Source organism: Streptomyces sp. NPDC015032 (genome assembly GCF_043080425.1).
In the GTDB taxonomy this organism is placed as follows: domain Bacteria; phylum Actinomycetota; class Actinomycetes; order Streptomycetales; family Streptomycetaceae; genus Streptomyces.
This window is the reverse complement of the sequence record NZ_JBIBVN010000044.1, coordinates 1-57,671: the sequence shown is the minus strand read 5'-3', so window position 1 is coordinate 57,671 and position 57,671 is coordinate 1. Positions and strand designations below refer to the sequence as shown.

The following is a 57,671-nucleotide window of genomic DNA, read 5'->3' as shown; positions in this document are numbered from 1 at the left end:
ACTGCCGACGCCACCGGCGAGCCCTGCCTCGTTCCGCTGGCCTTCTGGTGGGACGGCGAGGTGGTGTGGCTGTCCACCCGCGACACCAACCCAACTGGGCGCAACCTGTGCGTCTCAGGCCGGGTCCGGCTCTGTTTCGGCCATACCCGGGACGTGGTCCTGGTGCACGGCACCGCGCGCAGGCTGACCCGCGAGGATCTTCCGGCCGAGGTGGGTGACGCCTTCGCCGCCAAGGATGGTTGGGACCCTCGCGAGGACCACCCCTCATACGTCTTCTTCCAGGTCACCCCGCAGGTGCTGCAGGCGTGGGGGACGGTTCCCGAGATGGCCGGGCGGACCCTGATGCGCGACGGGAAGTGGCTGGTCTAACGCGTGTCTCGAACGGGGCACATTCTGTGGAGAGTGTCACTACGCGGTTGGTACGTCGATTCGGTCCACAGGTTGCCGAATGGTGCGCTGACACGCCGGATCTCATCGCGCGGCTGACGTCCCAGTGGGGACTTTCGCTCGGTGAGTCCCTCCCGGACGGTGTTGTGTCGGTCGCGTTGCGGTGCCGTTGGCCCGACGGCACGCCTGCAGCGCTGAAAATCAGTCCGGAGCGACGTGGTGTCCAAGGTCGAGACGAACGTCATCCTCCGAGAGGGCGAGCAGGCACCCACGGCCGAGAGGTTGCTTACCTCCATCGGAATGCGTGAGCTGGTCCGCGTCGAGAAGACCCGCACCAGCTACCGCCACCCGGACACCCCCGGCGTCACAGTCAGCATCGACACCGTCGGCGGAGTCGGTACCTTCGTCGAAACGGAGGTCAACCGGGCCACGGCCGCCGGTGCTGCCGAACTCGTCGAGGACATCGAGAAGCGCCTCGGTATCGTCGGTCACCCCACGGTTGCGCTCCCCTATCGCGACCTGGTCCTCGGGCAGCGCGCCTAGAAGACTCATGAAGATCTTGGGGTTCTGGCCCCGCCGCGTGAGCGGCGGGGCCAGACTCTTTGTTGTGGTGATGGGGGAATGGGCCGAGGAGACGGTCGGGCCGGATGTGTGGGAGCCTGCCGGGAGTTGATCCCGGCGGGAGGTGTGTTCGCGTTCCTGGCTGAGCATCGTGGTGCGCTGTTTCCGGCGGAGATGTTCGCGGACATGTACCCCTCGGTGAACGGGCGGCCGAGTTTGCCGCCGCAGATGCTGGCCGCAGCGATCACGCTGCAGGCCCTCCATGGGCTGTCGGACTTCGAGACGGTGCAGGAACTGCGGTGTGACCTGCGGAGGACGGCCGCCTGCGGGCTCGGTCTCAACGACATGGCCTTCGACCCGTCTTTGCTGGCCTACTTCCGCCGCCGCCTTTCCCGTTCTGCCCGGCCCAACCGGGTGTTCGAAGCAGTACGGGAGGTCGTGAAGGTCACCGGTGTCCTCAAGAGCAAGCACCGGCGAGCGCTGGATTCCACCGTTCTGGACGACGCAGTCGTTACCCAGGACGCCGTTACCCAGCTCATCGCCGCCGCCCGCGCGGTCATCCGGGAAGTCCCGGGAGCGGGCCGGGTGGCAGCGGTGCAGTGCACCGCGCATGACTACACCGACCCCGGCAAACCAAGGATCGCCTGGAACGACGAGCAGGCCCGCGCCGCCCTCGTCGACGCCCTGGCAGGCGACGCACTCAGGCTGCTCGGGCATCTGCCCGAGCAGAAATTGGGTGAGAAAGCAGCGAACGCGGACGGCATCCTGTCCCTGGTTGCCGGACAGGACGTCGAACCTGCCGAGGACTCCGACGGCCGCATCAAGATCGTCCAGCTCGACAACGGGCGGAATCCGGGGACTGCGAGCAGGTACGCGGTGCTGGCGATGCCGACCCTGTTCGTGTTCCACTCCGGCGAACCCGTGAAGTCGATGGTGGGCGCCCGGCCCAAGCGCAAGCTGCGCCAGGAGCTGGAGGACGTGTTCGCGACGGTGTGAGGCGGGACCGGGGCGTACGTCCGGACAGCGACCGGCAGCGCGCAGCCGTGGAGCCGCGCAAGGGCGGCCTCCAGGGCCCGCGCCTACTCGAATCGCTTCAGGCGCTCGATGAGACCGCCGATCTCGGTGAGTTCGGGTGTGCCCGGCCCGCGACAGCGCCTGGTCGCGTCCCGGAGCGTGTGCAGGGTCGCGTGTGGCCCGCCAGATGAACTGACGGGCCACACGCGAAAGATCGAGGTCAGGGACAGGCTAGTTGTGGATTGTGGCGCACGCCTTGCCCTCTGGATAGTTGCTCCACCAAGCGCATGCCTTCGTGTTGTTCGGGAAGCTCAGGCCAACCGTGTCGGTGAAACTGAAGTCTCGGCCGTCGCAGATGTTTCCACTGGTGGTGGCGTAGTTCCTACCGATTTCAATATGCGCCCGGCCGCAATTGGGGTTGGCGTGATTCCTGGTCAAGGTGGTCTTTATTTTGTCCACATGAAGCTTGGTGCCAGTGACGTAAATGCACTTCATGCCGTTGCTTCCAGGATTTCCAGTGCAGCCACTCCCAGACATCGGCGTAATTTCTGTCGCCGAAGCCTGGGTGGCCGGAACGATAACGCAACCGATCACGAGCGCGGTGGCAGCAGCAATGCGAGTAAACAAAGTCCCTCCCCTTTTGAGTGAAGGGACATGATCACTCCGTCGATCAAGAAGATTCAAATGAAATACAGCGCATCCAGACGTTTTGGCTCGATCGCATCAATTGGGCTTGAAGTGATCGCCGAATGCGTCACAATAAACGACCCATGGACCCCTTGGTCGAATATTTTCCTACTTAAGGTGCATAGGTGGGCGAGATGGGGCATAGTCGTACTGGGGTGAGTTTGCGCGGTTAAAGGGAATCTTGCTCAGTGGGGCGAAGTTACAGATCTCCATCGTTGTGACAGCAAAGCGAGATGGCGGCTTACCGCTACTGAATTTGAATGCGTGATGTCGGCGTGTTCACGGGCAAACGCCTATGGTCGGGCGGGTGCCCGCGAGGCAGTCGTCGACCAGGTGTGGGCGGTACTGGATCTTCTTGAGGCTGCGCTTGACGGCGGCCGCAACACGGCAGCAACCTCCCAGTTCTTCTCCCCGCCCTCGAAACGGCCGACCGCCTCCAGCCGGATCCGCTCCCGCGCGGGCCCTCCCGGTGTCGGTCAACCCGCCATCCTGCGCGTGTCTCACGGCCCATGACTACCGACCCGACCCGCACACCGTCAGGCGAACAACCCGGCTTCACTCAATCAAGTTCAGTAGCTCTAGCAGAGACCTCCGACCGCAGGAGGCGTGCCATCGAGATACCAGCGTGACTCCTTCTCGGTCGCCGCCCAAGGGGTGCACGCCGCAGCACCATTACGGCTGCCCCCCTTCACCACGACGTAGCTGACATCTCCGCGCTTCTCAAGAGTGGAATCGAGTGCGTCGGCGCCCTTGAGGCGACCCAAAAAGCTCTTCGCGTAACCGTCCGCCACACTGTCTTCGTCGAACAAGCTCTGAAGGCGGTCGGCATCGTTCTGCTGTACGGCAGTCCGTACGTCATTGCGCAGGGCTTCCAGTGACGCCGCTCCCCCGGGGGGCTCGTTCGCGATGGCGACGCACAGCCAAACAATCCAGCCGAGGAAAATAGCCAGGCCGCACCCTTGAAGTGTGCGCTTCTTCCACGTCTGCATCCCGTACGCAGGCACAGGATTCCTCCCCGAAAAGTATCAGTTGCGGTATGCAACCTTGCCGTCCAGCTTCAAGCTCTCACCCTAGCCTCGGGCTTTCACGTCGGTGGAGTCCGAGGTGCGATCAGAAGCGCAAAGAGTGCTCCTGAACTGCAACGATGGGGCAGCCCCTAGCTTCTCAGGCCGGGCTGTGGCCGTTCGTCGGCGCGTGGGAGTGCGCAGGGGCGTTTGGGCATGCCTCGGAGTTCGGCGACGAGGCCGCGGACGTCGTGTTCGGCGTTGGTTCCGGTGACTTGCTGGCCTGTGGTGCCCGGGTCGGACGGTGCAGTCAGCGGCGGAGAGCGCCAGGCGCGGTTCCAGTCGGCCCAGTTGGGCCAGGGCGAGGTACGCGGGCGAGGGGTGCCCCGGGGGCGGTTCGGGGGCCGCTGCTGTGGTACTACGGGTACGGGAGCGTGTGGCGCTGCGGGCTCGGCCGGTGTCACGGGGGCCAGGGGCGGCGGTTCTGCCCCGGCTTGGGAGCGGGTGCCGGCGTGGGGCCCCGGGGCGGCGCCGTGAGCAGCCGCGACGGCACCCCGCAGACTTCGGCCTCATCCGCATATTCGGATGGGGCCTCCCGTCTGCTCGGGTGAGCGTCTCCTGGACGCAAAAAACCCTGGTCCGAATTGACGGACAGGGTATTTATTTGCCTATATTGAATAGTTCCGTGTGCGCGGAAGACTCGGCATGCGGAAAAAAATCAATAAGTTTATTCTATTACGTCAGGTGCTGAATTGTCTACCGAGGAAATGCGGCAGGAACAGCAATTCGTCTCCCTCGCCCACGAGCGGCTCGACCAGCTCCGGGTGGCGGCCGAAGCCGCCATGCGCGCCACGGTCGCGCAGCTCAGCACCGGCCGACAGGCGCGGGTGGAGCGCGATGTCGGCGTCGCCGAGCACTCCGCCACGCTCGCCGCGCTGAATGCCACCGACACGGGACTCTGTTTCGGACGGATCGACAGGCGCGACGGAGTCACGTACCACATCGGGCGTACCGGAATCCGGCGGGACGACGCCGGGCGGACCCCGTTGCTGATCGACTGGCGGGCTCCCGTCGCGCGGCCGTTCTATCTCGCGACCGGGTATGAACCGATGGGGCTGCGCCGCAGGAGGCACATCACCACGCAGGGGCGCACGGTCACCGGGCTGCACGACGAGATCATGGATCTCGCCGACACCACCCGTACCGGATACGAGTCGCACGACGCCGACGAGGTGCTGCTCGCCGCGCTGAACAGCGCCCGCACGGGCCGGATGGGCGACATCGTCTCGACCATCCAGGCCGAGCAGGACCACATCATCCGCGCCCCGCAGCGAGGGGTGCTCGTCGTCGAGGGAGGGCCGGGCACCGGGAAGACCGCGGTCGCGCTGCACCGGGCCGCGTATCTGCTGTACGCGCACCGGGAGCAGCTCGCCCAGCGGGCCGTGCTGATCGTCGGGCCCAACCCGGCCTTCCTCGGCTACATCGGCGAAGTGCTGCCCTCGCTCGGTGAGACTGGCGTGCTGCTGTCGACGGTCGGCGAGCTGTTCCCCGGCGTGCATGCCACCGGCACCGACAGTCCCGCGGCCGCTGCCGTCAAGGGCCGGGCGGACATGGCCGGCGTACTGGCCGAGGCCGTACGGGATCGGCAGCAGGTGCCCGAGAAGGGCGAGCCGATCGTCATCGCGCACGACGACGGGGAGCTGACCCTCGACTGGGGCATGGCAGTCGAAGCGCGCCACAAGGCCCGCGAGACCGGGCTTCCGCACAATCTCGCCCTGCCCGCCTTCGCTTTCCGGGTCATCGACGATCTCACCACGCAGCTCGCCGACCGCATCGGCGCCGACCCCTACGGCGGCCCGAATTTCCTCGGCCCCGACGACATCGCCCAGCTCGGCAAGGCCATCGCCGCCAGCGCGGAGGTGCACGCGGCCATCACCTCCCTGTGGCCCCCGCTCACCCCGCAGGAGTTCCTCGCCGGCTATCTGGAGGAGCCCACACATCTGGCCGAGGACGACACCGAGCTGCTCCGGCGCGCGAAGAACGCCGACTGGACACCTGCCGACGTGCCCCTCCTCGACGAGGCCGCCGAGCTCCTCGGTGCGGACGACTCCGCCGCCCGGGCCGCCGCCGAGGCCGAGCGGGCCCGCCGGACCGCCTACGCGCAGGGCGTCCTCGATGTCTCGTACGCCTCCCGTACTTACGAGTTCGAGGACAAGGAGGACATCGACGAGGATGCCTCCGAGGTCCTCGCGGCGCACGACATCATCGACGCCGAACGGTTCGCCGAGCGTCAGGAGGAGGTTGACCACCGCAGCGCCGCCGAGCGTGCCGCCGCCGACCGGACCTGGGCGTTCGGGCACATCATCGTCGACGAGGCGCAGGAGCTGTCGGCCATGGCCTGGCGGCTGCTGATGCGGCGCAGCCCGACCCGTTCGATGACCCTGGTCGGCGACCCGGCCCAGACCGGCGACCTGGCAGGCTGCGACTCCTGGCAGGAGATCCTCGCGCCGTATGTCCAAGGCCGCTGGCAGTTGGCCCGGCTCGGGGTCAACTACCGTACGCCCGCCGAGATCATGGAGTATGCGGCCGAGCGGCGCCGGGCCACCGATCCCGCCTTCGAGCCCCCGCGCTCCATCCGCTCCACCGGTGCACGGCCCTGGGAGCGCACCCTGCCGCTCGCCGACGTGGCCGAGCTCGCCGAGGCCGAGACCCCGGCGGAGGGCAGGCTCGCCGTCATCGCCCCGCGCGAGCTCCACGCGGAACTCACCGGACTCGACGACGGGCCGCCGGATCTGCGCCGGCCGGTCGTCCTGCTCGACCCGCGCCAGGCCAAGGGCCTGGAGTTCGACACGGTTCTCGTCGTCGCGCCCGCGCTGATGACCGCCAACGATCTCTATGTGGCGCTGACCCGGGCCACCCAGCGGCTCGGGATCATCACACCGGCTTCAGCCACACCGTCGCCAGCGGCGGCAGAGTGAGCTGGACGCTCGTGCGGTGACCGTGGGCGGCGACGGACTCCGGTTTGAGCGGATCCGGGGTGAGGACGTCACCGCCGCCGTACCGTGCCGCGTCCGTGTTGAGCACCTCCGCCCAGGCGGACACGGACGGCGGCACGCCCAGCCGGTACTCGTGGCGGACCACCGGCGAGAAGTTCGACACCGCGAGCAGCGGCGCACCGTCCGCGTCGAAACGCAGGAAGGCGAAGACATTGTCCTCGGCCGCCCCGCCGTCCACCCAGGCGAAGCCCTCCGGAACGGTGTCGCGCTGCCAGAGCGCCGGAGTGGCGGCGTACACCGCGTTCAGATCGCCCACCAGGGCGCGTACGCCCCGGTGGTCGCTCCCCGCCTCGTACGAGGGGTCGAGCAGCCACCAGTCCGGGCCGTGACCCTCCGACCACTCGGCCCCCTGGGCGAACTCCTGCCCCATGAAGAGGAGTTGCTTGCCCGGGTGGGCCCACATGAAGCCGAGGTACGCCCGGTGGTTGGCGCGCCGCTGCCACCAGTCGCCGGGCATCTTGCTGACGAGTGCCTGCTTTCCGTGCACCACCTCGTCGTGCGAGATCGGCAGGACGTAGTTCTCGCTGTACGCGTACACCATCGAGAAGGTCATCTCGTTGTGGTGGTACTTGCGGTGCACCGGCTCCTTCGACATGTACTGAAGGGAGTCGTGCATCCAGCCCATGTTCCACTTCAGCCCGAAGCCGAGCCCGCCGAAGCCGTCGGGGCCTACATGGTGGGTGGCGCGGGTGACGCCGTTCCAGGCGGTGGACTCCTCGGCGATGGTGACGACGCCCGGGTTGCGCCGGTAGACGGTGGCGTTCATCTCCTGGAGGAAGGAGACGGCGTCCAGATTCTCCCGGCCGCCGCGCTCGTTCGGGGACCAGTCACCGTCCTCGCGCGAGTAGTCGAGGTAGAGCATCGAGGCGACGGCGTCCACCCGCAGGCCGTCGACGTGGAACTCCTCGCACCAGTAAGTGGCGTTGGATACCAGGAAGTTGCGCACCTCCTTGCGTCCGAAGTCGAACTCCAGCGTGCCCCAGTCCGGATGCGCCGCCCGCGACGGGTCCGAGTGCTCGTACAGCGGACGGCCGTCGAAATCCGCGAGTGCCCAGTCGTCGCGCGGGAAGTGCGCGGGCACCCAGTCGATGATGACGCCGATGCCGGCCCGGTGCAGCGCGTCGACGAGGAAGCGGAAGTCGTCCGGTGTGCCCAGACGCGATGTCGGTGCGTAGAAGCCGGTGACCTGGTATCCCCACGAGCCGCCGAAGGGGTGCTCGGAGACCGGCATCATCTCCACATGCGTGAACCCCAGGTCCTTTACGTACGCCGGGAGCTGGGATGCCAGTTGACGATACGTCAGGCCGGGGCGCCAGGAGGGCAGATGCACCTCGTACGCGGAGAACGGCGCCTCGTGCACCGGCACGTCCCCCCGGTGCGCCATCCACTCCTGGTCCCGCCACTCGTGATGCGGGGCCGTCACGACCGAGGCGGTGGCGGGCGGTACCTCGGTGCGGCGGGCCATCGGGTCGGCGCGCGTGGTGTGCGAGCCGTCCGGGCGGCAGATGTCGAACTTGTAGAGCGTGCCCTCCCCGATCGCGGGCAGGAACAGCTCCCACACCCCGCTGGAGCCGAGTGAACGCATCGGGAAGCCGGTGCCGTCCCAGAAGTTGAAGTCACCGACGACCCGCACACCGCGGGCATCGGGCGCCCAGACGGTGAACCGGGTGCCCGCGACGCCCTGGTGTTCCATGGGCTGCGCGCCGAGGGCGGTCCACAGCTCCTCGTGCCGTCCCTCGCCGATCAGGTGCAGATCGAGGGCGCCGAGCGCGGGCAGGAAGCGGTACGGGTCGTGCACCTCGATCTCGTTGTCGTCGTAGGCGACCAGGAGTTGGTACTCGGGAAGCGTGGGCATCGGCAGCAGCCCGGAGAAGAGGCCGTCGCCGTCGTCGTGCAACTGTGCCCGCAGCCCCTTGGCGAGCACGGTGACGGACCGCGCGTACGGGCGCAGCACCCGGAAGGTGACACCGCCACGGACCGGGTGGGCGCCGAGCAGGTCGTGCGGGGCATGGTGCTCGCCGGAGAGGAGCCGGGCCCGGTCGCCGTCGTCGAGGGGCGGGGCCGTGCGTACCCCTTGGCTTCCGGCGCCCCGCCGGGGCCGCTGCGACGCGTCGGCCCTTGAGCCGGCGGCCGTTCGCCCGGCCGCCGGTTCCTTCCGCCCGGCCGGGGCGGTCGCTTCCGGGGAGGGCCGGGCGGCCGCCTCCGCCGGAGCGGCGGGGGATGCCGTCCCGGCCGGTGGCGGCGGCGGGACCCGGGGAACCTCGGTCTCGGTACGGGCGGGCGTGGGGCAGGACGGCTTGCGGGCGGTCACAGGGACAGCCTCCTCGGAGGGTGTTGACGGAGCGGAACGGTGCGGTGTGGGGCGGGGAAGGAACGGTGCGGGGCGGGGAAGGAACGGGGCGAAGCGGGTGGAACGTGGCCGGGCGGAAAGAGGGCGGGCGGGGAGCGGGCGGCGGTGGCGGGGCCGGGAGCGGGGAGGAGCGGTGTCCGGTCCGTCAGTCGGCGACGGTGGCGAGGCGGTGGATCGCCGCCATCGGGACCGGAAGCCAGTCGGGCCGGTGCCGTGCCTCGTACAGCACCTCGTAGACCGCCTTGTCGGTCTCGTGGGCGCGCAGCAGTTCCGGTTCGCTGCGCGGGTCGACCCCCGCGGCCTCGGCGTATCCCTGGCAGTAGGCGGTCCGGCAGCGCGCCGCCCACTCGGCGTTCCACGGGCGGTGCGAGCGGGCCGCGTAGTCGAAGGAGCGGAGCATGCCCGCGATGTCGCGCACCGGGGACTGCGGCCGGCGGCGCTCGGGCAGCGGCCTGGCCGGTTCGCCCTCGAAGTCGATCAGCGACCAGAAGCCGTCGGCCGCGCGCAGGGTCTGGCCGAGGTGGAGATCGCCGTGCACCCGCTGGGCCGCCCAGCCGCGGCCCCGGTGCCCCAGCGCGGCCACCGCGTCGAAGGCGGTGCGCAGCCCGGGGACGTACGGCACGAGCGCCGGCACCGCGTGCGCGGCGGCTTCCAGCCGCTGCACCATCGCCGCGGCGAGATGTTCGGTCTGGGCGCGGTGCTGGGCGGGCGTCGGCAGGGCGGCGGCGAGCGCGGTGTGGACCTCGGCGGTGGCCCTGCCGAGGGCACGCGCCTCGCCGGTGAAGTCGAGGCCCTTGGCGAGGGCGCGCAGGGCGAGCTGCCAGCCGTCCTCCGCGCCGCGCAGGAACGGCTGCAGGACACCGAGGGTGAGCGGCTCGGGGACGGTGGCCTCGAACCAGGCGACGGGGGAGGGCACCCGTCCGCAGCCCTCGCGCGCGAGCGCGAGCGGCAGTTCCAGATCGGGGTTGGTGCCCGGGAAGATGCGGCGGAAGATCTTGAGGATGTAGGCGTCGCCGTAGACGAGTGAGGTGTTGGACTGCTCGGTGTCGAGCAGTCGCGGCGCCGGCCCCGCGGCGATCGGGGTGCCGCCCCGGTCGAAGCGAAGCGCGCCGAGGGTGCCGGGGGAGCGTAACCGCTCCAGCAGGAGTTCGGCCAGGCGCGGGTCGCGCAGTCCCTCGTAGACGCTGCGGCCGGCGAGCGGCCCGTCCACCACATGACCGATGAGCGCGGGGGCCAGCCGTGGCGGCAGCGCGGACCGTACGCCGAGCAGCAGTTGGTAGCAGTCGTCCGGCGACTGGCCGGGCATGGCGGGCTGATGGGCTCGCACCAGCAGATGGAGCAGTCCGGTCCGGGTGCTGACGGTATCCGTGCCCACCGGCAGTATTTCGGTCGCCGACAGCAGCGAGAAGGCCGCGATCGGCTGGCCCTTGCCAGCGAACCACCGCTGCCGGGGCAGCCATTCGTGCAGCAGGGGGGCGAGGGACGGGAGGAGAGCTGTGCTGTCGGTCACGGCGACCCGAGTGGATGCAGCCTCCGACATGGCATCGCGTCCTTTCCCCCGGCACACCACAGGATGCGAAGAGTGTCCCGTATTGCGGCAATAGCTGTCCGGCTGTGCGGGACGTGTCGGGTCAGGATGGTCCGTACGGACTCGACTCGAAGGGGCCGGAACGCCGGAGGGACCCGGAAGGGTCCGGAAGCGTGCGACGCGGGCGCGATCGCTCCGTGCGGGGCGGCGGAAACCGCCCCGCGGTTGGCGGTGCGCGGTGACGCCCGGTCAGCTCGGCAGCACTTCCTTGCGCAGCCGGAACCAGTAGAACCCGTGCCCCGCGAGAGTCAGCAGGTAGGGCCACTGGCCGATGGCGGGGAAGCGCACCCCGCCGATCAGCTCCACCGGATGACGCCCCTCGAACGACCGCAGATCGACCTCCGTGGGCTGCGCGAACCGCGAGAAGTTGTGCACGCACAGTACGAGATCGTCCCCGTGCTCACGGGTGAAGGCGAGCACGGCGGGGTTCGACGACGGCAGCTCGTTGAAGGAGCCGAGACCGAAGGCGGGGTTCTGCTTGCGGATCTCGATCATCCGCCGTGTCCAGTGCAGCAGCGACGACGGGGAAGCCATCGACGCCTCGACATTGGTGACTTGGTAGCCGTAGACCGGATCCATGATCGTGGGCAGGTAGAGCCGGCCGGGGTCGCTGGAGGAGAAACCGGCGTTCCGGTCGGGCGTCCACTGCATCGGCGTGCGTACCGCGTCCCGGTCGCCCAGCCAGATGTTGTCGCCCATCCCGATCTCGTCCCCGTAGTAGAGGATCGGGGAGCCGGGCAGGGAGAGCAGCAGTGCCGTGAACAGTTCGATCTGGTTGCGGTCGTTGTCCAGCAGGGGCGCCAGCCGTCGCCGGATGCCGATGTTGGCCCGCATCCGGGGGTCCTTGGCGTACTCCGCGTACATGTAGTCGCGCTCTTCGTCCGTGACCATTTCGAGGGTGAGCTCGTCGTGGTTGCGCAGGAAGATGCCCCACTGGCAGTTCTCCGGGATCGCCGGTGTCTTCGCCAGGATTTCGGAGACCGGGTGCCGGCTCTCGCGTCGGACGGCCATGAAGATCCGCGGCATCACGGGGAAGTGGAATGCCATGTGGCACTCGTCGCCGCCGGCCTGGAACTCGCCGAAGTAGTCGACGACGTCCTCCGGCCACTGGTTGGCCTCGGCGAGCAGCACGGTGTCCGGGTAGTGTGCGTCGATCTCCTTGCGGACCCGCTTGAGGAAGTCGTGGGTCTCCGGGAGGTTCTCGCAGTTGGTGCCCTCGCGCTGGTAGAGGTACGGCACGGCGTCCACGCGGAATCCGTCGATGCCGAGGTCCAGCCAGAAGCGCAGCGCGGAGATGATCTCCTCCTGCACCGCCGGGTTCTCGTAGTTGAGATCGGGCTGGTGGGAGAAGAACCGGTGCCAGTAGTACTGCTTGCGCACCGGGTCGAAGGTCCAGTTGGACGTCTCCGTGTCGACGAAGATGATCCGGGCGTCCGGGAACTGCTTGTCGTCGTCGGCCCAGACGTAGTAGTCGCCGTACGGCCCCTGCGGGTCGGTGCGGGACTGCTGGAACCACTCGTGCTGATCGCTCGTGTGGTTCATGACGAAGTCGATGATCACGCGCATCCCGCGCTGGTGCGCGGCGTCGACGAACTCCACGAAGTCGGCCAGGTCGCCGAACTCCGGGAGCACGGCGGTGTAGTCCGAGACGTCGTAACCACCGTCCCGGAGCGGTGACTTGAAGAACGGCGGCAGCCAGAGGCAGTCGACGCCGAGCCACTGCAGATAGTCCAGCTTGGCGGTGATGCCCCTGAGGTCGCCGATGCCGTCGCCGTTGGAGTCCTGGAAGGACCGGACGAGGACCTCGTAGAAGACGGCACGCTTGAACCAGTCGGGATCGCGGTCCTTGGCCGGGGTGTCCTCGAACGTGTCGTGGACGGGCTCATTGACGATCATGGTGTGGGTGACCCTCCGGTCGGCGGGGACGGTCGCAGGACGACGATGTGTGCGGGCGTGACGCCCGGCTCCAGACGCACATAGAAGGTCCTGCCCCAGTGATAGGTATCGCCGGTGAGCTCGTCGCGCACCGGCACGCTCTCGTGCCGGTGGAGGCCGAGTCGCGGCATGTCCAACGAGACCGTGGCCTCCTGGGTGTGGTGCGGGTCGAGGTTGACGACCATCAGGACGACGTTCGGCCCCGCATGTTTGCTGTACGCGATCAACGCGTCGTTGTCGACGGAATGGAAGTGGACATCGCGCAGTTGCTGAAGCGCCGGGTGACGTCGCCTGATGCGGTTGAGCCGGGTGATGAGGGGGGCCAGGGAGCGCCCCTCGCGCTCCGCCGACTCCCAGTCCCGGGGCCGGATCTGATACTTCTCCGAGTCGAGGTACTCCTCGCTCCCGGGCCCGGCCGGGATGTTCTCGCACAGTTCGTACCCGGCGTACACACCCCAGGACGGAGAGAGCGTGGCGGCCAGAACGGCCCGCGTCTCGAAGGCCGGACGGCCGCCGTCCTGAAGGTATCCCGGCAGGATGTCCGGGGTGTTCACGAAGAAGTTGGGCCGCATGCAGGAGGCGGTCTCGCCCGACAGCTCGGTGACGTACTCGGTGATTTCCTGCTTGCTGTTGCGCCAGGTGAAATACGTGTACGACTGCTGGAACCCGATGGTGGCGAGCGTGCGCATCATCGCGGGCCGGGTGAATGCCTCGGCCAGGAAGATCACATCCGGATCGGTCCGATTGATATCGGCGATCACCTTCTCCCAGAAGATCACCGGTTTGGTGTGCGGATTGTCGACGCGGAAGATCCGTACCCCGTGATCCATCCAGAAGCGGAGAATGCGAACGGTTTCCGCGACCAGCCCGTGCAGATCCTTGTCGAAGGCGATCGGGTAGATGTCCTGGTATTTCTTCGGTGGATTCTCCGCATAAGCGATCGTGCCGTCCGCGCGGTGATGGAACCATTCGGGATGTTTCTCGACCCAGGGATGGTCGGGTGAACACTGGAGCGCGAAATCCAGCGCGATCTCCATGCGCAGGGTGCGGGCGGTCGCGACGAAATGATCGAAGTCGTCGAGCGTGCCGAGCTCAGGGTGCACGGCATCGTGACCGCCCTCGGCCGAGCCGATCGCCCAGGGCACGCCCACGTCGTGAGGGGCGGGGGAGAGCGAGTTGTTGGGGCCCTTGCGATGCGTGGTTCCGATGGGGTGGACGGGCGGGAGGTAGACCACGTCGAACCCCATGGCGGCGACCGCGGGGAGCCGCTCGGCAGCCGTACGGAAGGTGCCGCTGATGATCCTCTCCGGTCGGGCCGCAGGCTTCGCCGTCCTCCGGGCCCTGCCCTTCTCCGGCGGACCGGCCGGCACCCCAGGGACGGCGGAGACAGCGGGTGCGGCGGGTACCACGCGGGCGCCCTCCGAGCGGGGGAACAGCTCGTACCAGGATCCGAACAGCGCCCGCCGGCGCTCGACCAGCAGGGGGAACGGAGGGGACGTGGTGACCAGTTCGCGCAACGGGTGACGGGTGAGGGCGGCCCGCGCCTCGGGGACGAGCGCCGCGGCGAGCCGGGCGGCGGCCGGACGGGACTCGTCGCGCAAGGCGTCGGCCGCGTCCAGCACCGCCTCGCGCCCGTCCCGCTTGGGCACCCCCGCGGCCGCCCGCTCGTACAGCTCGGCGCCCTCCGCCAGGACGAGCGCGGTGTCGATACCGGCCGGGATCTTGACCCCGGCGTGCTGCTGCCAGGTGGTGACGGGGTCGCCCCAGGCCTCGACGGTATACGTCCAGCGGCCCTCGGCTGCCGGGGTGACGTCGGCGCCCCAGCGATCGGTGCCGGGAGCGAGCTCGCGCATCGCCGTCCAGGGGCCGGGGCGCCCGTTCGGGTCCAGCAGGACCACATTGGCGGCGACGGCGTCATGGCCCTCCCGGAAGACGGTCGCGGTGATCTGGAAGGTCTCACCGGCAACGGCCTTGGCGGGCCTTCTGCCGCAGTCGACGAGGGGGCGGACGTCGAGGACGGGAATGCGACCGATCATGGAATCACCTGGGGACTGGGGCTCGGACCGAACGGGACGCGACGTGGTCGCGGCAGGCGGAATGCGCGCACCGCGACCCAGGGGGTCCGTCCTTTCTAGCTGCTTTGCCGACGGCTGGCGGGGTGTGGGCATGGCCGCTCCTGTCCGCATTCACCCGAGTGGTCCTTCATGGGGCGTGAGGGAATTCGGATACGGATGAGGAGAGGCGGCGCGGACGGGTCGCGGGCCGCCTCGGAACGGAACCGGGAGAAACCGCAGCGGAGCCCGGGGCGACGGCGGGGCGGGCGCCCCGTCCGGCGGCACGTGCGGTGAGCCGGTCGCGCGCCGTGGCCGCGGCGGATGGTCGTCGTCGGCGCCGAGGGTGACGGAGCGGCGCACACCGTGGTGCGTCCCGTCGGATTCGCGCGTGCCCTGTAAAGGTGGAACACGTGAAGGCCATTCGTCGATTCACCGTGCGTCCCGTCCTCCCCGATCCCCTTCAACCGCTCAGCGACCTCGCCCACAATCTGCGCTGGTCCTGGCACACCGAGACCCGTGAGCTCTTCCAGGCCGTCGACCCGGAGGCCCGGCGGACGGCGGAGTGCGACCCGGTACGGCTGCTCGGTGCCGTATCCGCCGGGCGACTCGCCGAACTCGCCGGAGACCAGCAGTTCCTGCACCGGCTGACCGAGGTGTCCGCGGACCTCCGGGGCTACCTGAACGGGCCCAGGTGGTACCAGGAGCAACTGGCCCGGGGGGCGGAGCTGCCGGCCGCCGTCGCCTACTTCTCACCCGAGTTCGGGGTGACCGCCGCTCTGCCCCAGTACTCCGGCGGGCTCGGCATCCTCGCCGGGGACCACCTGAAGGCCGCGAGCGACCTCGGCGTCCCTCTCGTCGCGGTCGGCCTGCTCTACCGGCACGGCTACTTCCGGCAGAGCCTGTCCCGCGACGGCTGGCAGCAGGAGCACTATCCCGTGCTCGACCCGAACGAGCTCCCGCTCACCCTGATGCGCGAGCCCGACGGCACCCCCAGCCAGGTGGTGCTGGCCCTTCCCGGTGGCCGTTCGCTGCACGCCCACATCTGGCGGGCCCAGGTGGGACGCGTACCGCTGCTGATGCTCGACTCCGCCGTGGAGGAGAACGCTCCGGGCGAACGCGAGGTGACCGACCGGCTGTACGGCGGCGGCAGCGAGCACCGGCTGCTCCAGGAGATGCTCCTCGGCATCGGCGGCGTACGGGCGGTACGGACGTACTGCCGCCTCACCGGCCATCCGGCGCCCGAGGTGTTCCACACCAACGAGGGGCACGCCGGTTTCCTCGGGCTCGAACGCATCCGTGAACTCTCCGGCAGCGGGCTGGACTTCGACTCCGCCGTCGAGTCGGTACGGGCCGGCACGGTCTTCACCACCCACACGCCCGTGCCGGCCGGGATCGACCGGTTCGACCGCGAGCTCATCGCCCGTCACTTCGGGGACGACGGCGAACTCCCGGGGGTCGGCGTCGAACGTGTCCTGCAACTGGGCATGGAGACCTACCCCGGCGGCGAGCCCGAACTCTTCAACATGGCGGTGATGGGGCTGCGGCTCGCCCAGCGGGCCAACGGGGTCTCCATCCTGCACGGCTCGGTCAGCCGGGAGATGTTCGCCGGGCTGTGGCCGGGCTTCGACGCGGCGGAGGTGCCGATCACCTCGGTGACCAACGGGGTCCACGCGCCCACCTGGGTCGCGCCCGAGGTCCTCCGGCTGCGCAAGGGCTACGGCGGTACTCCCGGCCGCTGGGACTCCGCCGTCGACGTCCCGGACCGGGAACTCTGGGATCTGCGGCGGGCCCTGCGCGCCCAACTGGTCGCCGAGGTGCGCGAACGGCTCTACGCCTCCTGGCGCGACCGGGGCGCGGAAGCCGCCGAACTCGGCTGGATCGACAACGTGCTGGACCCGGACGTGCTGACGATCGGCTTCGCCCGGCGGGTGCCCTCGTACAAGCGGCTGACGCTGATGCTGCGCGACCGCGACCGGCTGAGGGAACTGCTGCTCCACCCGGCCCACCCGGTCCAGATCGTCGTCGCGGGCAAGGCCCACCCCGCCGACGACGGCGGAAAGCGGCTGGTGCGGGAGCTGGTGCGGTTCTCCGACGATCCACGTGTGCGCCATCGCATCGTGTTCCTGCCGGACTACGGGATGGCCATGGCGCAGAAGCTCTACCCGGGCTGCGACGTCTGGCTCAACAACCCGCTGCGCCCGCTGGAGGCCTGTGGTACCAGCGGCATGAAGGCCGCGCTCAACGGCTGCCTCAACCTCTCGGTCCTCGACGGCTGGTGGGACGAGTGGTTCGAGCCGGACTTCGGCTGGGCGATCCCGACGGCCGACGGACTGGGCGCGGACGAGGACCGCCGTGACGATCTGGAAGCGGGTGCCCTCTACGAGCTGATCGAGGACCGGATCGCGCCGCGCTTCTACGACCGGGGCGGCGGCGAGGGGCTCCCCGAGCGCTGGATCGACATGGTCCGCCGCACCCTGGGCACCCTCGGGCCCAAGGTCCTGGCGGGGCGCATGGTGGCCGAGTACGTGGAGCGGCTGTACGTGCCCGCCGCGATCGCCCAGCGTGCGCTGGACCCCGGCACGGCGCGGCAGCTCGCCGACTGGAAGGCCCGGGTCCGCGCCGCCTGGCCGCGCGTCGCCGTCGACCATGTGGAGGCGGTGGCGTCCGCCATGGCGGGCGGCCCGGCCGAGCGCGGATCGACGCTGCTGCTGCGGGTCAGGATCGCGCTCGGGGTGCTGGAGCCGGAGGATGTGGAGGTGCAGGCGGTGGCGGGCCGGGTGGACGCCGCCGACGGGATCTCGGACGCCCAGGTCTTCCCGCTGAAGCCCGCCGGAGGCCAGGACCTGGAGGGCCGCTGGCTGTACGACGGCCCGCTGGCCCTCGACCGCACGGGTCCGTACGGCTACACCGTGCGGGTGCTCCCCGCCCATCCACTGCTGGCGACCGGCGCGGAACTCGGCCTGGTGGCGCTGCCGACGGAGTCGACGGGGGACGGCGCGGGCCTGCTGATGCGCTGACGTACCGCCGGGTGGGACCCGGCACCGCCGGCCGGTTCCCACCGCGGACGTGAAACCGCCCGGGAGGAAGCGAGAGCTCCTCCCGGGCGGTTCGTGCCGGACCGGGCCGGACCCGGCTCCGGTGGTTCAGCGGGGCAGGCTGGTTCAGAAGGTCAGCTTGAAGCTGTTGAGCTTGCCGCTGTCGCCCGAGAAGACGTCCTGGACCTTCAGCTTCCAGGTGCCGTTCGCCGCCACGGAGGAGGCGTTGACCGTGTAGGTCGTCTGGACGTTGTCCGCCGAGTCGGAGATCGAGGAGTTCTTCAGGCGGAAGGTCGTACCGTTCGGGGCGACGAGGTCGATGGCCAGGTCACCGCGCCAGGTGTGGGTGATGTCCACGCCGACCTTGAGGGTGCTGGGCGCGTTGCCGGTGCGGCCGGTGACGTTGACCGAGCTGGTGACGGCCGAGCCGCCGTCCGGGATGGCGACGGGGGTGGAGTTCTCGAAGACCGTGCCGCCGGGGTCGGTGCCGCCACCGGGACGCTGGCCGACGTTGATGCCGGCCCAGGCGTCGGCGACGGCCTTGTACTCGGCGCTCGTCGTGCCGTACAGCTCACCGGCCGCGGCGAGGGTACCGGTGCGGGCCGCCGCGTAGTTCGTGGTCGAGGTGAACTTGGTGGTGAGCGCCTTGAACCAGATCAGCTCGGCCTTGTCGCGGCCGATGCCGGTCACCGGCAGGCCGTCGGACGTGGGGGAGTCGTACGAGACGCCGTTGATGACCTTGGCGCCGCTGCCCTCGGAGAGCAGGTAGAAGAAGTGGTTCGCCGGGCCCGAGGAGTAGTGGACGTCGATGTTGCCGATGCCCGAGTACCACGAGTCCTTGGACGCGCCGTCCTTGCTCGGCTTGTCCTGGTAGCGCAGCGGGGTGCCGTCGCCGTTGATGTCGATCTTCTCGCCGATGAGGTAGTCGCCCTTGTCGCTGGCGTTGTTGGCGTAGAACTCGACCGCGGTGGCGAAGATGTCGCTGGTCGCCTCGTTGAGGCCACCGGACTCGCCGCTGTAGATCAGGCCGGCGGTGTTGGAGGTGACACCGTGGGACATCTCGTGCGCGGCCACGTCGAGGGAGGTCAGCGGGTTCGCGTTGCCGCTGCCGTCGCCGTACGTCATGCAGAAGCAGCTGTCGTCCCAGAAGGCGTTGACGTAGTTGTTGCCGTAGTGGACGCGGGAGTACGCGCCGACGCCGTCGCCCCGGATACCGGTGCGGCCGTGGACGTTCTTGTAGTAGTCCCACGTCTCCGCCGCGCCGTAGTGCGCGTCGGCGGCGGCCGTCTCGGCGTTCTGCGGTGTGCCGTCGCCCCAGACGTCGGTGGACTTGGAGAACAGCGTCCCGGTGCCGGAGGAGCCGTGGTTCAGGTTGTACGTCTTGTGGTTGCCGCGGCCCGTGTCGGTCAGCGTGTACGACGGCGCGGTGCCGAGGGTGACCTGGCCGCTGTACTCGGTGTTGCCGGTGCCCTTCTCGATGCCCTGCCACTCGTACAGCTTCGCGCCGGTGGTCGCGTCGGTGATGACGTGCAGCTGGTTCGGGGTGCCGTCGTCCTGGAGGCCGCCGACGACGGTCTCGTAGGCGAGCTGCGGCTTGCCCTGGGCCGTCCAGACCACCTTGCGGGGTGCCCGGTCGGCCTCGGTCTTCTTGGAGCCGTCGGCCTTGGCGAGACCCAGCGCCTGCTTCTCGGCGACCGCGGGCGCGAGCTCGGCCGTCGTGTCCACGGCCTTCAGCTGGCCGCTGGTGACCTTGGACGCCTTGGTGACGCTCTCGGTCGTGCCGGCCTTGGTCTCCTCGACGACCAGGTCGCCGCCGAGCACCGGAAGTCCGGCGAAGGTGCGCTCGTAACGCGTGTGCGTGGTGCCGTCGTTGTCCTGGACGACGTCCCGGACGACGAGCTTCTCCTGAGAGCCGAGGCCGAGTTCCTTGGCCGTGGCCGCCTTGCTCGCGTTGGCCTCGCGGATCAGCTCGGCGCGCTCGGACGGGGTGAGCTGCTTGGCCAGGGCACCGTGCTTGGCACCGGCGGTCGCCGTCGGTGCGGCGGTGGTGCTGCCGGGGGTGGCGGTGGCCGTACCGGTCTGGACTCCGACGGCGAGGAGGGCTGCGGCGGCTACCAGAGCGCCGGTTGCGGTGGCACGACGGCGGGGCGTGGGTCTCACGCGGACTCCTTCTGCGAGGGGGGTACCGGCGGCGGGGTGGCCGTCGGAAGAACGAGAAGTGCGCAGAACGGGGTGAAGAGTGTCAGCCGGAAGACGGTTCTGTCAGGAGCGCGTCAACAAGTTGGCCGGAAGTCGTTCGTTGCCGGAAACGTCATGTTCGTTAAGCGGACGTTTCGCCGATCATCACCACGATGTTGTCCGGCATCCGTCGCGGCCCGAATCCGAAGAGTGAGACCAGGTCGAGGCCGAACTCATCGTGTTCGAACAGTGAGTTGAGGAACGGGTCGCCGCCCCTGGCCGAGATGGCATAGAAGTGTGGCTCATTTCTTACCATCCACTCCGCGTCCGACAGCCCGGTGTCCTGCCGCGCCCGCACCTCCGTGCCGGCGGCCATGGCCAGTCCCTGGACGTGGGCGAACAGCGTGAGGTGGATGTGCAGCACGGTGCGCGACGGCAGCCCGGTGCCCGTGAGGGCGCGCGGCACCCACTCTGAGTACCGCATCGCGTGCGGGGACGCGGTGGGCCGGGCGAAGGAAGTCATGGCCTGTGCCACCCACGGATGGCGCCGGTACACCGACCGCAGCCACCGGGCGGCGAGTTCGAGCCCCGACCGCCGGTCACGGGGCGCGGTGCCCGGCGGCCGTTCCCCGAAGACCTCGTCGGACATTCACAGCCGGACCAGTTCGGTCCTGCCCGGCACATGGCGGTACATGGTGGTACGGCGGCATGGTGGAGGTGTACAGCGCGGTCGCGACCCGGCGCATGGACACGCGGTCCGGCCACCCGATACGACAAGACCGCAACCATCTACCTTGCCGGACTCCGCATCGCCGCCATCTTCATCCGGTCGGGCAGGTGATCTGAAAGAAGCTGCCTAGTCCTGCGGTGCCAGGGTGCGCAGGACGTCGAACTCATTGCCCTCGGGGTCGGCCATGACCACCCAGTTCCGGTCCGGACCCTGGCCCACGTCCGTCCTGGTGGCGCCGAGGCCGAGCAGTCTGGTCACCTCGTCCTCGGTACTGCCGTCGATCGGGCTGACATCGAGATGAAGCCGGTTCTTGACGGCCTTGCCCTCGGGTACACGGATGAACACCAGGGTAGGCGGCATCTGGCGGGCCCGGACATCCTCGACGGTCGGGACCCAGGAGCCGATTTCGACCTTGCCCTCGCTCCTGTCGATCACCTTGAACTCCAGGACCTCGCACCAGAAGGCCGCAAGCCTCTCCGGGTCCTGGCAGTCAACGGTCAACTCGGTGAACCTGCTTGTCATGCTTCTCCCAGATATTGCGGACGGGGCTCAGCGTAGGTCGCCCGCTCGACAGATCCGAGATCTTTTTGCCCAGGGACGTCAGCCGGTCCTGATCCGGAGGAAACCGCCCAGGCATCGGCCAGTTTGATGGCGGTGCGCACGATGTGCTCACGGCTCACGGCTCACGGCGGGCCCAGTCCTCGCGCCGGGGCGGTTTCTCGTCGTGTGCGGTCAGGGCCGGGGAGGGTTCCGGCACAGGCAGAACGGATGCCCGGCCGGGTCGGTGTTGATCTCCCAGCCCAGCAGCTCGGCATAGAACTCGGCCAGCTTCCAGGGGCCGGGACAGTCGAGGATGACATCGGTGAACGTCAGCATTCGATCATCGTAAAATGCGGCGCCGGACGCCCGCGATGCCTTAAACGCGTCAGCCGGTGGTGAGCACCATCCGAAAGCGGGCGGCGCCGGACATCATCTTCCGGTACGCCTCGTCGACCGCGTCCAACGGCACGGTCTCGGTCATCGGGCGGATTCCGTGCAGGGCGCTGAACGCCAGGGTGTCCTGCACGTCCTGCGCGGTGCCCGACGGGTGGCCCCGGACGACCTTGCCGTTCATGATCAGCTGGGCCGGGCTGATGGCCAGCGGTTCGGGGTCCACGCCGATGACCACCAGCTCACCGCGCGGGGCGAGCCCGTCCACGGTCGCCGTGATGGCCGCGGAGTTGGCGGCGGTGGCCAGGACGACCCCGGCGCCGCCGAGGGATTGCAGCGCGTCCGCGACGGAGGTGTCCGCCGTGCTGTCGATGTAGTGGTGCGCGCCGAGCTCCTTGGCGAAGTCCGCCTTGGCCGCTCCACGGGCGATGGCCACGGTCTCGAAGCCCATCGCGGCCGCGTACTGCACCCCCAGGTGGCCGAGGCCCCCGATGCCGAGCACGGCGACGAGGTCACCCGGCCGGGCGGAGCTGCGCCGCAGCCCGTTGTACGTGGTCACCCCCGCGCAGGCCATGGGTGCCGCATCGGCCGCCGCCAGTGCGTCGGGAATCCGGGCCAGGGCGTCCACCGGCGCGATCACCGTCTCGGCATAGCCCCCGTCGTACGCCCAGCCGGGAACCTTCAGGTTCTGGCACACGACGAAGTCGCCCTGCCTGCAGGGTGTGCAGTGGCCGCAGCTGCCGCCGAACCAGCCCACCGCCACCCGGTCGCCCACCTGCCAGATGTCCTGCGTTCCCTCACCGAGCTCCTCGATCCGCCCGGCGATCTCATGCCCGGGGACCACCGGAAACCGCACGCCCGGAACCGCGTCGTCCACGAAGAGGGAGTCGCTGTGACAGACCCCGCAGGCCTCCACGGCCACGCGTACGTGACAGGGGTCCGGTCGCGGCTTCTCGCGCTCGACGATCTCGAACGGACCTCCGGCGGTGGTGACCTGCGCGGTTCGGTAGATGTTCATCTGAATCTCTCCGGGTCATGGGCGGACGCCCCCGGATCCAGCAGACCAGCTCCGGCCCGGTCACGCGCGCCGGACGGGGCGGACGAGGGGCCGGACGGAGCGGGCGCGGCGTACGAGGGACGGGCGCGCGGCCGGACGCGTCAGCCGGCGAAGCCCGGCACCACCAGACCGGACTCGTACGCGATCACCACCGCGTGGGTCCGGTTCTGCGCGCCGAGCTTGGTCAGCACGTTCCCGACGTGGGTCTTCACCGTCTCCAGGCTCACCGTGAGCGACTCCGCGATCTCCGGGTTGGACAGGCCGGTGGCCATCAACCGCAGCACCTCCTCCTCCCGCCCCGTCAGCGCCGCCTTCGGCAACGCCTCGGCGGAGCCCAGCGGGCGGGCGGCGACCATCCGGCGCAGTGCCGCCGGGAAGAGGATCGCCTCCCCCGCCGCCACCACCCGCACCGCTTCTGCGATCTGCCGGACCGGAAGCCGCTTGAGCACGAACCCACTGGCCCCCGCGCCGAGCGCGGCGGTGACGTAGCCGTCGTTCTCGAAGGTGGTGATCACCACGACCTTCGGCGGTTCGGCCGACTCGGCAAGGAGTTGCCGGGTGGCCTCGATGCCATTGCGACGCGGCATCCGCACGTCCATCAGAACCACGTCCGGCCGCAGCAGCCGCGCCTGTTCGACCGCCTCGACGCCGTCGGCAGCCTCCCCGACCACCGTGATCCCCTGCTGTGCCGCGAGCAGCATGCGCAGACCGCTGCGGGTCACCTCGTCGTCGTCCGCGATCAGGAGTGTGACAGGGGTGCCGGCAGGGCCGGCGGTGGCGGGGCCGGTGCCGGTCGTGACGGCTGAGCTCGCGCCGGGGCCGGTCGTGACGGCTTCGCTCGCATCAGAGCCGATCATGCCGACAACCGTACCGGCAGCCGGACCGCCAACCGCCAGTGCTGCGGCCCGTCCGGACCGGCCTCGATCTCGCCGTGCAGCAGCCGCACACGCTCGGCCAGCCCGGGCAGGCCGTGCCCGGACGTCGGGAAGGCACCCGGGCCGGTACCTCTGCCCGTACCCATACCCGTACCCGTCCCCGCGCCGGTCCGGTTGACCACACCGAGTTCCAGTCCGTCCGGCGCGACCGTCACACGGACCTCGATCGGACCGTTCGCCCCGTGCCGCAACGCGTTCGTCAACCCCTCCTGCAGGATCCGGTACGCGGCCCGGGAGAGCGTCCCCTGGACCTGTGCCAGCTCGCCCGACAGCTCCGGCTCCACCACCGCGCCCGCGTGCCGCAACCGGTCCAGCAGCTCAGGCAGGTCGGCCAGGGTCCGGGGCGGCGCTGTCTCCGCCTTCTCCTCGCGCAGCACGCCCAGCACGTAGTCCAGGTCCTCCAGCGCGGCCCGGGCCGACTCCTCGATGCTGCGCAGGGCGGCCCGCGCCGCCACCGGGTCGGCGGAGAGCACCTCGCCCGCCACCGCCGCCTGGATGGTCGCCGCCGTCAGCGTGTGCCCGATCGAGTCGTGCAGCTCGTGGGCCAGCCGGTTGCGTTCGGCCAGCCGCAGCTCCCGCTCGGCCGCCAGCGCGAGCCGTTCGGCCGACGACGGCCCCAGCAGCCTCGGCGCCAGCCACCGCAGTGTGTTCGTCACCGCCACGCACACAGCGGCCGCCAGCAGCACGCAGCCGAGCGCCATCACCCAGCTGCCCCAGCCGCCCGCCGCCCGTACCGACCAGCCGAACAGACTCAGCCCCGCCTCGGCGCCGAGCCAATTCCCCGGGAGGGTCAGGCCCGCGAGGATCAGCACACCGCTGACCAGTGCCGCCGTCCACCCCAGTGCCACGTGCAGCAGCAGCCAGACCGGAGTCCGCCAACGGTCGGCGCCGGACGGCACGGCGGGGGCCGGCCCGGTGCCGGGGGAGCTCGCGGACCGACGTGCGGCCACCGGATCCGGCAACGGCACCCCCAGCAGTCGACGGGCGGACGCGATCAGTACCCGCCGCGTGGTGCGGGCCAGCCCGACCGCGCCGATCAGCGTCGCCCAGACCAGCAGGGCCAGAACAATCTGCACTCCCTCCGGAGCGGATCCCCACGCCAGTACCGGCAGCAGTGCGAAAAACAGCAGCGGAATGCTCGCCAACGCGCCGCAATAGGCGAACAGCGCACCCGCATATGTGGAGCCGCGCAGCAGCGGCCGGATTCCTCTGATCACAATCGGCCAGTATGACCGGACAGCTCAGCGGTGGCCTCCCCCGATCGAGGGAGCCCTTTCTCCTGCCTTCCCGTGATGCGCACCTAGGGCCCCGGAAACCAGAATCGAGTTCTGCGCAGTCGACGGGAGGACGGATGAGGAACATGCAAGGGACAGAGACGTCGCGGAACAACACGGCGCCGGCCGAGACCGGGTCGGCCCGGACGACGTCGACGCCGACTCGGGCGGCATCGACCGGGGTCGCCGGTGCGGACTCCGATTCCCCGTATCCGAAAGACGCCGGCCACGGCATGCGGCCTCCGGCAGGCAGGAATGGCCTGGCCGTGGCCGCCATGGTGCTCGGCGTCATCGGCCTCATCACCTCGATCGTCTTCGTCGGCGGCCTGCTCGGCGCCATCGGTCTGATCCTGGGCATCGCCGCGCTGATGAGGGCCAGGCGGACCGGCGTCGGCCGGGGCATGTCCATCACCGGCGTGGTGACGTCGTCCCTCGCGATCGTGGTGTCCATCCTGGCCGCCATTCTCCTGGCCTGGTACGCCAACAACACGCAGAAGTGCTACCAGCCGGAGAGCTTCCAGCAGTACAAGCAGTGCGTCCACCAGCAGCTCACCAAAGACTGACCGGCGGCCCAATCACCTCTCCCAGCAAGGAAAAGCAACACTGTGCGAAACAGACGAGCAGCAACTCTACTGGCTGTCGGTGCCGCGACGACTTTCCTTTCGGCGCTCACCCCCGCAACGGCCTTTGGCGCATCTTTGACGACCGTGGCCAAGGACCCTCTGCGGCAGTACACGCAGCAGAATCCCCGATGGCATCGGTGCGACGCGGAGAACCCCGCCACCTATCAGTGCGCGACCCTCAAGGTGCCGCTGGACTACAGCGATCCCGGCGGGAAAAGGATCGACATCGCGGTGTCCCGGCTGAAGGCAGGCAGCGCAAAGGAGCGCCGCGGTGTTCTGCTGCTCAACCCCGGCGGCCCCGGCGGGGCGGGCCTGAGCATGCCCGTGGACCCGGTACTGAACCTTCCCCGGAAAGTGAAGAGACAGTACGACCTCATCGGGTTCGATCCGAGGGGCGTCGGGCAGAGCTCTCCGGTCAGCTGCGGTCTGACCGACGACGAAGGAAACGACGAGCGCCCGTACAAGGCCGGGACATTCACGAAGGACGTGAAGTGGGCACGCACGGTGGCCGACAAATGCCGGGCCGAGGCGGGTGACACACTGCGGCACCTCACCACTCGCAACACCGCTCGCGACATGGACGTCGTCCGTGCCGTGCTGGGAGAGAAGAAGATCTCCTACCTGGGGTACTCCTACGGCACCTACCTCGGCGCCGTCTACACGCAGATGTTCCCCCGGCGGACCGACCGGTTCGTGCTGGACAGCGCGACCGATCCCGCGCGGGTCTGGCGGGGCATGTTCCAAGCGTTGGCGGAGGGGGCCGAGCCCGCCTTCACGCGATGGAGCGAATGGACTGCCCGGCGGCACACGACGTACGGACTGGGCCATACCCCGGCCGAGGTCCGCGAGACCTTCCGGAAGCTGATCGCCCGGGCCGACGGCAGGCCCATCGACTCCGGCGGGACACCCCTCACCGGTGACGACATCCGCTCCGAGCTGCGCGCCACGTTCTTCCGTGTACAGAGTGCCGCCGAAAGGGTCGCCGAGCTGAAGAAGGCGGCCGAGGGCCAGGAGCCGGCCCCGTCCGACACGCCCGAGCAGGCCCCGGACCCCGCCCCACCGGCGTTCGCCCGTGACGTCCCCTCGGACAATGACGCCGCGAGTGCGTGGGCTGTCCTGTGCGCCGACACCCGTACCTGGCCGCGCGATCCCGAGCAGTACCGCCGCGACGCGATCCGCGACAGGGCCCGCTACCCGCTGTACGGCGATTTCGCGTCCCACATCAAGCCGTGCGCCTTCTGGAAACAGGGCAGCGAGCCGACGACCACGGTGAACAACGAGGTCGATGCGCTGATCCTGCAGAACCAGTGGGACCCTCAAACGCCCCTGGCCGGCGCCCAGGCCATGCACCGGGCCCTGCACGGCTCCCGGATGATCACCGTCGCCGGAGGGGAAGGGCACGGCGTCTACGGCACCAACTCCTGTGCGGACAAGAGCGCCACGGCCTATCTGACCACGGGCAGGCTCCCGGCCGAGGACCTGACCTGCCGAGCGCCGTCGGATACTCGGAGCGGCTGACTCCGGGGCGGCGAGGGGGACGCCGGTTCAAGAGGAAGGTGGCCGCTCGCCGTGCCATGAGCGCCAGAGCGCGGCGTAGGCGCCGTCGGCCGCCACGAGCTCGTCGTGGGTGCCCAGTTCGGTGAGCCGGCCGTCTTCCATCACGGCCACTCGGTCGGCGTCGTGGGCCGTCTGCAGGCGGTGCGCGATGGCGACGACGGTCCGGCCTGCGAGGACGGCGGCCAGCGCCCGCTCCGTGTGCCGGGCGGCCCTCGGATCCAGGAGCGCGGTGGCCTCGTCGAGTATCAGCGTGTGCGGGTCGGCCAGCACCACGCGCGCCAGGGCGAGCTGCTGTGCCCGCGCGCCGTCCGGCCGGTGCGCCCCGTGGCCCAGATCGGTGTCCAGGCCGTCCGGAAGCTCGTCGGCCCAGTCGGCGCCGACGGCGTCGAGTGCCGCGCGCAGTTCGGCGTCGGTGGCGTCGGCCGAGGCGATCCTCAGGTTGTCCCGGACCGTCCCGAGGAAGACGTGGTGCTCCTGGGTGACGAGGACGACGTGCCGGCGCAGCCGGTCGGGGGCCAGGTCGGCGACCGGGACCCGTCCGACCGTCACCGAGCCGGTGCGCGGTGCGTCCAGGCCCGCCAGCAGCCTGCCCAGGGTGGTCTTGCCCGCGCCGGAGGGGCCGACGACCGCGAGCCGCTCGCCGGGACGGACCGTCAGGTCGACACCGTGCAGGACATCGCCCCCGTCGTCGTACGCGTAGCGCACATCCGTCACCTCGATCCGGTCGTCGGCCGGTGCGGGGGCGGCGGCTGGTGGTACCTGCGTCGCCGGGGCGAGGCCCTCGACCCTGGCGAAGGAGGCGCTGCTGCTCTGGAGCCGTTCCAGCCTCTGGAGGATGGTGTCCAGGGGCTGGGAGAGCTGCCGCAGATACAGGGCCGAGGCGACCACTGCACCGAGGCTCACCGTGCCGTGGTCGTGCAGTACGCCGCCGATCAGCAGGACACCGGCCACCGGAATGACGTACGAGACGTCCACGGCGGGGAAGAGCACACTGCGCAGGAACAACGTCCGCGTCCGGGTACGCCGGCACTCCTCGATGGCCTCCTCGCAGGCCGTGATACGGCGCTGCTGCAGCCCGAGGGCCTCGACGGTGCGGGCCCCGGCGGCGGTGGCCGCGAGCTGCTCCGCGAGAGCCGAGTTGGCGTCGCCCTCGGCCAGGTACGCGGTGAGCGCCCGGCGCAGATACCAGCGCGCGGCGAACCAGATCCCGAGCAGGCCCAGCACCCCGCACGCACCGAGCAGCGGGTCGACCGCGAAGACCGCGCCGAGGACGAACAGCGCCTGGACCGCGGCGATGAGCACCTCCGGCCCGGTGTCCCGCAGGGTGGCGCCGACCGCGGCGACATCGGTGGTGCCGCGGGTCATCAGATCGCCCGTGCCGGCCCGCTCGACCACCGGGGCGGGCAGCGCGAGCGTCCGGTCGGCGAACTCCTCGCGGATGCGCGCCAGAGTCCGCTCGCCGAAGCGGTGTCCTGCGTAACCGGCCCAACGGACCAGGAGGAGCTGCGCCACGGCGAAGGCGAGGATGGTGAGCGCCAGGCGGTCCACCGCGGCCACCCCGGCGCCGGCCCCGACCTCGTCGACGATGCGGCCGAGCAGCCACGGGCCGACGAGTCCGGCACCGGCGGCCAGCGCGTTGAGACCGATCACGGCGGCGAAGACGCGACCGTCCAGCCGGATCAGCCGGAGCGCCGCCCGGCGTACCCGGGACGGTTCGGCGATGGGCAGGGCCTGGGCCGTCGGCCCGGATGCGGCAGTCATCGCACGGCCTCCCCGGACGGCGGGACGGTTCCTTCGTCGGCGGGGTCGTCGTCCGTACCACGGGACACCAGGAGGCGGTAGCCGGGCTCTCGGTCCAGGAGTTCACGGTGGCTGCCGACGGCCGCGACGCGGCCGTCGACCAGGTAGTACACGGTGTCCGCCCGGTCCAGCACGAGCGGCGAGGTGCTGGTGACGACCGTGGTGCGGCCGGAGCGCGCGGCGCGCAGCCGGGTGGCGACGGCCGCCTCGGTGTGCGCGTCGACCGCCGAAGTGGGCTCCACCGCCAGCAGTACCTCGGGATCGGCCAGCAGGGCCCGGACCAGCCGGACCCGCTGGCGCTGGCCTCCGGAGAGGTTGCGGCCCTGCGCGGCGAGAGGAGAGTTGAGTCCGTCCGGCAGCCCGCGCACGATGTCCTGCGCGACGGCCGCGTACAGGGCGCGGCCGATGGACTCCTCGTCCCGGTCCCGGGCGCCGCCGATCACCTCGCGCAGCGGACCTGCGAACAGATCGGCCTCGTTGTCCGCGACCAGGATCCGGCGGCGTACCTGCGTCAGGTCGATCTCGTCGAGGCGTATCGCGCCCCAGGTCGCGGCCGACCCGGTGAACCGGCCGAGCCGCTCGACCACCGCCGCGGACTCCGACGGCCGGGCGCCGGCCAGCGCGGTCAGCTTCCCAGGCGCCACCTCCACACCGGACTCGGGATCACGGAGCGTGGACGCAGACCCCGGCCCGTCAGCTGCCGCCTCGCCGCCCGCGGAATCGGACTCCAGGTCCAGGAAACGTATGACCCGGCGGGCGGCGACCAGGCCGCGGCTGAGGTCGTAGCCGCCCTCGATGAAGAACTCGACCGGCACCACGAGCACTGCGGCATACCCGTAGACCGCGACCAACTCGCCGACGCTGATGGTCCCCTGAGCGGCCATCCGGGCCGCCAGCCAGGTCACGGCCGCGAGGAACAGCGTGGGCAGTCCGACGCCGAGGGCCTGGATCCAGCTGGTCACCGCGCCGACGCGGTACCCCTCCGCCAGCAACTCCTGCGAGCCGCGCCGGTAGCGCTCGGCGTACACCTCCTTGCCGCCGATGCCGTTGAGGACGCGCAGGCCCCCGACCATGTCCTCGAAACGGCCGACGAGCCCGCCCTGCCGTTCCCGGTACGTCGTCTCGACGCCCTGCAACCGCCCCAGCAACGGGCCGACCAGCACCACGAGCAGCGGAACCCCGAGCAGCACCACCGCGGCGAGCAGCGGTTCCACGGCCAGCAGCAGCGCGGCCACGACGACGAAGGCGAGGACTGCGCCGACACCGGGGCCGGTGATGGTCAACGTGTTGGCGATCACGGCGACGTCGCCGAACCCGATCGTGACGACCTCCCCGGCCGTGACCCGGCGCGGCAGCGCGCCGCCCAGCCTGGTCGCCTGTGTGACGACGGCCCGCACGGAACGGAACGCGGCGTCCAGACGCACCCTGGTCATCGTGCGGTGCCGCATGATGGCCAGCCAGGCGTTCAGCACCCCCACGCCCAGCAGGGCCGCGACCCAGCCGGCCAGCGCGGGCCACCGCCCCGGTCGCAGCCCGTCGTCGATGGCGCGGGACAGCAGGTACGGAGGCAGCGTCAGACAGACCATCCAGGCGCTGCCGAGCAGCGAACCGGCGGCGATCCGGTGGCGCTGACAGACGATCAGCCACCACAGGTACCGCGTGGCGCTGCGGCGGTCGGGAGGCCGTATCGGGTGCAGTGGGCGGTTCCTGATCTCGATCCCTCCCCGGGGCGGCAGCGGAACGCGGTCGCGGATGCCTGCTCCACGGATCGTACGGACAGCGTGTACGTGCAGTCCGTGTCGGGGACGACGACGAGGAGCGGGGCGCCGCTCTTGATGTGTGCGTGGGCGGCGCGTTGGCTCTCGCGGTTCTCGTACCAGGCGCGGAGTTCCGCGAGGTGGCCGAGGTGCGGGTCGAGGCCGAGCCGGTCCGCGATCCACAGCGCCTGTCCGCCGAGCCATCGCAGCGCGAGGACGGGGGAGATGGTCCGGAAGGTGCCCAGGACGTAGCGCGCTGTCTCGCCGGTGCCGTGCACGAGCCCTTCGGCGGTCGCCGCGCACTGGTAACTCTCCTGATCGGGCGTTGTGTTCACCTCATCGGTCACAGGATCCGCCCCGCGCTCCGGGCATTGCACCGCGCAGTCTCGGCCCGCAACCGCTCCATCGGGCTCGGCGGCCGCACGTTCCCGGGCTCCGCCTCCCACTCCGTACCGCCGCAGACCGGCCGCAACGACCAGTACGGGCCGGCCGTCCCTCGGAACTCGCCGACTTGGTCACGGCGGCTGGTATCCACCAACAGCGTTCCTCTGGTGGGTACTTGTGGGGGCTTCTGCTCGATCGGGGGGTCGTCTTTCGAAGACATGGGCCACTCCTCTCCGTAACGGTTTCGCTACCAAGGGGGATCAATGTGGCCTAGAGTCAAAGGGTCTTCAACTTGCACAAGTTGTTCGGGGAATCGGGCGGTGGCTGTTGAATCGGAAAGAGTTAGACCCTGAGGAATCACTGAGTGCGCAGTTCGGGCAACGTCTACGCACGCTGAGAGATGCACGAGGCTGGACACAGGACGAGCTGGCCGCGCGTATCGGATGCTCGGGAACGCATATTTCAGCCGTAGAAACTGGTCGCCGTCCTCCAACTCGCCGTTTTGCTGCAAGCGTTGACAGCGTGTTCGGCACCGGGGACAGGTTCGAACGTCAGAGCCTGGCTGTGCGTCACACGGCGCTCATCGAAGGGTTCCCGGAGTACGTCGCGCATGAGGCACGAGCCTCGGAGGTCAGGCTGTACGAGGTGGGCGTCATCCCTGGCCTGCTTCAGACGCTGGAGTACGCGGCGGCACTTGAAGCAGACGCAGTACGGCGGGCAGCAATCACCCCCGAGCAAGCCGACGAACGCGTCGGGCTGGTGGCGAAGCGCCAAACCGCTCTCGTGAGGTCGCCATCGCCCCTGATCTTCGCGGTGCTTGATGAAGGATGCATCCGGCGACCAATGGGTTCTCCCGCCGTCACGGACGCCCAGTTCGCGCGCTTGGTCGAGTTCGCCGAGCTGCCGAACACCGTGTTGCAGATTGCACCGTTCTCCATGGGAGAACGCAGACCGTTCAGCCTGCCCATCACCGTGCTCACCATGCCGGACCGTTCGCTGATGTCCTACGCCGAGTCCACTCACCGCGGCCATCTCGAACGGGAAAGTACGTTCGTGCTGCCGATACTGACGGCCTACCATCAGCTACAGGCCGAGGCGCTCTCCCAGGCGGCATCCGTGGCCATGATCGAGCAGGTACGAAAGGGCATCCCGTGACTACCGAATCCCCCCGTTGGTTCACGTCCTCCTACAGCGGCAACGGCGGCCAGTGCATCGAGGTCGCCGCCAACCTCGCCGCCCCGTTCGGCGCGGTCCCCGTCCGCGACTCGAAGAACCCGTGCGGCCCGGTGCTGAACGCCTCCGCCAACGCGTTCGCCTCGTTCGTGGCGGGCGTCAAGGCCGGAGACTTCGGCACCGTCTGACCGCCCGGTTTCGCGCGTACTGATCCCGGACACGACGAAAGTCCCGCCGCCCCCTGGAATCGGCCAGGGGGCGTGGCGGGTCATTTGCCGAATCGCCGCTCACGATGCGCGTACGAGCGAAGTGCGCGCAGGAAGTCCACGTGACGGAACGCCGGCCAGTAGCAGTCCACCCAGTGCATCTCGGCGTACGCGGACTGCCAGAGAAGGAAGCCGGACAGCCGCTGTTCTCCGGAGGTCCGGATGATGAAGTCGGTGTGGTCGGCCGTCGGCGAGTACAGATGCCGGGAAATGTCCTCGATCTCGAACCGTTCGACCAGTTCGGCAGGGTCGCCACCGGCAGCCATGTGTTCCTCGAAGGCGCTCTTCACCGCATCGACGATCTCCCGTCGGCCGCCGTAGCCGACCGCGACGTCCACCTTGAGCCCGCCGCGCCCGGTGGTCGCGGCGGCGGCCTCCTTGAGCACTTGGGCACTGGTACCGGGCAGCATGTCGAGCGAGCCGATCACCTGGACCTCCCAGGGGCGGCCTGCGGCCGTGATGTCCCGGACGGTCTCTTCAATGATCTCGATCAGCGGGCCGAGCTGCTCGGCGGGGCGCCCGAGGTTGTCGTCGGAGAGCATGAAGAGGGTCACGTGCTCGATTCCGTCGGCAGTGCACCAGCCCAGGAACTCGGTTGTCTTGGCGCCGCCCGCCCGGTACCCCTCCCGGACGTCCGTGTGACCCGCCTGCCGGGCCCAGCGCCGATTGCCGTCGAGCATGATCCCGACGTGCCGCGGGCGTGGCAGCCCCGCCAGGGTGGTGGCCAGTCGGCGCTCGTACACCGCCTCGATCGGCCGTCGGAGAAACAGCGGGAGCAGCCTCATGAACCATCTCCATCGTGTTGTCGATGCTCGCCGCGGACCCTACCAGGGGCTCTTCGGCCGGCTCGGTGAGCATGGAGATGCGATCAGGCGGACGACCGGGATCACGATCAGCAGCACGAGAGACGTGATCGGGCAGGGCCGGGCGGTGGTTCATCGCCCGCCGCAGGCGATCCGGGCGTCCTCGGAGATGAAGGTGGCGTACCCCGCGCCGTTCGACCGCTTCCCCGCGCCGCGTCTGCCCGTACCGCCCGCCGAAGGCCCGCTCACGTCAGGCTCTCCCGCCACGCCCGGTGCAGCCCCGCGAACCTGCCCGTGCCGCCGATGAGTTCGGCCGGGGCGCCGTCCTCCACGATGCGGCCGTGCTCCATCACCAGGACCCGGTCCGCGATCTCCACCGTCGACAGGCGGTGGGCGATCACCACCGCGGTGCGGCCGTGCAGCACCGTGTCCATGGCCCGCTGCACCGCCCGTTCGCCGGGAATGTCCAGGGAACTCGTCGCCTCGTCGAGGATCAGCACCGACGGGTTCGCCAGCAGGGCCCGGGCGAACCCGACCAGTTGGCGCTGACCGGCCGAGATCCGGCCGCCCCGCTTGCGTACGTCCGTGTCGTACCCCTCGGGCAGACCGGCGATGAAGTCGTGCGCGCCGATCGCCTTGGCGGCCTGCTCGATCTCCTCGCGGGTGGCGTCCGGGCTGCCGAGCGCGATGTTCTCGGCGACCGTCCCGGAGAACAGGAACGCCTCCTGGGTCACCATCACCACACCCCGCCGCAGTTCGGGCACGGCCAGGTCCCGCAGGTCCGTGCCGTCCAGCAGCACCCGGCCGTCCGTCGGGTCGTAGAAGCGGGCCAGCAGCCTGGCGAGCGTCGACTTGCCCGCGCCCGTCGAACCGACCACGGCCACGGTCTGGCCGGCCGGCACCGTCAGGTCGAAGCGCGGCAGCACCTCGCCGCCCGTGCGGTAGGCGAAACGTACCGAATCGAAGACGACCTCGCGGCCCGGGTGCTCACCCGCGAGCGCGGGCAGCTCCCGCGGCTCCGACGGCTCGGGGACGGAAGGGGCCTGGGCCAGCAGACCCGCGATCTTCTCCAGTGAAGCGGCGGCCGACTGGTAGGAGTTGAGGAACATGCCGAGCCGGTCGATCGGGTCGTAGAGACGGCGCAGATAGAGCACGGCCGCGGCCAGCACACCGAGCGCCAGGGTGCCCGACGCCACGCGGTACGCACCCCACAGCACGATCCCGGCGACCGCCGTGTTGGCGACCAGCCGGGAGCCGACGACATAGCGCGCCATCTCCAGCGTCGCGCTGCCGTTCGCCTGCCGGTGGGCGTTGTTGAGGCCCTCGAAGTGCGCGTCGTTGGTGCGCTCGCGGCGGAAGGCCTGGACGGGGCGGATGCCGTTCATCGACTCGGCGAACTTCACGATGACCGCGGCGATCGCCGTCGACCGTGCCGCGTAGAGCACTCCGGCCCGCTGCTGGTAGAGCCGTACCAGCAGATACAGGGGAACGAAGGAGAGCACCGCCACCGCGCCCAGCCCGAAGTCCAGCCAGAGCAGCATCAGCGAGATGGAGACGAACGACAGGATGACGCCGATCAGTTCCTGCAGACCTTCGCTGAGCAGTTCCCGCAGCGACTCCACATCCGTGGTGGAACGGGAGATCAGCCTGCCCGAGGTGTAACGCTCGTGGAAGTCCACGCTCAGGGCCTGTGCGTGGCGGAAGATCCGCCCGCGCAGATCGAGCAGCACGTCCTGGTTGATCCGGGCGGAGGCGATGATGAACGCGTACTGCATGGCCCCGGCGGTCGCCGAGCACAGCGCGTACCCCACGGCCACCGCGATCAGCGGCCCGTAGTCCTTGTCCCGGAAGGCGGGCACCCCGCTGTCGATGGCGTACGCGACGAGCAGCGGGCCCGCCTGTACCGCCGCCTGCTGGACCAGCAGCAACAGCGCCGACACCAGCACCCGGCCCCGGTGCGGCCGCAGCAGCGACATCAGCAGAGCACGGGTCGCACCACGGGGCGTGGGCAGGTCGTCCCGGTCGAACCGGTCCCCGGAACCGTCGGAGGAAGACGCGTCCCCGGGCTTCTTCCGTGCGTCGCGCCGCCGGTCGAAGGGCCCGGTCGTCGTCGTACTGGTCATCGGGTGCGGCCCTTCTCGGCAGGGACGTCCGGCACGAGGCGGTCCTCGCCGGACGGGTCGGGGAAGGTGTCCACGGCACAGGCGCCGTCCTGCGCGCCGTCGGCGCCCGACATCAGCCAGGCGTACTCCGCGTTTCCGCGCAGCAGTTCCTGATGGGTGCCGACCGCGGTGATCCGCCCCTCGGAGAGCAGCGCCACCCGGTCCGCGAGCATCACGGTGGACGGCCGGTGCGCGACCACGATCGCCGTCGTCTCCTCCAGCACCTGCCGCAGCGCGGCCTCCACCAGGGCCTCCGTATGCACATCCAGGGCGGAGAGCGGGTCGTCGAGCACCAGGAAGCGGGGCCGGCCGACCACGGCACGGGCCAGCGCCAGCCGCTGCCGCTGACCGCCGGAGAGGCTGAGCCCCTGCTCGCCGACCTGGGTGCCGATGCCCTCGGGCAGGTCGTACACGAAGTCGGCCTGCGCGACCGCGAGCGCCCGCCGCAGCTCGTCCTCCCCGGCGCCCTCGGCACCCATCAGCACGTTCTCCCCGACGGTCGCCGAGAAGAGCGTCGGCTCCTCGAAGGCCACGGACACCAGCGTGCGCAGCTCCTCCCGGGGCATGGCCGTGATGTCCTTGCCGTCCAGCGTGATCCGCCCGCCGGTGGCCTCGTGCAGCCGCGGCACGAGGGCGGTGAGCGTGGTCTTCCCGGAACCCGTGGCCCCGACCAGGGCCATCGTCTCGCCGGGGCGGATGCGCAGATCGATCCGGGAGAGTACGGGTACGGAGCCGGGCGCCGCGTCGGGGTAGCGGAACTCCACGCCCTCGAACACCATTTCGCCCTGGCCGCCCGTGTCCTTCGGCGCGCGGCCGTCTGCGGCGGCGGTGTCGTCCTCCTCCTCGGCCACGTCCATCACCTCGAAGAACCGCTCGGTCGCGGTCGCCGACTCCTGGCTCATCGCCAGCAGGAAGCCGATCGACTCGATCGGCCACCGCAGCGCGAGCGCCGTCGAGAGGAAGGCGACCAGGGTGCCCGCCGAGAGCCCGCCGTCCGCGACCTGGACCGTGCCGAGGACCAGCGCCGCCCCGATGGCCAGCTCGGGGACCGTTGTGATGACGGCCCAGATGCCAGCGAGGAGGCGCGCCTTGCCCAGCTCGGTGCCGCGCAGCCGCTGCGAGAGGGCACGGAACGCGAGGGCCTGGCTGCGGTGCCGGCCGAAGCCCTTGATGATGCGGATGCCGAGCACGCTCTCCTCGACGACCGTCGTCAGATCACCGACCTGGTCCTGCGCGGTGCGCGCCACGACCGAGTACTTCGTCTCGAAGACCGAGCAGACCATCACCAGGGGCACCACCGGGGCGAGCAGCACCAGCCCCAGCGTCCACTGCTGCATCAGCAGAATGATGAAACCGACCAGGATCGTCGTGCCGTTGACCAACAGGAACGTCAGCGGAAAGGCCAGGAACATGCGCAGCAGCATCAGGTCCGTGGTCCCGCGCGACAGCAACTGCCCCGACGGCCAGCGATCGTGGAACGCCACCGGCAGCCGCTGCAGATGCCGGTACAGGTCCGCCCGCATCGCCGCCTCGACCCCCGCCAGCGGACGGGCCACCAGCCATCGGCGTATCCCGAAGAGCACGGCCTCGGCGATGCCCAGCAGCAGGAGGTACAGCGCACCCAGCCAGACACCCCCCGGGTCGCGGTCCGCCACCGGGCCGTCGACGATCCACTTCAGTACGAGAGGGATCACCAGGCCGATGCAGGAGGCGACTATCGCGACCAGCGCGGCGCCGAACATGCGGTGCCGCACCGGCTTCACATAGGGCCACAGCCGCGACAGCGAGCGTACGGCGGACCGTTCCTTGGGCTCTGCATGTTCTTCGGGCATCACAGGCGAGCCTACGGTTCACCACTGACATTGCTCATGTGGTTTTTCGGCCGTCCGGCGGTGCCGGAGCCCGCTGGTCGTACCCCGTATCAACCGATCGGACGATGCCGCTTCGAGCGCGATGGACGATGGTGCGCCGGATCCTCCGCCACGATTCTCGTAGGCATGGCAATCATCGAAGTGAACGCGGTGCGCAAGGCCTACGCCGGGCGCCTCGCGGTGGACGGAGTGAGCTTCACCGTCGACGAGGGGGAGATCTTCGGGATCCTCGGCCCCAACGGGGCGGGCAAGACCACCACCGTCGAGTGCATCGAGGGGCTGCGGGTCCCCGACGCCGGTACGGTCCGGGTGGCCGGTCTCGATCCCGTCGCCGACCACGACCGGGTGACCCGGCTGCTCGGCGCCCAGCTCCAGCAGAGCGAACTCCAGCCCAAGCTCACCGTGGCCGAGGCGCTGGAGCTGTACAGCGCCTTCTACCCGGACCCGGCCGACTGGCGCGCGCTGGCCGAACGGCTCGGTCTGCACACCACGTACGGCACCCGGTTCGCCAAGCTGTCCGGCGGTCAGAAGCAGCGGCTGTCCATCGCCCTCGCCCTCGTCGGCAATCCCCGGGTCGTGGTCCTCGACGAGTTGACCACCGGTCTGGACCCGCGGGCCCGCCGGGACACCTGGAAGCTGATCGAGGACGTACGCGACAGCGGTGTGACGGTCCTTCTGGTCACCCACTTCATGGAAGAGGCCAGGCGGCTCTGCGACCGTGTCGCCGTGATCGACAAGGGCAGGGTCGTCGCCCTCGACACCCCGTCCGGCCTGATCGGCAGGGCCGACAGTTCCACGGTCATCTCCTTCACGCCTTCCCGGCCGATCGACGAAACCGAGCTGGGCCTGCTGCCCGGGACGGCCTCCGTCGAACAGAACGACGGCCGGATCGTCATCCACGGCACCGACGAGACGGTCAACGCGGTGATCTCGCTGCTGGCCCGCCACCGCATCACCGCACACCAGCTCCGCATCACCGAGGCGACGCTCGACGACGCCTTCCTCGACCTCACAGAACAGGCAGCCTGAGATGACCACCGCGAACCCGGCCAAGGCGATGGACGCATCCACTCCATGGGCGGCGGTGCTCAGGACCGAGACCCGGCTCTTCCTCCGCGAACCCGCCAGCCTGTTCTGGATCCTCGTCTTCCCCACCGCGCTGATGACGATCCTCGGCCTGATCCCCTCCTTCCGGGACCCCGATGACGCGCTCGGCGGCCGCCGGGTCATCGATCTGTACGTACCGGTGGCAGTGCTGCTCGCCATGATCATGGCCGGACTGCAGGCCATGCCGCCCGTCCTCACCAGCTACCGCGAGCGCGGCATCCTGCGCCGCATGTCGACCACTCCGGTGCCGCCGTCCGCCCTGCTCACCGCGCAGATCGCGCTGCACGGCGGCGCGGCCCTCGGCTCCGCCGCGCTGGTGATGGCCGTCGGCCGGATCGCCTTCGGCGTCGCACTGCCCGGACAGCCCTTCGGCTACGTCCTGGCGCTGCTCCTGTCGACGGCGAGCGTCCTCGTCCTCGGCGCACTGCTCTGCGCGCTCTCCCGCACCACCAAGGCCTCCGCCGCGATCAGCTCGGTCGTCAACCTGGTGATGATGTTCAGCGCCGGGGTCTGGATCCCGGTGCAGTCCATGCCCGACACCCTCCGGCGCATCGTCGAGGTCACCCCGTTCGGCGCGGCCTCCCAGGCGCTGGACCGGGCGGCCTCCGGCGGCTGGCCCGGCTGGACCCAGCTGGGCGTGATGGCCGTGTGGACGGCCCTGGCGACCCTGCTGGCGACTCGTCTGTTCCGGTGGGAGTGAGACCCGCCTGGGGGGAGACTCCACTCATGACGACGGAGGGCACGACGGACACGGCACAGGCATCCACCACCGGAGCGACGACGGCCGCGCAGTGGTGGGATCGGTTCTTCCGGTACGGGCCGTACGGTCTGCTCGGCCTGGGCAGCGTGGTCTCGGTGGTGACCGCCCACCTCATCATGTCCCGCTCGGATGTGTACGTCACCGCGGTGCTGGTCCCGGTGGTGCTCGTCCTCCAGCTCTGGTGGGGGTGGGTCGAGCCGGGTGTTCCCCCGAAGTCGCGGGCGGCGCAGTTCTACTTCGTCGCCCGGACGTTGCTCGCCGCCGTACTGACCTCGTGCAACCCGTTCTTCTCCATGTTCGCGGTGCTCGGCTACTTCGACGCCGGCCGGCTGCTTCCGCAACGGGCCATGCGCGCCGGGCTGCTGGTCACCGCCGTCGTCATGGCGGGCTCGCAGTCCGGCAGTGGCCTTCCGCCGGCCGACCTCATGAACTGGGTCGCCTTCGGTGTCCTCTTCGCCCTGCACGCCACCCTCACCATGGTGTTCGCCCAGATCGGCGTCCGGGAGGCCGATCACGCCCGTACTCAGGTCGACACCATCGCCGAACTGGAGTCCGCCAACGCCCGCCTCGAACAGGCCCTCGCGGAGAACGCGGGCCTGCACGCCCAGCTCCTCGTCCAGGCCCGCGAAGCGGGCGTCGCCGACGAGCGGCGCAGGCTCGCCGCCGAGATCCACGACACCCTCGCGCAGGGCCTGACCGGCATCATCGCCCAGCTCCAGGTGGTGACCTCGGTCGCCGGCACCGACCCGGCCCTGGCCCGGCAGCACCTCGACCGGGCCGCCGCCCTCGCCCGCCACAGCCTGGGCGAGGCGCGCCGCTCGGTGCACGACCTGGTCCCCATCGCCCTGGAGCACGACGATCTGCCGGGTGCGCTGAAGAAGACGGTCGCCGGCTGGGCGGAACGCCACGAGGTCCGGGCCGAGTTCACCGTCACCGGTACCGTCGAGCCGGTCCACGACGAGATAGCGGCCACCCTGCTCCGCATCGCCGAGGAGGCCCTCGCCAACGTCGGCCGCCATGCCGGGGCCTCACGGGTCGGTGTCACGTTGTCCTTCATGGGCGACGAACTCGCCCTGGACGTACGGGACGACGGCTGCGGCTTCGACCCGGTCGCCCTGCCGCCGCGCAGCCGCGCGGGCGGTTTCGGGCTCGGCGGCATGCGGGCCCGCGCCGAACGGATCGCGGGCACCGTCGAGGTGGAGGCGGAGCCGGGCGGCGGAACGGCGGTCGGCGCCCGGGTGCCCCTGGTCCGGAACAGCGGATGACCAGTACGGTTGGCCTGCCATGGCTGAGGATTCCGCACGCGTCATCACGCTCGTCGTCGTCGACGACCACCCCGTCGTACGGGACGGTCTGCGCGGCATGTTCGAGTCCGACCCGGGCTTCCGGGTCCTCGGGGAAGCGCCGGACGGGGTGGCGGGGGTCGGTCTCGTGGCCCGGCTCGACCCCGATGTCGTCCTGATGGATCTGCGGATGCCGGGCGGCGGCGGAGTGGCCGCCATCGCCGAACTGACCCGGCGCGGTGACCGGTCCAAGGTGCTCGTCCTCACCACGTACGACACCGACTCCGACACCCTCCCCGCGATCGAGGCCGGTGCGACCGGCTATCTGCTCAAGGACGCGCCGCGCGACGAGCTGTTCGCCGCCGTCCGCGCCGCCGCCGACGGCCGCACCGTGCTCTCGCCCGCCGTCGCCTCCCGCCTCATCTCACGGGTGCGCACCCCGGAGGCCCCGGGCAACGAGTCGCTGTCGGCCCGGGAGCGCGAGGTGCTCGAACTCGTCGCGAAGGGCACCTCGAACCGTGGGATAGCCGCCGAACTGTTCATCAGCGAGGCCACCGTGAAGACCCACCTCACCCATGTCTTCGCCAAGCTGGGCGCCAAGGACCGGGCCGCCGCCGTCGCGATCGGCTACGACCGGGGCATCCTCGGCTGACCCTACGACCGAAGAGGGGCGCACGGCGTCCCGGCCGCGGCTCCCCGAGCGTGGTCCTCCCCCTGTTCTGCCCGCACCGGCGCCCGGACTCACGTTTCCCCCGGTCGGCCCCCGTCGTTGGGGGGTCGTGAACCACGTAGCGAAGAGGGCGGTGGCGAACCCGGCCGCCGTGCGGACATGGGCAGGACTACTCACCGTGCCGGCCCTCCTGAGCGGCTGCACCGGCGCCGGCTCCGCCCTCCGCTGACGCCCCGTCGGATCACCCGGGCCGGTCCGGCACACCCGCAACGGACAGGCCCTCGCCCGGCGCCGCCGCACCCGTGCCCGTGCCGCTCGGAGAAGTCCCGGGAAGAGTTGGGACTGAACGGTGACATACCGCGGGGTCTTTTCCTCGTGGCCGGTGTGATTATCTTTCGCTGAGCGCGCAGGTGCAGCGCGCGGGGGCGGGGGCCCGAGGGCCCCCAGTGGCTTGGCTGGGCCAGGCCGTGCGAGGGGAGACGAGCACATTGAACGGGCAGCCGATATCGGGGGCGTCGGCCGGGGCGGACAGCGGGCGGCGTGGACGTAGGGCCACCGGACCGCTGGCTCTGGTAGTGGGTGCGCTGCTGTTGCTGGTGACGGCGTGCGGCGGGGGAGACGGCGCGGGCAAGGACGGCAAGGGCGGGGCGAAGGCCGACGACACCACCGCCTCGCAGGCCGTGGTGACCGTCGCGCCGAAGGACGGGGCCGATTCCGTCGCCACCAGCGGGGCGCTGAAGATCTCCGCCGAGCAGGGGAAGCTCACGACGGTCAAGGTCGCCGGCCCCAAGGGTGCCGAGGTCGAGGGCCGGATCGCGGCGGACGGCGCGAGCTGGACGCCGGACCAGCATCTGGCCGCGGCGACCAAGTACACGGTCCACGCGGTGGCCAAGGACGCGAAGGGCCGTGAGTCGGCCAAGGACACCAGCTTCACCACGCTGGTCCCGCAGAACACCTTCGTCGGGCAGTACACCCCGGAGGACGGTTCCACGGTCGGCGTCGGCATGCCGGTCTCGATCCACTTCACCCGCGGCATCACCGACCCGGCGGCGGTCGAGAAGGCCATCGAGGTGACCGCCGAGCCCTCCATTCCGATCGAGGGCCACTGGTTCGGCAACGACCGCCTCGACTTCCGCCCCGAGGAGTACTGGGCGGCGGGCACCAAGGTGACCGTGAAGCTCAACCTCGACGGCGTCGAGGGGCGCCCGGGCGTCTACGGCAAGCAGTCCAAGACGATCTCCTTCACCATCGGCCGCAAGCAGATCAGCACCGTCGACGCGAGCACGCACCGGATGACGGTCGTCCGCGACGGCAAGCAGATCAGGGACATCCCGATCTCCGCGGGCGCCCCGGCGACCACCACGTACAACGGTCAGATGGTCATCAGCGAGAAGCTCAAGGTGACCCGGATGAACGGTGACACCGTGGGCTTCGGCGGCGAGTACGACATCAAGGACGTGCCGCACGCGATGCGCCTGTCCACCTCGGGCACCTTCATCCACGGCAACTACTGGGGCGGCTCCGGCGTCTTCGGCTCGGCGAACACCAGCCATGGCTGCGTCGGCCTGCAGGACGTGCGCGGCGGCTGGAGCAAGAAGACCTCGGGTGCCTGGTTCTTCGACAACTCGCTCCTCGGCGACCTCGTGGTCGTGAAGAACTCGAAGGACAGGACGATCCAGCCGGACAACGGCCTCAACGGCTGGAACATGTCCTGGTCGGAGTGGACCAAGTAGCTCCCGTCGCAACCGAACACGAGCGGGCCCGGTGCTGTGACCAACAGCACCGGGCCCGCCGTCGTTAGCGCCGGTTAACCTGCCTCTCATGACCGTAACCCTCGAAGTGACCGACGGCGTCGGCACGATCCTGCTGGACCGTCCGCCCATGAACGCCCTGGATGTCGCCACCCAGGACCGGCTGCGCGAACTCGCCGAGGAGGCCACCCGGCGCGATGACGTGCGTGCCGTGGTTCTCTACGGCGGCGAGAAGGTGTTCGCGGCGGGCGCGGACATCAAGGAGATGCAGGCGATGGACCACACGGCGATGGTCGTACGGTCCAGGGCGCTGCAGGACTCCTTCACCGCCGTGGCCCGGATCCCCAAGCCCGTCGTCGCCGCAGTCACCGGCTACGCGCTGGGCGGCGGCTGCGAGCTGGCGCTCTGTGCCGACTTCCGGATCGCCGCCGACAACGCCAGGCTGGGCCAGCCCGAGATCCTGCTCGGGCTGATCCCCGGCGCGGGCGGCACTCAGCGCCTCGCCCGGCTGATCGGCCCGTCCCGGGCCAAGGACCTGATCTTCACCGGCCGCCATGTGAAGGCCGAGGAGGCCCTGACGATCGGTCTGGTGGACCGGGTGGTGCCCGCCGCCGAGGTGTACGAGCAGGCGCATGCCTGGGCCGCCGGGCTGGCGAAGGGGCCGGCCCTCGCGCTGCGTGCCGCCAAGGAATCCGTCGACGCCGGCCTGGAGACGGACATCGACACCGGGCTCACGATCGAGCGGAACTGGTTCGCAGGTCTCTTCGCCACCGAGGACCGGGAGCGCGGCATGCGCAGCTTCGTGGAAGAGGGTCCGGGCAAGGCCAAGTTCCTCTGACCGGCAGTCAGTTGGGGCCGGGCTGACGCGGGTTCATCCGTGCGGGCGGATCGGCGGGACCTTGGGAGAGCCTTGAGGTCCCGCTCTCCGGGGGAGCGGGCAATCCCGTCCGCATGCGGTATTCATGCAGGTCAGCACGGGCGTTTGAAGCTGCATTCTGCCAGTGGCATATGCCTGTCGGCCTCTGGGGGAGAGCGCATTCCGGGGTGCGGATTCCCGTGGAACGGCCCCGGAGCGCCCCTCTTGCGGCCATGATGGTGTGCATGGCGGGCCTGGAGGGTGTGGAACAGCCGCGACCGCACAGTGGTGCGACAGCGGCGCGCTGGATGCCGACCGTCGAGGACGAACGGGCATTCAAGGCGCTGGAGTTGTTCGGAAGTCCGGCGGAGGGTGAAGTGCGGCTGCCCTCCCGCCCGGAGTCCGCGGCCACCGCTCGGCGGCTGACTTCGTGTGTGGTGCAGCGTCAGTGGGGACTCTCCCCGCAGACCGGCGAATACGCCGTGCTGCTCGTCTCCGAGCTCGTCGGCAACGCCGTGCGGCACACCGGCGCCCGGGTCTTCGGGCTGCGGATGCTGCGCCGCCGCGGCTGGATCAGGATCGAGGTGCGCGACCCCTCGCGCGGACTGCCGTGCCTGATGCCCGTCCGGGAGATGGATATCAGTGGGCGGGGGCTCTTCCTCGTCGACAAGCTCTCCGACCGGTGGGGCGTGGATCTGCTGCCGCGCGGCAAGACGACCTGGTTCGAGATGCGGACCTCTGACCGCTGATCGCGGCGGTGCCTGCCCAGGACACACAGAAGCCCCCGGTCCGCCGTGGTGGGGCGCTTCGGGGGCTGCTGTGCGGGGGCCGTGACATGGGGGGTGTGTTCACGGCCGCTTGTGACGACCGGGCTCGGGTCGATGCGGTCGTGTCACCGACTATGGCAGACGGGCGACCTCTCCGCCAAAGGTGCAAATAGGGTAATTATGTAGTTAATGGTGTATCTCTCGCATGAATCGCAGGTGTTTTGGGTCACTTGCCTGGAAAACCATGAATATTTATGGGATTGATTGAGTGATTCATTCGCGGCGCCCACAAGTCTTCATTATTAATTTCTGTCCATTTCGCACCTATTGTTCTGCGCATGAACGCCTCCGACGCACCGGTGCACCGCCGCAGCGCCCTGTGCGCGGGAGCAGGAGCCGTTCTGGCCGGCGCCCTCACCGCCGGATGCGCGGACCGCAGCGATGCCGCCGGTACATCGGCCAGGACCGCCACGGCCGCGGCGAGCCCGAAGAAGGACTCCGCGACCACCGGGGCCCCGGCCCCGCACTCCGCGCCCGCCCCGCACCGCTTTCCCGGGCAGCCGGTCCAGATCGAGCACGGCCCCCGCGATCGCGGCCGCGTCGCCCTCACCTTCCACGGCCAGGGCGACCCCGCCATCGCCCGGACCGTCCTGGCCGAGGCCGAACGGGCCCACGCCCGGATCACCGTCCTCGCCGTCGGCAGCTGGCTCGACGAACACCCCGAGATGGCCCGTCGCATCCTCGACGGCGGCCATGACCTCGGCAACCACACCCAGCGTCACCTCGACATCTCCTCCATGGGCGAGGCCGAGGCGTACGCGGAGATCACCGGCTGCGCCCAGCGGCTGCGCCGGCTCACCGGCTCCATCGGCACCTGGTTCCGCCCCTCGCGCACCCGGTACGCCACCCCTCTCGTCCAGCGGCTCGCCGCCCGCGCGGGCTACCCGCACGTCCTCTCGTACGACGTGGACTCCCTCGACTTCACCTCTCCCGGCGCCGCGGCCGTCACCCGCAAGGTGGCCGGGGAGATCCGCAACGGATCGGTGGTGAGCCTGCATTTCGGCTACGCGGACACGGTCGCCGCCCTGCCTCTCCTCCTCACCGAAATCGACCGCCGCCAACTGCGCGCGGTGACGACCACGGAGCTGCTGACCTGATGCCTCCCTTCACCAAGCACACCGCGGCCCTGCTCGGGGGCGTCCTCCTCGCCGTACTCACCGGCTGCGGCTCCCCCGCCGGGAAGGGGAGCGGAGAAGCCGTCGGCAGTGAGACCGCCGCACCGACCGGCGAAACGGAACGCGCCGCCCCGCCCGTACCGCCGGGGCTGCCCGGCATGCCGCCGGTGCTCGACGCCAAGGACGTCTACGCGGCCGACCGGCCGGGAAAGCTCTCCCCGGTCGTCAAGGACTTCCCGTCCCGGGTGTACGTCCCCAACACCAACTCCGACACGGTGTCGGTGATCGACCCGGCGACGTACAAGGTCATCAGGACCATCAAGGTCGGCCGCCAGCCGCAGCACGTCGTCCCGTCCTGGGACCTGAAGACCCTCTGGGTCAATAACGACATCGGCGACAGCCTCACGGCCATCGATCCCGCCACCGGCAAGGTGGGCCGCACGGTGCCCGTCTCCGACCCGTACAACCTCTACTTCACCCCGGACGGCAAATACGCCGTGGTGATGGCCTCGATGGACCGTCAACTGGTCTTCCGCGACGCCCGCACCATGAAGACGGCCAAGACCGTCCCGGTCGACTGCGCGGGCGTCAACCACGCCGACTTCTCCATGGACGGCCGGTACTTCATCGTCTCCTGCGAGTTCTCCGGCGAACTCCTCAAGGTCGACACGGCGAGGATGAAGGTCGTCGGCCACCAGAAGCTGCCGTACAAGGGCGCGATGCCGCAGGACGTGAAGCTGTCGCCCGACGGCGGCACGTTCTACATCGCGGACATGATCGCCAACGGGGTGTGGGTGCTGGACGGGAAGAGGTTCACCACCCCGAAGCTGCTGCCCACCGGCAAGGGCGCCCACGGCCTCTACGTCAGCCGCGACTCCAAGGAGATGTACGTCTCCAACCGCGGCGAGGGCTCCATCTCGGTCTTCGACTTCGGACAGCGCAAACTGGTGAAGAAGTGGCGTCTGCCGGGCGGCGGAAGCCCCGACATGGGCGGAGTCTCGGCCGACGGCAAGGTCCTCTGGCTGAGCGGGCGTTACGACTCCGAGGTGTACGCGATCGACACCGCCAGTGGCAGGCAGCTCGCCCGGATCCCGGTGGACAGCGGCCCGCACGGCCTCGCGGTCTACCCGCAGCCGGGCCGCTACTCGCTCGGCCACACCGGCGTCTTCCGCTGACGGTCCGGCGTCAACACGCCGCCGGACACGCTCGCTTTGGGGTGACACTCCTCGGCGCGGCGTCGCACTGCCGGGACAGTGATCATCATGATGATCACTTCTCGCCTGCGGCGCCGGGCCGCACTTGCCGTTCTTTCCTTCTCCGCCGTACTCGTCCCGGCCGCCGCCACCGAGGCCGCCCCCGCCGCCACCGAGGTTGCTCCCGCCGCCGCTCCCGCGGCCGCCGCGTTCAAGCCCGGTGGCTGCCCGGTCGTCGCCGACCACCTCTTCGCCGCCGCCGACCCGGTGGACCTCGACCGGGTCACCCCGAAGCCCTCCTGGCGGGACAACTGCCGCCAGCTCTACCGGGCGGACGGCCGGGGCCCGGTGACCGTCTTCGACGAGGGCTTCCACGCCAGGGACATCAACTACGGCCAGTACGACCTGGAAAAGTACGTTCTGGTCAACCAAGCCTCGCCGTTCGTCTCCACCACCTACGACCACGACCTGTACAAGCGGTGGAAGAGCGAGTTCAACTACTACATCGACGCTCCCGGTGGGATCGACGTGAACAAGACGATCGGCGACACCCACAAGTACGCCGACCAGGTGGAGGTCGCCTTCCCCGGCGGCGTCGACCGGAAGTTCATCGTCGGGGCGTGCCCGATCGACCCGGCGACGAAGACCGAGATCATGAACAAGTGCGTCGACAACCCGCACTACAAGCCGTGGCGCAGCTGATCCGCCGAGCACTCACTCCGCGACCAACAGGGCCTCCGAGCCCACCGGCCGGTAGCCCGCCGCCTGGAACGTCCGCACACTGCGGGCGTTCCCCGGCGACTGCTGCGCCCAGACCACCGAGTCCGGCACCAGATGACGGGCCGCCCGCGCCAGCCGCTCGCCCAGCCGCCGGCCACGCGCCTCCTCGGCCACCTCGACCGCCGTCTCCCAGCGCCCCGCGACTCCCCGGCCGAGGATCACCACACCGCCGTCGGCGGACCAGACCCGCACCTCGTCGCGGTACTTCATGGCCCGCGCCACCCGAGGATGCTCCGGGTCCACGATCTCCCGCAGCGCGATCTCCGGCTCGCCCGGCAGCGCGTCCGCGACCGTCAGCAGATCGATGGTGTTCATGTGCCGGCCGCTCCGGGCCAGCAGCGCGCACAGGAAGTGCGGATTCATCGTCGCGGCGAGCGGGTCTCCCGGGGTGGCGTCCAGCGCGGCCCGTACCCACCGGGGGTCCTCGTCGGTGAACACCACCGAGTGCGCGGTGAACGCCAGCACCCCCGCGTCCCGGTCGCCGGGCTGCCCCACCACCGTGGTCGCCCCGTCCGGCGGGGGAAACCGCCCGCTCGCGGCGGCCGCCAGAATCCGTGCCAGTGCGTCGTCCATCGGCGTCCCGCTCTCCCCGTCCGGCTCGCGGCCCGCCGGACGACGGGCACCCCACCCATGATCGACGACCGGCCGCCGCGACCGCCATCCGTCACGCCCGTTAATCTGGCCCCCGTCAATCAGACACTGGTCAGGCTCTGGCCAGGCATCGGCGAGGCATGACGAAGGAGCGGAACTGTGGCGGACATCGAGTCGGCACGCAAGGCATTCGAGCGGTTCGATCTGAACGGCGACGGACTGATATCGGCCGCCGAGTACAAGAGCGTGATGGCTCAGCTCGGCGACCCCTATGTCACCGAGCCGGTGGCCCAGGCGGTCATCAACTCGCACGACGCCAACGGCGACGGGCTGCTCACGTTCGACGAGTTCTGGGCGGCGCAGAACAAGGGCTGAGGTCCGGGAGGACCCCCGGCCGCCGGGCCGGGGGCCGCCGGTCACGCCTTCGTCCGCGGCCTGCCGACCGGTGTCAGCTGTTCCTCCGGTACGGTGCCCAGCCGCGCAGCTCCTCGTCGCGCGGGGCGCGCACCACGGTGGGGGCTCCGGGGCCGAAGCCCATCACCGGGCGCGACGCGTCCCAGGCCGGCCAGCCGGGGTCGCCGGAGGCGGCGAACCGTACCCATGCCGCGTGCATCGCGTCGGCCAGCTCCTGCGGGGCGTCCTCGCCGGCCAGAGCCACCGCGTCGGGCCGGTCCAGCGTGTCGAAGACGAAGCCGATCTCCAGCCCGTGACAGGCGCCGAGCCGCAGTACGGGCGACGGCCAGCCGAACTCGTAGAGATGAGTGCTCCCCGCAGCACCGGCGCGGGCGTCGGCCACCCGGTTCAACGGGACGCGCAGCAGCAGATCGGTGGCGAGCGCGCCGAGCAGCTCACCCGGCGTGGCACCGGGCCGGTTCGCCCGGTACGTACGGGCCGTGGCGCCCGGCACCTTGAACTTCAGCAGGGCCAGTCGCAGTCTGATCCTGGACAGTCCCTCCGTCAGACCGCTCGGCACGAACCAGAGCCGGTACTCCTCGCTGTTGGCGCCCATCAGCAGATCGACGTCGTCCGCGACACCGTCCAGCAGTGCTTTGAGCGGATCGCGGGGCAGCAGATCGCCGTCCACCACGATCTGGAAGGAGTTCCCGCCGGTCAGCGGGGAGCCGCCGGACGTCACCTCGGTCTGCGCGGCCAGCAGCCGCTCCGGGTCCACCGCGGCCAGCGCCCCGGCCGTCGCCCCGACCCCCAGCCGCTTCGCGATCAGCTCCGTGGTGCGGCGGGCGGCGTCGTTCAGGGGCAGCGCGGCCGGCGCCCCGCTCTGCAGCACCGCACGCCGGAACAGTCCCTTCGCACGTGGCGCGGCGAGCAGCGCGGCGATACTGATGGCTCCCGCCGACTCGCCGCACACCGTGACCAGGTCCGGATCGCCGCCGAACGCCGCGATGTTGTCCCGCACCCAGGCCAGCGCCGCGAGCTGATCGAGCAGCCCCCGGTTGGCGGGTGCGTCCGGGAACACCCCGAACCCCTCGATGCCCAGGCGGTAGTTGACCGACACCAGGACCACGCCGTCCCGGGCGAACGCCGCCCCGTCGTACAGCGGCACGGCCGACGAGCCGTGCAGCAGCGAACCGCCGTGGATCCAGACGAGAACGGGCAGCCCCGAGCGGACCGGGGACGGCGTCCACACATTGAGGTTGAGGCAGTCGTCGCCCGCCACGTCGGGATCGGGCAGCAGCCGGTCCAGCGGCGGGGCGTACGGCCGCTTGGGCGCGGTCGGCCCGAACGCCACCGCGTCGCGCACCCCCTCCCACGGCTCGGGCGGCTCCGGCGCACGGAAACGCCGGGCGCCGACCGGCGCGGCCGCGTACGGGATGCCGCGGAAGACGGCGACACCCTGTTCCAGCGTGCCGCGCACCGTCCCATGGACCGTGCTGACCCGCGGTGACGTCTCGGACGGGGGAGGGGGTACGGCGGACATGAGGCTTCAGCCCTTCTGCGGCGCGGAGCCGACGAGTGCGACGGTCGACGAGCGGGACGGATGACGGGTGAGGGAGCCGTCGGGGTGTGGCACCTCCACCGGCACCGGTGATGCGATACGTGCCCGGTCCGGGGCCGCGTCGACCCGGACCGGGCCCCGCGGGGGCGGCACCGCGCCCCGCGCACCGCCGGTGCCGCCGGTCCCGGTGCCGCATCGGCGACCAGGCCGACCGACTGGTGCACCAGGGGGAGGAGGAGCGGTGGGGCGGGAGAGGAGCGGTCGAGGGGGGAGCGAGGCGGCGGTTCAGGAAGAGGTCGCCGTCAGTGCCCGTTTGAGGACCTTGCCGGTCGGGCCGAGCGGCAGCGTCTCGGTGAACCGCACGATCCGCGGGTACTTGTGCCGCCCGAGCCGGTCCCGGGACCAGGCGATCAGGTCCTCCTCCGTCGCCGCGTCCGCATCCGAGCGCAGCACGACCACCGCGCAGACCTCCTCGCCGCGCGCCTCGTCCGGTACACCGATCACCGCGACCTCGGAGATCGCCGGATGGCGCACGAGCACCTCTTCGACCTCGCGCGGATAGATGTTGAAGCCGCCCCGGATGACCAGGTCCTTCTTCCGGTCGACGATGCTCAGGAAGCCGTCCTCGTCCCGCACCCCGAGATCCCCGGTGCGGAACCAGCCGTCGACGACGGCGGCCGCCGTCGCCGCCGGATCGTCGAGATATCCCGCGAAGACGTTGTGCCCGCGCACCACGACCTCGCCGACCTCCCCCTCCGGCAGCAGCACCACGGCGTCCTCGACCGCCGCGTCCGCGAGACCGATCTCCACGCCCCAGACCGGGTGGCCGACCGTGCCGGGGCGTCGGCCGAGCGCCGGCTGGTTGAAGGTGGCGACAGGGGAGGTCTCGGTCAGCCCGTATCCCTCCAGGACCTGCGTCGTGAAGGTCTCCTCGAAGCGTTCGAGCACGGCGACGGGGAGCGCGGCGCCGCCCGAGACGGCCGAGCGCAGCGTGAGACGGCGCGTGGCGTCGTCCCGCGCCGTGGCGTCCTGTTCCGCCGCCGCCTCGACGAGTGCGTGATACATCGTGGGCACGCCCATGAAGACGCTCACGCCCTCGGCGGCCAGCAGCTCCAGTGCGCCCGTGCCGCTGAACCGCGGCATGAGCACGAGCGTCGCCCCCGCCCGCAGCGTCGCGTTCATCGCGCAGGTCTGTCCATAACTGTGGAACAGCGGCAGACAGCCCAGGACCACGTCGTCGCCGGTCAGCCCCAGCAGGTCGTGGGCGGTCACGGACGCGTTCATCACAATGTTGAAGTGGGTGAGCAGCGCACCCTTCGGCCGCCCGGTCGTGCCGCTGGTGTAGAGCACCACCGCGATGTCATCAGGCGCCGCAGGCTCCGGCGCGGGCAGCGGTTCACCGTCCTTCGGTACACCACGCACGGCCCGTACCCCCGCGGCACGCGCCCCCTCCTCGGCCGCCGGCCAGAGCGGACCACCGCTGATCAGCGCGACGGAGCCGCTGTGCCGCAGTACGTACGCCACCTCGTCGGCCACCAGCAGCCCGTGCACCGGTACCACCGTGGCCCCGGCGGCCAGCGCCCCGTAGTACGCGTACAGGAAGTCCGCCGAATTCGGCAGCAGCACCGCCACCCGGTCGCCCGGACGCACCCCGGAGGCCCGCAGCGCGCCCGCGCAGCGCAGCGCCCGGGCCCACAGCTCCTGGTAGGTGAGCCGGGTGTCCGAATCGACCACGGCGACGCGGTCGGGATACCTGCGGGCCGACTCACCGAGGACAGTGGCGACGCTGAGAAACATGACACGCTCCAGGAAACATGGCGTCTACAGGGCTACTGCTGCTCAGAATCGGCCGTCGGCCCGCCTCCGCACAATGTGCAGATGCCCACCATGCGCACAGCCCACCTGGGCAGCAGCCCCTCGGATATGTGCAAGGCAAGGCATCCGCCTAAAGGGCGGGCGGCGCTAACCTTCCGGCATGACGGACAATGCCGGAGCCCGGATCCCTCGCGGCGAGGACCGGGGCAGCGGCGACGACGGCGAGCTGCGCCGTGTCCTGGCCCTCGCCCTGCTGTCCGAGATCGACGAACTGACCCGGCGGGTCGTCGACGACATCCACGTGCACAGCGGCGCATACGCGTCCGGCACGCCGGTCACCCGGGGCGATCTGTGGGAGATCTGCCGCGACAATCTGCTGCGGGCGCTGGAGGACTTCGGCGGGCTGCCCTCCAGCGGGGGCGACATCGAGCACGCGGCGCGCGAGACAGGACGGCGGCGCGCGGAGCAGAACGTACCGCTGGACACCGTGCTCCAGGCCTACCGGCGCGGCGGCCGGGTGATGTGGCAGATGATGGCGGAACATCTGCGGGCCGCACGGGGCGGTCGGGACGACGGGGCGGGGGGCGCCGACCGGGCCGATGGAGACAGCGGGGCCGGTGTCACGGGCCGGGACCGCCGGGACGGCCGGGGCGTTCGGGATGTTCGGGGCGTTCGGGATGTTCGGGACGGGGGTGCTCCGGGGGCCGGAGGTGCCGGGCAGCCGGGGCAGGACGCCGTGCGTACCGTCGCGGGCGACCGGGACACCGAACTCGACATGGCGGGTGCCGTGTGGGAGACCATCGACCGCTACTCGCTCGTCATGGCGGAGTCGTACCGGCTGACCCAGCTGGAGATGCAGGGCCGTCAGGACACCCGCCGCGTCGCCCTCTTCGAGGCCCTGCTCGACGGGCGCGGGGACGACCCGGCGGTCGCCGCGGCGGCCGCCGTCGCGCTCGGCGTGCCGGTCCACGACCGGTACGTCATCGTCGTCGCCGCCCAGGACCCGGCCGCACCGCCCAACCCGGCGCCGGTCCTCGACGACCACGGCATCTGGTCCTTCTGGCGGCCGCGGTCGGGCCGGTACGCGGGAATCGTGCGGCTGGCCGCGGGGGAATCGGGCGTACTGCTCGACCTGCTGCGCCACCGCACCGGCGCCACCGCCGGCGTGTCACCGGAGTTCGGCCGGCTCGCCCAGGCGGGCCGGGCGTTGCGGCTGGCCGAACAGGCCCTGCGTACGCTGCCCGCCGGAAGCGGCGAGGCGGCGGCGTTCGACGACCGGCTGGCGGAGGTCCTCCTCGTCGGCCGGCCCGAGATCGCCGAGCGCATCGTCACCACGCAACTCGGCGCCGTCCTGGACACGGCGGCCGAACGCGACGTACTGCTCGGCACGTTGCGGGTCTGGCTCGACAGCGGCTGCTCGGCGGCGCGCGCCGCCGAGCAGCTCTACTGCCACCGCAACACGGTTCTGAACCGGATCGGCCGGATCGCCGAACTCACCGGCCGCGCCGCGGAGTCGGGCGAGGCCCGGCTGGGCTGGGCGCTGGCCCTGAGAGCACTGCCGCTGAGCGGAGCCGACGGCGAACCGGCGCCCACGGACGCCTACATGGACCGGTCGAACCCGCCGGACGGTGGAGAGCCCTGACGGTGAGGGGCGGCGCCGGGCCGGGGCGGTGAGGAATCGGGCGGCGGCCAAGGGCCGGGAGACGACGGGGGATCCGGCGTCGGCAGGGTGATTGGGCGGCGATGGGGAATCCGGCGTCGGCAGGGGATCGGGGGACGGCGGGGGGATCGGGGGACGGTGGGACCGGGGAGCCCGCCGCCGCGCCTCCGGACCCGGCCCCGGTCCCCGCCCTGCCCCGCCCTGCCCCTGTCCTTCGCTCACCGGCCCCGTGATGCCACGCCCCGTCGGCCTCTCAGGCGGCGAAGTGCCGTGACAGCGAGTCCCGTTCGTCGACCTCCACCAGGTCGGGACGGGTGTAGCGCTCCGCGCGGGCGTGGTAGTCGAAGTCGCCCCGGACCAGCCCGCGGTAGTCCTGCACACACCGCTCCAACGAGGCCCGGGTTTGGCCGTGGATCCCGGCCGCCTCTATTTGCTCGATCAGTTCCCTCTCGGCGCGCCGTACTCGCTCCGCTGTCGCCGCGAGTTGTGCCCCGGCCTCGTCGACGGCCTCCTGGAGGCTCAATCCGCGCTCGCGCTGAATGAGCCGTACCGCATTGTGCTCGTAATCGAGCAGGGCCTCCTTCTCGAAGGAGCAGATGTCGTTGCAGAGCCCTGAGTGATCGGTGACGGCGTTGCGCAGAGCGATATACCCGGGGAGGCTGCGGGCCGATTCAGGAAGGTCGATTCCGGCAGTGATCTCATGAAGGTCCAGGAAGGGCTGCATGGCCACCGAATCCCGGCGGTGCCTCACGAAATCGTCCCTCGTCGGCACCTGCCCGGCAGCCCGCTCCACGGCCTCGGAGTAGTAGGTCCACAGCCAGGCGACCGTGTCCCGCCGGAACTGCCGGACCCAGTGTGCCGAGCGGTCCTGGTACGTCCGCGCCCGCAGCCCGACGAGGGCGCGTTCCATGGCGCCGCGCGGCGGCCCGCCGTCGAGTACGGTCACCAGCCGGTCGATCGCCGCCTCGCACATGCGGGGATCGCGTCCGGCGGGCCCGTCGTCGAACTCGTCGTCGACGAGGAAGGCCCAGAAGAGCCATTGGCAGAAGAGATCGAGATGCTGCTGCGAAGCAGCGGGAAAGATGAGGGAAATCCAGAGTTCCGGCCTTGTCCGGACCATCTTCTTGCGGGCCGTTGGAGAGAGCACGAGACCATTGGATTCGGCCCATTCCCATGTGGCCTTCCTGGTCTCCTCTATGCCGGGATTGCATCCGGTGCTCTGGAACGGCATGTGAAACGCTGGCAGCGAAAACTGGCTCATTGGTGCCCCTCGTCGAGACGATGCGGATGAACGATACGAGCGGGGATCGAAACGAATTCACGCGTCGGCGCCGGTACGCCCAGGGGGCCGCTCCGCCCGACGTCGGCCGGAGGGCCACCGGGCGAGGTGAGGCGGTCATCCCTGCTCACTCTCCTCTGCCGGGCGTCGGGGCATCGGGGCCGGGCCCGTGGGCCCGTGGTGGTAAACGCCCTTGGCTCAGGACGGCGGCATCACCATGGGTGATCCCCAGTCAACCCCCTGTGGGTGAGGGAGGGAAGCCATATGTGACCGAAATTGTTTGGTGGCCAGGAAGGAATGAACAGCTCCGAGCAGTTGGTGATCTCTTGAGGTGACCGCCACTGCTCAACGTCGTCGACCGCCGCCGAGCCTCGTTGAGCGCCCCGAACGCCGCCGACCGCCCGGACAGCAGCCTCGGTCGTACGTCGCGTCGGTCATGTCCGCTGCGGTGCGAACGTAGCTACGGGCGGAGGTGCTTCTCCGCCTCGGCCTGTTCGATCAGCTCCGCATACGAGTCGTCTGCCTCCGACCCCGACCCCGACCCCGGCTCCGGCCCGTGGCGCAGGGATACCGACCACGGAATCGGGCACGGCGGGGCGTGGCCGGGGTCCGGGCACAGCAGCCTGGTGATGTGTTCCTTGACTTCTTCGGCCTGCTGCTGAGTGGCGTAAATGCCCAGCCGTACTTCCCAGACACTCGGGTTCTCAGACATCGCTCACGTCCCGGCCACGCCCTGCGCGGGGCAAACTCCGTATCGGTGGGCACGGCTTCGGCCGGCCTGCTCCCGACGATACCCGCGCCGCCGATATGTGACATGCGAACCGCCTGGAACTCCGCGCCGGTACGGCTCGTGCTGTGACCGCATGGGTTCGCCGGGTTGCTGTCGATCCGAAGTGCTCGATGAAGAGGATGTGCCGGTGTGCCTCAGCGGTAGTCGGCCAGGCCATCCGCGAGTTCTCCTTCATCGTCGTCCCGGATGGCGTAGAGGGCTTGCTGCAGGGCGAACGTGCCGCGGATCGCGGCGATGCGGGTGCGCAGTCCGTGGTTCGACCAGCTGCCCAGGGTGAGGACCTGCTCCAGGAGATCACGGCTGTAGCCGGCGCCGATGGCCGCGAGGTCCTCGGCCGGGTCGCTGAGTGTGACGTCGTCCCAGTCGAGTACGCCGGAGAGGTGCGGCAGGCCGTGCGTCCACTCCCACAGGACGTTCTCGGCACCGAGGTCACCATGCACGACTGCTCGGGTGAGGTGGGGAAGGCTGTCGAGTGCTGCGAGTTCCCGCTCGGCCCGTAGGCGCCCACTGTCGGACATGAGCGGGAACAGCTCCGCGCGCACGCTCTCCGCGAACCGCCGCCACTGGCCTTCTGGTGCCTGAGGGAGAACTGCTCGTACCGCCTCGTCGGTGCCGGCACGGGCCAGAGTGGACAGCAGTGTGGCGTACTGCGCCGCCACCGTGTCGGCCACCCGGGCATCGTTGAGCACGTCGGCCTTCAGCGGTTCCCCGGGAATGCGACTGAGTACCAGGAACGGCACCTCGTCGGTGCCGTGGGCACCGCCCTGGAGCAGCGGCTCAGGTGTGCGAAAGCCGAGGTCGAGCCCGGCGAGTGCGCGTAATGCCGCGACCCGTTCGGGCAGCCGGGCGGCCGCCGCCCGGGTGCGAGGCAGACACACGACTCGGTCCGAGCCAATGATCACGAGGTGGAATTGTCCCTGACGCACGTCGAGATCGTCTGGTTTGTCGTCAGGCAGCAGGCGGCTCAGCAGAGCACGATGTGTCATAGGGATACTCACGGATGGGACCTCTGGATCCTTCGACGGGACGGAACGGAGGCGACGTACACGAGCGTGGTGTCAGGCCGCGCCGGCGAGCCGGCGCCCGCCCCAGAGGATGCCCTTCTCGCTGTGGTGGCCACCAGGTGCGACACGCGGGCCCATGTCTTCCACGGAACTGTTGCCACCACAGCCATTCGGCTCCGGCTCCGGGCCTGAGCTCGGAGCATATGAGTCATCGGGCGGGGTTGCCCACGTTCAAGACGCATCGCAGAGTCCACTTGGCCGCCTGGCCTAGGGTTCCTGCATGACGACCACACTGTGTCTGCGGGAGATCACCCCGGCCAACTTCGATGTCGCGGTGGGTCTGCGGGTGCGTCCGGATCAGGAGCACCTGGTCGCGCCGGTCGTAAAATCTCTGGCCGAGGCATATGTCTATCCCGGCATAGCTTGGCCCCGCCTCATCTTTGAGGGTGACCGTCCCGTCGGTTTCCTCATGGCCTTCTTCGACATCGACTGGAGAGGCGACGGCACAGGCACCGACATCCGTTCCGGCCTCTGGCGGCTCAACATCGCAGATGGCGAGCAGGGTCGAGGTTACGGTCGCTTCGCGGTCGAGTCCATTGCTGCTGAAATCCGCCGTCGCGGCGGCACCCGCCTGACCACTTCTTGGCATCCGGGTACGGGCGGCCCCGAGGGTTTCTACCTCGGACTCGGATTCTGCCCGACGGGTGAGACCAGCGGAGGTGAGACCGTCGGTGAGTTGGACCTGCGTGAGGACGCCACCTGTCGGAACCTGTCGGACAGGCCCCAGTGATGTGACCGCATGGGTTCGCCGGCAAGACGTACAGCCGGCTCGCGTCGGCTCTGACCTCGCTCCCGGAGGAGCACCCGGGAGCCATGTCAACGGTCGGCGCCACCGGCGGACGGATCCAGCAGCGAGGCGTATGGCGGGTGCTTCGCCCATGCCGCCCTGTGCGGCGGTCAAGGTCTCGCCGTCACCTTGTCCCCTTCGAGGAAGCCCCGGCCTTCAGGCCGGGGGGAATCGAAGCTCCCGCGTAGCGGGGCACTGGATAGAGCAATCGCCGTCAG

General features: G+C 70.2%; 47 protein-coding genes and 2 pseudogenes (1 of these 49 running past the window's edge). 23 read left to right on the top strand and 26 right to left on the bottom strand.

Features of this window, described 5'->3' with window-relative positions:
* The 4 genes and pseudogenes from ACF08M_RS35910 to ACF08M_RS35895 form a co-directional block, all read left to right on the top strand.
* On the top strand, positions 1-369 hold the 3' portion of the coding sequence (locus ACF08M_RS35910) for a pyridoxamine 5'-phosphate oxidase family protein (RefSeq protein WP_392189478.1). The gene continues 102 nt to the left of window position 1, outside the view; 369 of the gene's 471 nt are visible here — the last part of the coding sequence; the start codon falls outside the window, past its left edge; its stop codon occupies positions 367-369.
* Positions 370-606: 237 nt separating this feature from the next.
* A complete protein-coding gene (locus tag ACF08M_RS35905) occupies positions 607-930 on the top strand; it encodes a CYTH domain-containing protein (RefSeq protein ID WP_392189477.1) in 324 nt (107 codons plus the stop codon).
* 78 nt (positions 931-1,008) lie between these two features.
* Positions 1,009-1,764, top strand: a pseudogene (locus tag ACF08M_RS35900) (transposase); the annotation flags it as partial.
* Positions 1,747-1,944 (top strand): annotated as a pseudogene (locus ACF08M_RS35895) (thioredoxin family protein); the annotation flags it as partial. The pseudogenes ACF08M_RS35900 and ACF08M_RS35895, both read left to right, overlap by 18 nt.
* Before the next feature lie 249 nt (positions 1,945-2,193).
* Here ACF08M_RS35895 and ACF08M_RS35890 read toward each other — a convergent pair.
* Positions 2,194-2,589 (bottom strand): hypothetical protein, encoded by a 396-nt coding sequence (locus tag ACF08M_RS35890; protein ID WP_392189476.1) that lies wholly within the window; start codon positions 2,587-2,589, stop codon positions 2,194-2,196.
* Between the two features lie 638 nt (positions 2,590-3,227).
* Positions 3,228-3,653, bottom strand: coding sequence for a hypothetical protein (locus tag ACF08M_RS35885; protein ID WP_392189475.1), 426 nt, complete (start codon positions 3,651-3,653; stop codon positions 3,228-3,230).
* A gap of 767 nt (positions 3,654-4,420) precedes the next feature.
* Here ACF08M_RS35885 and ACF08M_RS35880 point away from each other — a divergent pair.
* Positions 4,421-6,631, top strand: a complete 2,211-nt coding sequence (locus ACF08M_RS35880) for a HelD family protein (RefSeq protein ID WP_392189483.1) — start codon at positions 4,421-4,423, stop codon at positions 6,629-6,631.
* Here the strand turns inward: ACF08M_RS35880 and glgB are convergent.
* The 4 genes from glgB to ACF08M_RS35860 form a co-directional block, all read right to left on the bottom strand.
* Complete coding sequence (gene glgB / locus ACF08M_RS35875; RefSeq protein WP_392189474.1) at positions 6,588-9,020, bottom strand: 1,4-alpha-glucan branching enzyme; 2,433 nt, start codon at positions 9,018-9,020, stop codon at positions 6,588-6,590. The two genes, ACF08M_RS35880 and glgB, sit on opposite strands and share 44 nt — an antisense overlap.
* 184 nt (positions 9,021-9,204) lie before the next feature.
* On the bottom strand, positions 9,205-10,599 hold the full coding sequence (locus ACF08M_RS35870) for a maltokinase (protein WP_392189473.1): 1,395 nt from the start codon (positions 10,597-10,599) through the stop codon (positions 9,205-9,207).
* Between the two features lie 237 nt (positions 10,600-10,836).
* Positions 10,837-12,543 carry a maltose alpha-D-glucosyltransferase gene (gene treS / locus ACF08M_RS35865; protein ID WP_392189472.1) on the bottom strand — a complete coding sequence of 569 codons (1,707 nt, stop codon included), beginning with the start codon at positions 12,541-12,543 and terminating at the stop codon, positions 10,837-10,839.
* Complete coding sequence (locus tag ACF08M_RS35860; RefSeq protein WP_392189471.1) at positions 12,540-14,618, bottom strand: alpha-1,4-glucan--maltose-1-phosphate maltosyltransferase; 2,079 nt, start codon at positions 14,616-14,618, stop codon at positions 12,540-12,542. The genes treS and ACF08M_RS35860 overlap by 4 nt, the downstream gene beginning before the upstream one ends.
* Before the next feature lie 428 nt (positions 14,619-15,046).
* Here ACF08M_RS35860 and glgP point away from each other — a divergent pair, with 428 nt between their 5' ends.
* Positions 15,047-17,653, top strand: a complete 2,607-nt coding sequence (gene glgP / locus ACF08M_RS35855; RefSeq protein ID WP_392189470.1) for an alpha-glucan family phosphorylase — start codon at positions 15,047-15,049, stop codon at positions 17,651-17,653.
* A gap of 144 nt (positions 17,654-17,797) precedes the next feature.
* On the opposite strand, the gene ACF08M_RS35850 is transcribed toward glgP, so the two are convergent.
* The 7 genes from ACF08M_RS35850 to ACF08M_RS35820 form a co-directional block, all read right to left on the bottom strand.
* Positions 17,798-19,831 carry a M4 family metallopeptidase gene (locus ACF08M_RS35850; RefSeq protein ID WP_392189469.1) on the bottom strand — a complete coding sequence of 678 codons (2,034 nt, stop codon included), beginning with the start codon at positions 19,829-19,831 and terminating at the stop codon, positions 17,798-17,800.
* Positions 19,832-19,991: 160 nt separating this feature from the next.
* A complete protein-coding gene (locus ACF08M_RS35845) occupies positions 19,992-20,498 on the bottom strand; it encodes a TetR/AcrR family transcriptional regulator C-terminal domain-containing protein (protein ID WP_392189468.1) in 507 nt (168 codons plus the stop codon).
* 207 nt (positions 20,499-20,705) lie between these two features.
* Complete coding sequence (locus ACF08M_RS35840) at positions 20,706-21,101, bottom strand: VOC family protein (RefSeq protein WP_392189467.1); 396 nt, start codon at positions 21,099-21,101, stop codon at positions 20,706-20,708.
* Positions 21,102-21,311: 210 nt separating this feature from the next.
* Positions 21,312-21,455 (bottom strand): hypothetical protein, encoded by a 144-nt coding sequence (locus ACF08M_RS35835; protein WP_392189466.1) that lies wholly within the window; start codon positions 21,453-21,455, stop codon positions 21,312-21,314.
* Positions 21,456-21,504: 49 nt separating this feature from the next.
* On the bottom strand, positions 21,505-22,527 hold the full coding sequence (locus ACF08M_RS35830; RefSeq protein ID WP_392189465.1) for an alcohol dehydrogenase: 1,023 nt from the start codon (positions 22,525-22,527) through the stop codon (positions 21,505-21,507).
* A gap of 140 nt (positions 22,528-22,667) precedes the next feature.
* Positions 22,668-23,423 (bottom strand): response regulator, encoded by a 756-nt coding sequence (locus tag ACF08M_RS35825; protein WP_392189464.1) that lies wholly within the window; start codon positions 23,421-23,423, stop codon positions 22,668-22,670.
* Positions 23,420-24,718 carry a histidine kinase gene (locus tag ACF08M_RS35820; RefSeq protein WP_392189463.1) on the bottom strand — a complete coding sequence of 433 codons (1,299 nt, stop codon included), beginning with the start codon at positions 24,716-24,718 and terminating at the stop codon, positions 23,420-23,422. The genes ACF08M_RS35825 and ACF08M_RS35820 overlap by 4 nt, the downstream gene beginning before the upstream one ends.
* 332 nt (positions 24,719-25,050) lie before the next feature.
* Between ACF08M_RS35820 and ACF08M_RS35815 the strand changes: the two genes are divergently transcribed.
* Positions 25,051-25,338 carry a DUF4190 domain-containing protein gene (locus ACF08M_RS35815; protein WP_392189482.1) on the top strand — a complete coding sequence of 96 codons (288 nt, stop codon included), beginning with the start codon at positions 25,051-25,053 and terminating at the stop codon, positions 25,336-25,338.
* A gap of 42 nt (positions 25,339-25,380) precedes the next feature.
* Positions 25,381-26,916, top strand: a complete 1,536-nt coding sequence (locus ACF08M_RS35810; protein ID WP_392189462.1) for an alpha/beta hydrolase — start codon at positions 25,381-25,383, stop codon at positions 26,914-26,916.
* Between the two features lie 27 nt (positions 26,917-26,943).
* Here the strand turns inward: ACF08M_RS35810 and ACF08M_RS35805 are convergent, their stop codons facing one another.
* The 4 genes from ACF08M_RS35805 to ACF08M_RS35790 are packed head-to-tail and all read right to left on the bottom strand — an operon-like array spanning position 26,944 to position 31,116.
* Positions 26,944-28,716, bottom strand: a complete 1,773-nt coding sequence (locus tag ACF08M_RS35805; RefSeq protein ID WP_392189461.1) for an ABC transporter ATP-binding protein — start codon at positions 28,714-28,716, stop codon at positions 26,944-26,946.
* Positions 28,713-30,341: an ABC transporter transmembrane domain-containing protein gene (locus tag ACF08M_RS35800; RefSeq protein ID WP_392189460.1), complete on the bottom strand. Its 1,629-nt coding sequence runs from the start codon at positions 30,339-30,341 to the stop codon at positions 28,713-28,715. Before ACF08M_RS35800 ends, ACF08M_RS35805 begins: the two co-directional genes overlap by 4 nt.
* A gap of 53 nt (positions 30,342-30,394) precedes the next feature.
* Positions 30,395-30,847 (bottom strand): hypothetical protein, encoded by a 453-nt coding sequence (locus ACF08M_RS35795; RefSeq protein WP_392189459.1) that lies wholly within the window; start codon positions 30,845-30,847, stop codon positions 30,395-30,397.
* Positions 30,848-30,855: 8 nt separating this feature from the next.
* A complete protein-coding gene (locus tag ACF08M_RS35790) occupies positions 30,856-31,116 on the bottom strand; it encodes a hypothetical protein (RefSeq protein ID WP_392189458.1) in 261 nt (86 codons plus the stop codon).
* 104 nt (positions 31,117-31,220) lie between these two features.
* Between ACF08M_RS35790 and ACF08M_RS35785 the strand changes: the two genes are divergently transcribed.
* Together ACF08M_RS35785 and ACF08M_RS35780 are read left to right on the top strand one after the other, a co-directional pair.
* Positions 31,221-32,051: a helix-turn-helix domain-containing protein gene (locus ACF08M_RS35785; RefSeq protein ID WP_392189481.1), complete on the top strand. Its 831-nt coding sequence runs from the start codon at positions 31,221-31,223 to the stop codon at positions 32,049-32,051.
* The gene (locus ACF08M_RS35780) at positions 32,048-32,257 is read left to right on the top strand and encodes a DUF397 domain-containing protein (RefSeq protein ID WP_392189457.1); all 210 of its coding nucleotides are present in this window, start codon (positions 32,048-32,050) and stop codon (positions 32,255-32,257) included. The genes ACF08M_RS35785 and ACF08M_RS35780 overlap by 4 nt, the downstream gene beginning before the upstream one ends.
* An 80-nt stretch (positions 32,258-32,337) precedes the next feature.
* On the opposite strand, the gene ACF08M_RS35775 is transcribed toward ACF08M_RS35780, so the two are convergent.
* The 3 genes from ACF08M_RS35775 to ACF08M_RS35765 all read right to left on the bottom strand — a co-directional run bounded on the left by ACF08M_RS35775 (position 32,338) and on the right by ACF08M_RS35765 (position 37,132).
* Positions 32,338-33,120, bottom strand: a complete 783-nt coding sequence (locus tag ACF08M_RS35775) for an isoprenyl transferase (RefSeq protein ID WP_392189456.1) — start codon at positions 33,118-33,120, stop codon at positions 32,338-32,340.
* A 263-nt stretch (positions 33,121-33,383) separates the two neighbouring features.
* Complete coding sequence (locus ACF08M_RS35770; RefSeq protein ID WP_392189455.1) at positions 33,384-35,261, bottom strand: ABC transporter ATP-binding protein; 1,878 nt, start codon at positions 35,259-35,261, stop codon at positions 33,384-33,386.
* A complete protein-coding gene (locus ACF08M_RS35765) occupies positions 35,258-37,132 on the bottom strand; it encodes an ABC transporter ATP-binding protein (RefSeq protein ID WP_392189454.1) in 1,875 nt (624 codons plus the stop codon). Before ACF08M_RS35765 ends, ACF08M_RS35770 begins: the two co-directional genes overlap by 4 nt.
* 165 nt (positions 37,133-37,297) lie before the next feature.
* Here ACF08M_RS35765 and ACF08M_RS35760 point away from each other — a divergent pair, with 165 nt between their 5' ends.
* The 10 genes from ACF08M_RS35760 to ACF08M_RS35715 all read left to right on the top strand — a co-directional run bounded on the left by ACF08M_RS35760 (position 37,298) and on the right by ACF08M_RS35715 (position 47,435).
* On the top strand, positions 37,298-38,200 hold the full coding sequence (locus ACF08M_RS35760; RefSeq protein WP_392189453.1) for an ABC transporter ATP-binding protein: 903 nt from the start codon (positions 37,298-37,300) through the stop codon (positions 38,198-38,200).
* A gap of 1 nt (position 38,201) precedes the next feature.
* Positions 38,202-38,978: an ABC transporter permease gene (locus tag ACF08M_RS35755; protein ID WP_392189452.1), complete on the top strand. Its 777-nt coding sequence runs from the start codon at positions 38,202-38,204 to the stop codon at positions 38,976-38,978.
* A gap of 26 nt (positions 38,979-39,004) precedes the next feature.
* The gene (locus tag ACF08M_RS35750; RefSeq protein WP_392189451.1) at positions 39,005-40,303 is read left to right on the top strand and encodes a sensor histidine kinase; all 1,299 of its coding nucleotides are present in this window, start codon (positions 39,005-39,007) and stop codon (positions 40,301-40,303) included.
* Positions 40,304-40,322: 19 nt separating this feature from the next.
* Positions 40,323-40,973 (top strand): response regulator, encoded by a 651-nt coding sequence (locus tag ACF08M_RS35745; RefSeq protein ID WP_392189450.1) that lies wholly within the window; start codon positions 40,323-40,325, stop codon positions 40,971-40,973.
* 506 nt (positions 40,974-41,479) lie between these two features.
* Entirely contained in the window at positions 41,480-42,724 is a 1,245-nt protein-coding gene (locus tag ACF08M_RS35740; protein ID WP_392189449.1) for an Ig-like domain-containing protein, read from the top strand.
* A gap of 88 nt (positions 42,725-42,812) precedes the next feature.
* Entirely contained in the window at positions 42,813-43,580 is a 768-nt protein-coding gene (locus ACF08M_RS35735) for an enoyl-CoA hydratase/isomerase family protein (protein WP_392189448.1), read from the top strand.
* Between the two features lie 251 nt (positions 43,581-43,831).
* Complete coding sequence (locus ACF08M_RS35730) at positions 43,832-44,347, top strand: ATP-binding protein (RefSeq protein ID WP_392189480.1); 516 nt, start codon at positions 43,832-43,834, stop codon at positions 44,345-44,347.
* Positions 44,348-44,703: 356 nt separating this feature from the next.
* Positions 44,704-45,522, top strand: coding sequence for a polysaccharide deacetylase family protein (locus ACF08M_RS35725; RefSeq protein WP_392189447.1), 819 nt, complete (start codon positions 44,704-44,706; stop codon positions 45,520-45,522).
* Entirely contained in the window at positions 45,522-46,715 is a 1,194-nt protein-coding gene (locus tag ACF08M_RS35720) for a beta-propeller fold lactonase family protein (RefSeq protein WP_392189446.1), read from the top strand. Before ACF08M_RS35725 ends, ACF08M_RS35720 begins: the two co-directional genes overlap by 1 nt.
* 90 nt (positions 46,716-46,805) lie before the next feature.
* Positions 46,806-47,435: an ADP-ribosyltransferase gene (locus ACF08M_RS35715; protein ID WP_392189479.1), complete on the top strand. Its 630-nt coding sequence runs from the start codon at positions 46,806-46,808 to the stop codon at positions 47,433-47,435.
* Between the two features lie 12 nt (positions 47,436-47,447).
* Here the strand turns inward: ACF08M_RS35715 and ACF08M_RS35710 are convergent, their stop codons facing one another.
* Entirely contained in the window at positions 47,448-48,086 is a 639-nt protein-coding gene (locus tag ACF08M_RS35710; protein WP_392189445.1) for a GNAT family N-acetyltransferase, read from the bottom strand.
* A gap of 177 nt (positions 48,087-48,263) precedes the next feature.
* Between ACF08M_RS35710 and ACF08M_RS35705 the strand changes: the two genes are divergently transcribed.
* Positions 48,264-48,479: an EF-hand domain-containing protein gene (locus ACF08M_RS35705; protein ID WP_123461777.1), complete on the top strand. Its 216-nt coding sequence runs from the start codon at positions 48,264-48,266 to the stop codon at positions 48,477-48,479.
* Positions 48,480-48,552: 73 nt separating this feature from the next.
* Here the strand turns inward: ACF08M_RS35705 and ACF08M_RS35700 are convergent, their stop codons facing one another.
* Entirely contained in the window at positions 48,553-50,040 is a 1,488-nt protein-coding gene (locus tag ACF08M_RS35700; RefSeq protein ID WP_392189444.1) for a carboxylesterase/lipase family protein, read from the bottom strand.
* Between the two features lie 303 nt (positions 50,041-50,343).
* Positions 50,344-51,855, bottom strand: coding sequence for a long-chain fatty acid--CoA ligase (locus ACF08M_RS35695; RefSeq protein ID WP_392189443.1), 1,512 nt, complete (start codon positions 51,853-51,855; stop codon positions 50,344-50,346).
* A gap of 178 nt (positions 51,856-52,033) precedes the next feature.
* On the opposite strand from ACF08M_RS35695, the gene ACF08M_RS35690 reads away from it, so the two are divergent.
* A complete protein-coding gene (locus ACF08M_RS35690) occupies positions 52,034-53,515 on the top strand; it encodes a PucR family transcriptional regulator (RefSeq protein ID WP_392189442.1) in 1,482 nt (493 codons plus the stop codon).
* Positions 53,516-53,786: 271 nt separating this feature from the next.
* Here ACF08M_RS35690 and ACF08M_RS35685 read toward each other — a convergent pair whose 3' ends face one another.
* The 3 genes from ACF08M_RS35685 to vph all read right to left on the bottom strand — a co-directional run bounded on the left by ACF08M_RS35685 (position 53,787) and on the right by vph (position 56,600).
* Positions 53,787-54,764 (bottom strand): terpene synthase family protein, encoded by a 978-nt coding sequence (locus ACF08M_RS35685; RefSeq protein WP_392189441.1) that lies wholly within the window; start codon positions 54,762-54,764, stop codon positions 53,787-53,789.
* Between the two features lie 508 nt (positions 54,765-55,272).
* Positions 55,273-55,524 (bottom strand): hypothetical protein, encoded by a 252-nt coding sequence (locus ACF08M_RS35680; RefSeq protein ID WP_392189440.1) that lies wholly within the window; start codon positions 55,522-55,524, stop codon positions 55,273-55,275.
* Between the two features lie 212 nt (positions 55,525-55,736).
* Complete coding sequence (gene vph / locus ACF08M_RS35675; protein WP_392189439.1) at positions 55,737-56,600, bottom strand: viomycin phosphotransferase; 864 nt, start codon at positions 56,598-56,600, stop codon at positions 55,737-55,739.
* Positions 56,601-56,886: 286 nt separating this feature from the next.
* Between vph and ACF08M_RS35670 the strand changes: the two genes are divergently transcribed.
* Positions 56,887-57,396, top strand: a complete 510-nt coding sequence (locus ACF08M_RS35670; protein WP_392189438.1) for a GNAT family N-acetyltransferase — start codon at positions 56,887-56,889, stop codon at positions 57,394-57,396.
* Positions 57,397-57,671 lie beyond the last annotated feature (275 nt).

What these genes read in the sequence shown, in the direction of transcription:
- ACF08M_RS35805 (WP_392189461.1), bottom strand. Translation starts at nt 28,716, where the DNA reads ATGACTGCCGCATCCGGGCCGACGGCCCAGGCCCTGCCCATCGCCGAA.
- ACF08M_RS35800 (WP_392189460.1), bottom strand. Translation starts at nt 30,341, where the DNA reads ATGGTCTGTCTGACGCTGCCTCCGTACCTGCTGTCCCGCGCCATCGAC.
- ACF08M_RS35765 (WP_392189454.1), bottom strand. Translation starts at nt 37,132, where the DNA reads ATGCCCGAAGAACATGCAGAGCCCAAGGAACGGTCCGCCGTACGCTCG.
- ACF08M_RS35835 (WP_392189466.1), bottom strand. Translation starts at nt 21,455, where the DNA reads ATGCTGACGTTCACCGATGTCATCCTCGACTGTCCCGGCCCCTGGAAG.
- ACF08M_RS35775 (WP_392189456.1), bottom strand. Translation starts at nt 33,120, where the DNA reads ATGAGGCTGCTCCCGCTGTTTCTCCGACGGCCGATCGAGGCGGTGTAC.
- ACF08M_RS35700 (WP_392189444.1), bottom strand. Translation starts at nt 50,040, where the DNA reads ATGTCCGCCGTACCCCCTCCCCCGTCCGAGACGTCACCGCGGGTCAGC.
- ACF08M_RS35735 (WP_392189448.1), top strand. Translation starts at nt 42,813, where the DNA reads ATGACCGTAACCCTCGAAGTGACCGACGGCGTCGGCACGATCCTGCTG.
- ACF08M_RS35755 (WP_392189452.1), top strand. Translation starts at nt 38,202, where the DNA reads ATGACCACCGCGAACCCGGCCAAGGCGATGGACGCATCCACTCCATGG.
- ACF08M_RS35680 (WP_392189440.1), bottom strand. Translation starts at nt 55,524, where the DNA reads ATGTCTGAGAACCCGAGTGTCTGGGAAGTACGGCTGGGCATTTACGCC.
- ACF08M_RS35725 (WP_392189447.1), top strand. Translation starts at nt 44,704, where the DNA reads ATGAACGCCTCCGACGCACCGGTGCACCGCCGCAGCGCCCTGTGCGCG.
- ACF08M_RS35770 (WP_392189455.1), bottom strand. Translation starts at nt 35,261, where the DNA reads ATGACCAGTACGACGACGACCGGGCCCTTCGACCGGCGGCGCGACGCA.
- ACF08M_RS35840 (WP_392189467.1), bottom strand. Translation starts at nt 21,101, where the DNA reads ATGACAAGCAGGTTCACCGAGTTGACCGTTGACTGCCAGGACCCGGAG.
- ACF08M_RS35745 (WP_392189450.1), top strand. Translation starts at nt 40,323, where the DNA reads ATGGCTGAGGATTCCGCACGCGTCATCACGCTCGTCGTCGTCGACGAC.
- ACF08M_RS35860 (WP_392189471.1), bottom strand. Translation starts at nt 14,618, where the DNA reads ATGATCGGTCGCATTCCCGTCCTCGACGTCCGCCCCCTCGTCGACTGC.
- ACF08M_RS35730 (WP_392189480.1), top strand. Translation starts at nt 43,832, where the DNA reads ATGATGGTGTGCATGGCGGGCCTGGAGGGTGTGGAACAGCCGCGACCG.
- ACF08M_RS35695 (WP_392189443.1), bottom strand. Translation starts at nt 51,855, where the DNA reads ATGTTTCTCAGCGTCGCCACTGTCCTCGGTGAGTCGGCCCGCAGGTAT.
- ACF08M_RS35815 (WP_392189482.1), top strand. Translation starts at nt 25,051, where the DNA reads ATGGTGCTCGGCGTCATCGGCCTCATCACCTCGATCGTCTTCGTCGGC.
- ACF08M_RS35670 (WP_392189438.1), top strand. Translation starts at nt 56,887, where the DNA reads ATGACGACCACACTGTGTCTGCGGGAGATCACCCCGGCCAACTTCGAT.
- ACF08M_RS35720 (WP_392189446.1), top strand. Translation starts at nt 45,522, where the DNA reads ATGCCTCCCTTCACCAAGCACACCGCGGCCCTGCTCGGGGGCGTCCTC.
- ACF08M_RS35710 (WP_392189445.1), bottom strand. Translation starts at nt 48,086, where the DNA reads ATGGACGACGCACTGGCACGGATTCTGGCGGCCGCCGCGAGCGGGCGG.
- ACF08M_RS35825 (WP_392189464.1), bottom strand. Translation starts at nt 23,423, where the DNA reads ATGATCGGCTCTGATGCGAGCGAAGCCGTCACGACCGGCCCCGGCGCG.
- treS (WP_392189472.1), bottom strand. Translation starts at nt 12,543, where the DNA reads ATGATCGTCAATGAGCCCGTCCACGACACGTTCGAGGACACCCCGGCC.
- ACF08M_RS35790 (WP_392189458.1), bottom strand. Translation starts at nt 31,116, where the DNA reads ATGTCTTCGAAAGACGACCCCCCGATCGAGCAGAAGCCCCCACAAGTA.
- ACF08M_RS35845 (WP_392189468.1), bottom strand. Translation starts at nt 20,498, where the DNA reads ATGTCCGACGAGGTCTTCGGGGAACGGCCGCCGGGCACCGCGCCCCGT.
- ACF08M_RS35690 (WP_392189442.1), top strand. Translation starts at nt 52,034, where the DNA reads ATGACGGACAATGCCGGAGCCCGGATCCCTCGCGGCGAGGACCGGGGC.
- ACF08M_RS35880 (WP_392189483.1), top strand. Translation starts at nt 4,421, where the DNA reads ATGCGGCAGGAACAGCAATTCGTCTCCCTCGCCCACGAGCGGCTCGAC.
- ACF08M_RS35760 (WP_392189453.1), top strand. Translation starts at nt 37,298, where the DNA reads ATGGCAATCATCGAAGTGAACGCGGTGCGCAAGGCCTACGCCGGGCGC.
- ACF08M_RS35830 (WP_392189465.1), bottom strand. Translation starts at nt 22,527, where the DNA reads ATGAACATCTACCGAACCGCGCAGGTCACCACCGCCGGAGGTCCGTTC.
- ACF08M_RS35870 (WP_392189473.1), bottom strand. Translation starts at nt 10,599, where the DNA reads ATGTCGGAGGCTGCATCCACTCGGGTCGCCGTGACCGACAGCACAGCT.
- ACF08M_RS35685 (WP_392189441.1), bottom strand. Translation starts at nt 54,764, where the DNA reads ATGCCGTTCCAGAGCACCGGATGCAATCCCGGCATAGAGGAGACCAGG.
- ACF08M_RS35715 (WP_392189479.1), top strand. Translation starts at nt 46,806, where the DNA reads ATGATCACTTCTCGCCTGCGGCGCCGGGCCGCACTTGCCGTTCTTTCC.
- ACF08M_RS35750 (WP_392189451.1), top strand. Translation starts at nt 39,005, where the DNA reads ATGACGACGGAGGGCACGACGGACACGGCACAGGCATCCACCACCGGA.